Origin of the sequence: Saccharopolyspora sp. NPDC049426 (assembly GCF_040676935.1) — a bacterium.
Lineage (GTDB): Bacteria > Actinomycetota > Actinomycetes > Mycobacteriales > Pseudonocardiaceae > Saccharopolyspora.
This window is the reverse complement of sequence record NZ_JBFAPZ010000007.1, coordinates 283,609-339,065: the sequence shown is the minus strand read 5'-3', so window position 1 is coordinate 339,065 and position 55,457 is coordinate 283,609. Positions and strand designations below refer to the sequence as shown.

57 protein-coding genes, 3 pseudogenes and 2 CRISPR repeat arrays (1 of these 62 running past the window's edge) are annotated in these 55,457 nt (G+C 66.6%); of the genes and pseudogenes, 29 read left to right on the top strand and 31 right to left on the bottom strand.

Going from position 1 to position 55,457, the window contains the following annotated elements; genetic code table 11:
- From cas3 to cas2e, 8 genes are all read left to right on the top strand, one after another.
- Positions 1–1,554, top strand: partial view of a CRISPR-associated helicase Cas3' gene (gene cas3, locus AB0J78_RS18050; RefSeq protein WP_363790292.1) — the 3' portion only. Its footprint begins 1,182 nt before the window's first position; 1,554 of the gene's 2,736 nt are visible here — the last part of the coding sequence; the start codon falls outside the window, past its left edge; it ends in the stop codon at positions 1,552–1,554.
- A 402-nt stretch (positions 1,555–1,956) separates the two neighbouring features.
- Entirely contained in the window at positions 1,957–3,552 is a 1,596-nt protein-coding gene (gene casA / locus AB0J78_RS18045; protein ID WP_363790290.1) for a type I-E CRISPR-associated protein Cse1/CasA, read from the top strand.
- Positions 3,545–4,180 carry a type I-E CRISPR-associated protein Cse2/CasB gene (casB, locus tag AB0J78_RS18040; protein WP_363790288.1) on the top strand — a complete coding sequence of 212 codons (636 nt, stop codon included), beginning with the start codon at positions 3,545–3,547 and terminating at the stop codon, positions 4,178–4,180. Before casA ends, casB begins: the two co-directional genes overlap by 8 nt.
- Positions 4,177–5,343, top strand: a complete 1,167-nt coding sequence (gene cas7e, locus AB0J78_RS18035) for a type I-E CRISPR-associated protein Cas7/Cse4/CasC (protein ID WP_363790286.1) — start codon at positions 4,177–4,179, stop codon at positions 5,341–5,343. Before casB ends, cas7e begins: the two co-directional genes overlap by 4 nt.
- Positions 5,340–6,092 carry a type I-E CRISPR-associated protein Cas5/CasD gene (gene cas5e, locus AB0J78_RS18030; RefSeq protein WP_363790284.1) on the top strand — a complete coding sequence of 251 codons (753 nt, stop codon included), beginning with the start codon at positions 5,340–5,342 and terminating at the stop codon, positions 6,090–6,092. Before cas7e ends, cas5e begins: the two co-directional genes overlap by 4 nt.
- 2 nt (positions 6,093–6,094) lie before the next feature.
- Positions 6,095–6,742 carry a type I-E CRISPR-associated protein Cas6/Cse3/CasE gene (cas6e, locus tag AB0J78_RS18025; protein WP_363790282.1) on the top strand — a complete coding sequence of 216 codons (648 nt, stop codon included), beginning with the start codon at positions 6,095–6,097 and terminating at the stop codon, positions 6,740–6,742.
- A 136-nt stretch (positions 6,743–6,878) separates the two neighbouring features.
- Positions 6,879–7,730, top strand: coding sequence for a type I-E CRISPR-associated endonuclease Cas1e (cas1e, locus tag AB0J78_RS18020; RefSeq protein ID WP_363790279.1), 852 nt, complete (start codon positions 6,879–6,881; stop codon positions 7,728–7,730).
- 4 nt (positions 7,731–7,734) lie between these two features.
- Positions 7,735–8,061 (top strand): type I-E CRISPR-associated endoribonuclease Cas2e, encoded by a 327-nt coding sequence (gene cas2e / locus AB0J78_RS18015; protein ID WP_363790277.1) that lies wholly within the window; start codon positions 7,735–7,737, stop codon positions 8,059–8,061.
- A gap of 18 nt (positions 8,062–8,079) precedes the next feature.
- A CRISPR array of direct repeats spans positions 8,080–8,783; the repeat unit is 29 nt; unit sequence GTGCTCTCCACGCACGTGGAGGTGATCCG.
- 335 nt (positions 8,784–9,118) lie between these two features.
- Here the strand turns inward: cas2e and AB0J78_RS18010 are convergent.
- The 6 genes from AB0J78_RS18010 to AB0J78_RS17985 form a co-directional block, all read right to left on the bottom strand.
- On the bottom strand, positions 9,119–9,514 hold the full coding sequence (locus AB0J78_RS18010; protein ID WP_363790275.1) for a hypothetical protein: 396 nt from the start codon (positions 9,512–9,514) through the stop codon (positions 9,119–9,121).
- Positions 9,499–10,719, bottom strand: coding sequence for a putative T7SS-secreted protein (locus AB0J78_RS18005; protein ID WP_363790273.1), 1,221 nt, complete (start codon positions 10,717–10,719; stop codon positions 9,499–9,501). The genes AB0J78_RS18010 and AB0J78_RS18005 overlap by 16 nt, the downstream gene beginning before the upstream one ends.
- A complete protein-coding gene (locus tag AB0J78_RS18000; protein ID WP_363790271.1) occupies positions 10,719–11,042 on the bottom strand; it encodes a hypothetical protein in 324 nt (107 codons plus the stop codon). Before AB0J78_RS18000 ends, AB0J78_RS18005 begins: the two co-directional genes overlap by 1 nt.
- 156 nt (positions 11,043–11,198) lie before the next feature.
- A CRISPR array of direct repeats spans positions 11,199–11,960; the repeat unit is 29 nt; unit sequence GTGCTCTCCACGCACGTGGAGGTGGTCCG.
- An 18-nt stretch (positions 11,961–11,978) separates the two neighbouring features.
- On the bottom strand, positions 11,979–13,088 hold the full coding sequence (locus tag AB0J78_RS17995) for a tyrosine-type recombinase/integrase (protein WP_363790269.1): 1,110 nt from the start codon (positions 13,086–13,088) through the stop codon (positions 11,979–11,981).
- Positions 13,089–13,221: 133 nt separating this feature from the next.
- Positions 13,222–13,464 carry a helix-turn-helix domain-containing protein gene (locus AB0J78_RS17990; RefSeq protein ID WP_363790267.1) on the bottom strand — a complete coding sequence of 81 codons (243 nt, stop codon included), beginning with the start codon at positions 13,462–13,464 and terminating at the stop codon, positions 13,222–13,224.
- A 34-nt stretch (positions 13,465–13,498) separates the two neighbouring features.
- A complete protein-coding gene (locus tag AB0J78_RS17985; RefSeq protein WP_363790265.1) occupies positions 13,499–14,344 on the bottom strand; it encodes a DNA methyltransferase in 846 nt (281 codons plus the stop codon).
- Positions 14,345–14,514: 170 nt separating this feature from the next.
- Between AB0J78_RS17985 and AB0J78_RS17980 the strand changes: the two genes are divergently transcribed.
- From AB0J78_RS17980 to AB0J78_RS17935, 10 genes are all read left to right on the top strand, one after another.
- Positions 14,515–14,793 carry a hypothetical protein gene (locus AB0J78_RS17980; protein ID WP_363790263.1) on the top strand — a complete coding sequence of 93 codons (279 nt, stop codon included), beginning with the start codon at positions 14,515–14,517 and terminating at the stop codon, positions 14,791–14,793.
- 791 nt (positions 14,794–15,584) lie between these two features.
- On the top strand, positions 15,585–16,424 hold the full coding sequence (locus tag AB0J78_RS17975) for a hypothetical protein (protein ID WP_363790261.1): 840 nt from the start codon (positions 15,585–15,587) through the stop codon (positions 16,422–16,424).
- Complete coding sequence (locus AB0J78_RS17970) at positions 16,415–16,825, top strand: pilin (RefSeq protein WP_363790259.1); 411 nt, start codon at positions 16,415–16,417, stop codon at positions 16,823–16,825. Before AB0J78_RS17975 ends, AB0J78_RS17970 begins: the two co-directional genes overlap by 10 nt.
- Before the next feature lie 4 nt (positions 16,826–16,829).
- Positions 16,830–17,792, top strand: a complete 963-nt coding sequence (locus tag AB0J78_RS17965) for a hypothetical protein (RefSeq protein ID WP_363790257.1) — start codon at positions 16,830–16,832, stop codon at positions 17,790–17,792.
- A gap of 21 nt (positions 17,793–17,813) precedes the next feature.
- The gene (locus AB0J78_RS17960; RefSeq protein ID WP_363790255.1) at positions 17,814–18,935 is read left to right on the top strand and encodes a hypothetical protein; all 1,122 of its coding nucleotides are present in this window, start codon (positions 17,814–17,816) and stop codon (positions 18,933–18,935) included.
- Positions 18,932–19,987: a PrgI family protein gene (locus tag AB0J78_RS17955; protein ID WP_363790253.1), complete on the top strand. Its 1,056-nt coding sequence runs from the start codon at positions 18,932–18,934 to the stop codon at positions 19,985–19,987. Before AB0J78_RS17960 ends, AB0J78_RS17955 begins: the two co-directional genes overlap by 4 nt.
- Positions 19,984–21,756 carry a DUF87 domain-containing protein gene (locus AB0J78_RS17950; RefSeq protein ID WP_363790251.1) on the top strand — a complete coding sequence of 591 codons (1,773 nt, stop codon included), beginning with the start codon at positions 19,984–19,986 and terminating at the stop codon, positions 21,754–21,756. Before AB0J78_RS17955 ends, AB0J78_RS17950 begins: the two co-directional genes overlap by 4 nt.
- 173 nt (positions 21,757–21,929) lie before the next feature.
- Entirely contained in the window at positions 21,930–24,248 is a 2,319-nt protein-coding gene (locus AB0J78_RS17945; protein WP_363790469.1) for a type IV secretion system DNA-binding domain-containing protein, read from the top strand.
- 188 nt (positions 24,249–24,436) lie between these two features.
- The gene (locus tag AB0J78_RS17940; protein WP_363790249.1) at positions 24,437–25,333 is read left to right on the top strand and encodes a replication-relaxation family protein; all 897 of its coding nucleotides are present in this window, start codon (positions 24,437–24,439) and stop codon (positions 25,331–25,333) included.
- Complete coding sequence (locus AB0J78_RS17935; protein ID WP_363790246.1) at positions 25,330–26,301, top strand: M23 family metallopeptidase; 972 nt, start codon at positions 25,330–25,332, stop codon at positions 26,299–26,301. Before AB0J78_RS17940 ends, AB0J78_RS17935 begins: the two co-directional genes overlap by 4 nt.
- A gap of 71 nt (positions 26,302–26,372) precedes the next feature.
- Here AB0J78_RS17935 and AB0J78_RS17930 read toward each other — a convergent pair whose 3' ends face one another.
- The 7 genes from AB0J78_RS17930 to AB0J78_RS17900 form a co-directional block, all read right to left on the bottom strand.
- Positions 26,373–26,666: a hypothetical protein gene (locus AB0J78_RS17930; RefSeq protein WP_363790244.1), complete on the bottom strand. Its 294-nt coding sequence runs from the start codon at positions 26,664–26,666 to the stop codon at positions 26,373–26,375.
- The gene (locus AB0J78_RS17925) at positions 26,663–26,914 is read right to left on the bottom strand and encodes a hypothetical protein (RefSeq protein ID WP_363790242.1); all 252 of its coding nucleotides are present in this window, start codon (positions 26,912–26,914) and stop codon (positions 26,663–26,665) included. The genes AB0J78_RS17930 and AB0J78_RS17925 overlap by 4 nt, the downstream gene beginning before the upstream one ends.
- A complete protein-coding gene (locus AB0J78_RS17920; RefSeq protein ID WP_363790240.1) occupies positions 26,911–27,606 on the bottom strand; it encodes a hypothetical protein in 696 nt (231 codons plus the stop codon). Before AB0J78_RS17920 ends, AB0J78_RS17925 begins: the two co-directional genes overlap by 4 nt.
- A gap of 95 nt (positions 27,607–27,701) precedes the next feature.
- Positions 27,702–28,328: a helix-turn-helix domain-containing protein gene (locus AB0J78_RS17915; RefSeq protein ID WP_363790238.1), complete on the bottom strand. Its 627-nt coding sequence runs from the start codon at positions 28,326–28,328 to the stop codon at positions 27,702–27,704.
- Between the two features lie 118 nt (positions 28,329–28,446).
- Positions 28,447–28,845, bottom strand: a complete 399-nt coding sequence (locus AB0J78_RS17910; RefSeq protein ID WP_363790236.1) for a hypothetical protein — start codon at positions 28,843–28,845, stop codon at positions 28,447–28,449.
- 65 nt (positions 28,846–28,910) lie between these two features.
- Complete coding sequence (locus AB0J78_RS17905) at positions 28,911–30,623, bottom strand: hypothetical protein (RefSeq protein WP_363790234.1); 1,713 nt, start codon at positions 30,621–30,623, stop codon at positions 28,911–28,913.
- 35 nt (positions 30,624–30,658) lie between these two features.
- Positions 30,659–31,804: an AAA family ATPase gene (locus tag AB0J78_RS17900; RefSeq protein ID WP_363790467.1), complete on the bottom strand. Its 1,146-nt coding sequence runs from the start codon at positions 31,802–31,804 to the stop codon at positions 30,659–30,661.
- 231 nt (positions 31,805–32,035) lie between these two features.
- Here AB0J78_RS17900 and AB0J78_RS17895 point away from each other — a divergent pair, with 231 nt between their 5' ends.
- Positions 32,036–32,473, top strand: a complete 438-nt coding sequence (locus AB0J78_RS17895) for a hypothetical protein (protein ID WP_363790232.1) — start codon at positions 32,036–32,038, stop codon at positions 32,471–32,473.
- Between the two features lie 271 nt (positions 32,474–32,744).
- Here AB0J78_RS17895 and AB0J78_RS17890 read toward each other — a convergent pair whose 3' ends face one another.
- From AB0J78_RS17890 to AB0J78_RS17835, 12 genes are all read right to left on the bottom strand, one after another.
- A complete protein-coding gene (locus AB0J78_RS17890) occupies positions 32,745–33,197 on the bottom strand; it encodes a hypothetical protein (RefSeq protein ID WP_363790230.1) in 453 nt (150 codons plus the stop codon).
- Positions 33,198–33,264: 67 nt separating this feature from the next.
- A complete protein-coding gene (locus tag AB0J78_RS17885) occupies positions 33,265–36,000 on the bottom strand; it encodes a LysM peptidoglycan-binding domain-containing protein (protein WP_363790228.1) in 2,736 nt (911 codons plus the stop codon).
- Positions 35,997–36,404: a hypothetical protein gene (locus AB0J78_RS17880; protein ID WP_363790226.1), complete on the bottom strand. Its 408-nt coding sequence runs from the start codon at positions 36,402–36,404 to the stop codon at positions 35,997–35,999. Before AB0J78_RS17880 ends, AB0J78_RS17885 begins: the two co-directional genes overlap by 4 nt.
- Entirely contained in the window at positions 36,401–36,832 is a 432-nt protein-coding gene (locus AB0J78_RS17875; protein ID WP_363790224.1) for a TadE/TadG family type IV pilus assembly protein, read from the bottom strand. Before AB0J78_RS17875 ends, AB0J78_RS17880 begins: the two co-directional genes overlap by 4 nt.
- Complete coding sequence (locus AB0J78_RS17870) at positions 36,829–37,242, bottom strand: TadE/TadG family type IV pilus assembly protein (protein WP_363790222.1); 414 nt, start codon at positions 37,240–37,242, stop codon at positions 36,829–36,831. Before AB0J78_RS17870 ends, AB0J78_RS17875 begins: the two co-directional genes overlap by 4 nt.
- Before the next feature lie 22 nt (positions 37,243–37,264).
- Positions 37,265–37,495 carry a hypothetical protein gene (locus AB0J78_RS17865; RefSeq protein ID WP_363790220.1) on the bottom strand — a complete coding sequence of 77 codons (231 nt, stop codon included), beginning with the start codon at positions 37,493–37,495 and terminating at the stop codon, positions 37,265–37,267.
- 46 nt (positions 37,496–37,541) lie between these two features.
- Positions 37,542–38,411 carry a pilus assembly protein TadB gene (locus AB0J78_RS17860; RefSeq protein WP_363790218.1) on the bottom strand — a complete coding sequence of 290 codons (870 nt, stop codon included), beginning with the start codon at positions 38,409–38,411 and terminating at the stop codon, positions 37,542–37,544.
- Positions 38,408–39,250, bottom strand: coding sequence for a pilus assembly protein TadB (locus AB0J78_RS17855; RefSeq protein ID WP_363790215.1), 843 nt, complete (start codon positions 39,248–39,250; stop codon positions 38,408–38,410). The genes AB0J78_RS17860 and AB0J78_RS17855 overlap by 4 nt, the downstream gene beginning before the upstream one ends.
- Complete coding sequence (locus AB0J78_RS17850) at positions 39,247–40,593, bottom strand: ATPase, T2SS/T4P/T4SS family (protein ID WP_363790213.1); 1,347 nt, start codon at positions 40,591–40,593, stop codon at positions 39,247–39,249. The genes AB0J78_RS17855 and AB0J78_RS17850 overlap by 4 nt, the downstream gene beginning before the upstream one ends.
- Positions 40,590–41,399: a hypothetical protein gene (locus AB0J78_RS17845; protein ID WP_363790211.1), complete on the bottom strand. Its 810-nt coding sequence runs from the start codon at positions 41,397–41,399 to the stop codon at positions 40,590–40,592. Before AB0J78_RS17845 ends, AB0J78_RS17850 begins: the two co-directional genes overlap by 4 nt.
- A 38-nt stretch (positions 41,400–41,437) precedes the next feature.
- Positions 41,438–42,013 carry an SAF domain-containing protein gene (locus AB0J78_RS17840; RefSeq protein ID WP_363790209.1) on the bottom strand — a complete coding sequence of 192 codons (576 nt, stop codon included), beginning with the start codon at positions 42,011–42,013 and terminating at the stop codon, positions 41,438–41,440.
- A gap of 170 nt (positions 42,014–42,183) precedes the next feature.
- Entirely contained in the window at positions 42,184–42,576 is a 393-nt protein-coding gene (locus AB0J78_RS17835; RefSeq protein WP_363790208.1) for a hypothetical protein, read from the bottom strand.
- A 256-nt stretch (positions 42,577–42,832) separates the two neighbouring features.
- Here AB0J78_RS17835 and AB0J78_RS17830 point away from each other — a divergent pair, with 256 nt between their 5' ends.
- Entirely contained in the window at positions 42,833–43,045 is a 213-nt protein-coding gene (locus AB0J78_RS17830; protein ID WP_363790206.1) for a hypothetical protein, read from the top strand.
- A gap of 79 nt (positions 43,046–43,124) precedes the next feature.
- On the opposite strand, the gene AB0J78_RS17825 is transcribed toward AB0J78_RS17830, so the two are convergent.
- Genes AB0J78_RS17825 through AB0J78_RS17815 form a run of 3 tightly spaced genes read right to left on the bottom strand, consistent with a single transcriptional unit; the run spans position 43,125 to position 44,768 of the window.
- Positions 43,125–43,646 carry a hypothetical protein gene (locus AB0J78_RS17825; RefSeq protein WP_363790204.1) on the bottom strand — a complete coding sequence of 174 codons (522 nt, stop codon included), beginning with the start codon at positions 43,644–43,646 and terminating at the stop codon, positions 43,125–43,127.
- 12 nt (positions 43,647–43,658) lie between these two features.
- Positions 43,659–44,336, bottom strand: coding sequence for a hypothetical protein (locus AB0J78_RS17820; protein WP_363790202.1), 678 nt, complete (start codon positions 44,334–44,336; stop codon positions 43,659–43,661).
- 12 nt (positions 44,337–44,348) lie between these two features.
- Positions 44,349–44,768 carry a WhiB family transcriptional regulator gene (locus tag AB0J78_RS17815; protein ID WP_363790200.1) on the bottom strand — a complete coding sequence of 140 codons (420 nt, stop codon included), beginning with the start codon at positions 44,766–44,768 and terminating at the stop codon, positions 44,349–44,351.
- Positions 44,769–45,029: 261 nt separating this feature from the next.
- On the opposite strand from AB0J78_RS17815, the gene AB0J78_RS17810 reads away from it, so the two are divergent.
- The 4 genes from AB0J78_RS17810 to AB0J78_RS17795 are packed head-to-tail and all read left to right on the top strand — an operon-like array spanning position 45,030 to position 48,654.
- A complete protein-coding gene (locus AB0J78_RS17810; protein WP_363790198.1) occupies positions 45,030–45,518 on the top strand; it encodes a hypothetical protein in 489 nt (162 codons plus the stop codon).
- Positions 45,511–46,467, top strand: a complete 957-nt coding sequence (locus AB0J78_RS17805; RefSeq protein WP_363790196.1) for a hypothetical protein — start codon at positions 45,511–45,513, stop codon at positions 46,465–46,467. The genes AB0J78_RS17810 and AB0J78_RS17805 overlap by 8 nt, the downstream gene beginning before the upstream one ends.
- Positions 46,468–46,469: 2 nt before the next feature.
- On the top strand, positions 46,470–47,654 hold the full coding sequence (locus AB0J78_RS17800) for an MAB_1171c family putative transporter (RefSeq protein WP_363790194.1): 1,185 nt from the start codon (positions 46,470–46,472) through the stop codon (positions 47,652–47,654).
- Entirely contained in the window at positions 47,635–48,654 is a 1,020-nt protein-coding gene (locus AB0J78_RS17795) for an LLM class flavin-dependent oxidoreductase (RefSeq protein WP_363790192.1), read from the top strand. The genes AB0J78_RS17800 and AB0J78_RS17795 overlap by 20 nt, the downstream gene beginning before the upstream one ends.
- Before the next feature lie 740 nt (positions 48,655–49,394).
- On the opposite strand, the gene AB0J78_RS17790 is transcribed toward AB0J78_RS17795, so the two are convergent.
- Positions 49,395–49,718: a hypothetical protein gene (locus tag AB0J78_RS17790; protein WP_363790191.1), complete on the bottom strand. Its 324-nt coding sequence runs from the start codon at positions 49,716–49,718 to the stop codon at positions 49,395–49,397.
- An 854-nt stretch (positions 49,719–50,572) separates the two neighbouring features.
- Between AB0J78_RS17790 and AB0J78_RS17785 the strand changes: the two are divergent.
- The 5 genes and pseudogenes from AB0J78_RS17785 to AB0J78_RS17765 form a co-directional block, all read left to right on the top strand.
- Positions 50,573–51,037: pseudogene (locus AB0J78_RS17785) on the top strand (Scr1 family TA system antitoxin-like transcriptional regulator); the annotation flags it as partial.
- A gap of 95 nt (positions 51,038–51,132) precedes the next feature.
- Positions 51,133–51,444, top strand: coding sequence for a Scr1 family TA system antitoxin-like transcriptional regulator (locus tag AB0J78_RS17780; protein ID WP_363790189.1), 312 nt, complete (start codon positions 51,133–51,135; stop codon positions 51,442–51,444).
- Entirely contained in the window at positions 51,441–51,791 is a 351-nt protein-coding gene (locus AB0J78_RS17775) for a DUF397 domain-containing protein (protein ID WP_363790187.1), read from the top strand. The genes AB0J78_RS17780 and AB0J78_RS17775 overlap by 4 nt, the downstream gene beginning before the upstream one ends.
- A gap of 418 nt (positions 51,792–52,209) precedes the next feature.
- A pseudogene (locus AB0J78_RS17770) lies at positions 52,210–53,430 on the top strand (IS256 family transposase).
- 132 nt (positions 53,431–53,562) lie between these two features.
- Positions 53,563–54,755, top strand: a pseudogene (locus AB0J78_RS17765) (IS256 family transposase).
- On the opposite strand, the gene AB0J78_RS17760 reads toward AB0J78_RS17765, so the two are convergent.
- Positions 54,646–55,272, bottom strand: a complete 627-nt coding sequence (locus AB0J78_RS17760) for a TetR family transcriptional regulator (RefSeq protein ID WP_363790185.1) — start codon at positions 55,270–55,272, stop codon at positions 54,646–54,648. The pseudogene AB0J78_RS17765 and the gene AB0J78_RS17760 overlap by 110 nt on opposite strands.
- 10 nt (positions 55,273–55,282) lie before the next feature.
- Complete coding sequence (locus tag AB0J78_RS17755) at positions 55,283–55,441, bottom strand: oxidoreductase C-terminal domain-containing protein (RefSeq protein ID WP_363790183.1); 159 nt, start codon at positions 55,439–55,441, stop codon at positions 55,283–55,285.
- Between the last annotated feature and the right edge of the window lie 16 nt (positions 55,442–55,457).

The window sequence follows — 55,457 nt, the reverse complement described above, 5'->3', positions numbered from 1 at the left end:
CTGGCCGGCGTCGGGGTGGGCACGATCGACCAGTTGCTTCTGTCGGTGCTGCACGTGCGGCACAACAGTCTGCGGATGTTCGCGGTGACCAACAAGGTCGTGGTCATCGACGAGGTGCATGCCTTCGACGCCTACATGCGTGGTCTTCTGTCAACGCTGCTGAAGTGGCTCGGCGAATGCCGTGTTCCGGTCGTGCTGATGTCGGCGACCCTGCCGAGCCATGTTGCGCGGGAGTTGTCCGCGGCCTACCTCGGCACCGATGGCGGTCTTGAGGTTCCGTACCCAGGCTGGGTCTACGCCGAGCGCTCAGGCACGTCGATGGTCTCCGCGGTGACCGTCGAGGCCGAGCAGAAGCGCACTCTCGGGATGGACCTGGTTGAGGTCGGAACCGGAGACGGCGGCGCCGTGAAGCGACTGCCGGTTCTGGAGCGTGAGTTGCGGCCGCTGGCCGAACACGGCGGGTGTGGCCTGGTCATCTGCACCACGGTTCCTGAAGCCCAGCAGACCTACGACGATCTGAAGGAGTGGTCCAAGCAGCATGATGTCGAGCTCAAACTCCTGCACGCCCGCTTCCCGGTCGGTCAGCGCGAAGCGGAAACGCAACGAGTAATCGATATCTTCGGCAAACCCGTCACCGAGGAGGCACGCGCTCGACGTGCGAAGCGGCGCTGCGTGTTGGTCGCGACCAGCATCGTGGAACAGAGCCTCGACATCGACGCTGACCTGGTCATCAGCGATCTCGCGCCGATCGAGCTGCTGCTGCAGCGCGCGGGCCGACTGCAGCGGCACCGGCTCTGCGACGAACTGCGCCCGCTGTGGGCGCTTCCCGGTGAGGACGGTCGCCGGCGCATGGTGGTGCTCAGCGGGCCGGAACAGGACCCGCGTTGGTTGCTGGCGCGGAAGGCCTGGCTCGCGATCTACCCGGCGGCCAACCTCGTTCGTGCTCACCGGCTGCTCGTGGCACGTCAGACCGACGGTGTGCGCATCCCCGACGATGTCCAAAACCTGGTGGATCTCGGTAACCCGGGGGTGTTTCCCGCGCTCGATGACGAGTTGCTGGAGGGTTTCACCGACGAGGAACTCACCCGCGCCGCCGAGGCACTGGTCCAGCGCCAGGGCGCCGAAGTCGCTTCCGTGCCGGACCCGCCCATGCGGGACCTCGTCGAGTTCTCCGAGCACGAAGTCGACGAGACGCAGGCGCGGACGCGGTTCAACGCCGATTCCGAACGGCTACTGCCGCTGTTCGAGCTCCCGGACGGCACCGTTCGGGTGGGATCACCCACCGGCGATCCCCTGCCCGAACTCCGGCAGGGACGCCTCGCCCTCGATGAGGCCAAAGCCGTGATGAGCCACGTCGTCCCCGTCCACGGCTCGCTCGTGCGCGGCCACGGCCCCCAGGACCGCCTACCGGAACCGTGGGCCTCTGCGTGGCCACTCGACGAGCTCATCGCCCTCTGCCATCGCGTCGACGCGCACGGGGTGGTCCACGAGGGGGTGATCGGAGGGCGCTCACTGCTGCTCGACAAGGAGCTCGGCATCGTGGAACGAAGGTGAGCTGCAGTCGCTCGTCGCTGCTGGTCGAGCACCCTGTGTGCCGAACACGAGGGGTGATCGTCAGCGTACAACGGCGATACCCTTAGACTCATCTGCATGGTGATCTCGGATGAGTTAGTTGAACGAGCTGGCCGGGCGTTCGCGTTGGTGGCGATCGGTGTCTTGCTGTGTTGGGTCGTGATGAAGCACCTGGCGATTGGAGTGCAGTAGTTGAAGTGGCTGGCTGGTGGCGTCCAGACGCCACCAGCCTCCTCCACGCAGGTGGAGAACACGTCACCTCAACTGGTGCTACCCCGGCGATACCCGGGCCACCCCCACATCAGTGGGGAACAGGTTCAAGCCTAAACGCGGCGCGTTCACCGGGAGAGAGGGACTGACGGGTGTGTTACGAGGAGCTGATGGATGTCGTCGTTTGATCTCGCGGTGCAGGGCTTTTGCCCTGTTCGCTGGCGGACGGGGCGTGGCCCGTCCGGTGTTGATACTGGGGCGCTGGGATTTCGAGATTTGCTGGTCTCTGCGCACGACATTGCGGATGTGCAGGTGGCAGATCCCTCGGCCTTGGCCGGGCTGCTGCGGGTGCTGTACGTCATGGCTGCGCGGGTCAGTGGCCTAGATCGTGTCCGGCACCCGGATGAGTTCTACGACTACCGCAACGAGCTGCTGGATACCGGCTACTTCGATCCGAAGCGAATCGAGCCCTACTTCACGGCGCATGAGGGTCGGTTCGAGTTGTTCCACACCGCCTCGGAGCGTCCGTTTCTGCAGGATCGGCGGTTGATGGAGCAGTGCCGTAGTTCGAAGGGCGTACCGTCGAGCAGCGGGGTCAACAAGCTCGTGTCGGGGCGTGCGGCGGGGCAGTCGATGGTGTGGCTGAGTCACACCACGGATGCGGACATGCCCGCGGTGACGCCGGAGAACGCGGTGTGGGCGTTGTTGTCGTGGTTGTACTTCGGTGCACCGGGACGGTGCACACCCCGTCAGGTGGGTGAGACCAACGAGGCCAACACCAAGGCCGGGCCCTTGCGGGGCACGGTCTCGTTCCACCCGGTCGGCGAGTCGCTGTTCGAAACCCTGGTCATGGGAATGCCCTTCGGAGGCACCGAGACTGATAAGAGTGTGGCCCCGTGGGAGTCCGATGAGGAGGACGACCCGCTGGGAGTACCGCCAGAACCCAAGGGACTGGCGGGCCTGCTGACGGGCCGTTTCCGGCACGCGGTGCTGCTGCAGCCGTCCGCGGACGGGACCAGCGTGACCGACGCGTGGATCACCTGGTCACGGAGGCAACCCCAAGGAAACGCTCTGGACCCCTTCGTGATTCACCGGGTGAACAAGGACGACGAGCCTTACGCGGCCACTGCTGATGCGAACCGGCAGGCGTGGCGGGATCTGGACGCGCTGATCGGGGCCCGGAACGAACACACGATCCGCCCAGCTGTGTTCACCGGGCTCGAGGACCTCATGGACGAACACCGCCGTCCCGTTCGCGTGAAAGCTCTGGGGTTCGACCAGGACCGCGCCCAGGTCAAGGACCGCCAGCACATCGCCGGCGCCACCCCGGCGCTGCGGGAGCAGTGGAAAGCCAAGCACTCCCAAGCTCCGGAAGCGTGGTATCGGCTGCAGCAGGCAGTTGAGCGAGCGGAGCTCACCGGCAGCAACCTCGAGTCGGCGCTGACGAACGTGTGGCACGCGCTGGCCAAGACCAAACCCAACCACAAGGTCCGTGATCACGGTTCGCGCTTGCGGCATCAGGGCATGACCGCCTACTGGGACACCGCCGAAGCCCAGTTCTGGGACATCGTGCTCGCCGACACACCGCCCACTGATGCCACGGCCAATCGCTTCATCCGCTGTGCGCTGACCGCCTACGACGAGGTGACTGCCCAGTTCACCCGAGTGGGCACAGGAGAAGGAGGAAGTCAGATCAAGATCGTGGAGACGGCCCGTCGGCGCCTGTGGCAGGGGTGGCAGAGCACGAGCGGGGGAGACTCCGATGAGTGAGGCACGAGGCACCGACACTGCCTCGCTGGCGTGGGCATTGGCCCGTCACATCAGCCGGAAGGTGTTGCCTGAAAACGGCCGCCGCGCAGCGGTCGCCGCCGCAGTGCGGCGTGTTCCGGGCGAGCCCCGTACGTTCGGCGCCCTGCGTGAGACGGCGGAGTTCCTGCCGGAACCGCACGACCCGGCCGCCGAGCGTGCGTTCGTCGCGGTCGCTGCGATGATGTGCGACCAGCCCAGGCGCGGCCGTCTGGCCGAGCTGGCCTTCCAGCGCGAGGCCGCCGACGCTGGCGAGTCAGAGCGCAAGCGAGGCTGGACTGCGGTGACGTCCCTCGGGGACAGCTGCGCCAAAGCGGTCAATCTGAAGTTGCAGTCGGCGTCGTCGATGGAGACCCGGCTGCACGCGATCTGCCGTTCCCACGCCGACGGAGCTCACCGGCTCGTCCCGCCTCTGGTCGGTTTCCTGCGCGCTGATGCTGTCGATGTCAACTGGCCGCGTTTGATCGAGGACCTCACCTGGTGGGACCGCAGGCGAGAGACGATCGCAGCCCGCTGGTTGCGGGAGTACTACCGAGGCCTGAACAACAGCGCCGAGCCCTCCATGAACACGAAGAAGAAGGAGCAGCAGTGAGCACCCCGAAATACCTCGACATCCACGCGATCCAGACCCTGCCGTTTTCCAACGTCAATCGCGACGACCTGGGTAGCCCCAAGACGGTGACGTTCGGGGGTGTCGAACGCACGCGCGTTTCGAGCCAGAGCTGGAAACGCCCGATCCGCCTGCACGTCGACAACGCGCTCAACGACAAGATCGTGCGCACCCGCCGCGTGATCGTCGGTGTCGCCGAACGTCTCCAGGCCCAGGGCTGGGATGCCACCGAAGCCGAGTGGGCCGGCATCCAGGTCGCCAAGTCCGCCGGCAAGGAAATCAGCCTCAAGCCCGAGCAGAACGAGAAGGACGAGACCGTCCTGACCACCAACGTGCTGTTGCTGTTGCCCGAAAGCAGCATCGACGACCTCGCGTCCCTGGCCGCCGAGCACCGGGACGCGATCCTGGCCGAAGGCAAGCGCGCCAAGAAGAAGACCGACTTCAAACCGGTGCTGCCGACCGAGACGGTCGGAGAGATCATCAGCCGCCGAAGCGGCACCATCAACCTCTTCGGCCGCATGCTCGCCGAGGTTCCCGGCGCCAACGTCGACGGGGCGGTGCAGATGCTTCACCCGTTCACCACCCACGCCACCACCGTGGAGTACGACTTCTTCACCGCGGTCGACGACATCGAGCAGGACCTCAAGCTGCCCGGCAGCGGCCACCTCAACACCGCCATGTACTCGGCGGGAACCTTCTATCGCTACGCCAGCGTCAACATCTCCGACCTGCTGAACAACCTCGACGGCGACGCCGAACTGGCCACCGCACTCGTCGGTGCGTTCCTGCACGGATTCATCCACACCCTGCCCGGCGGCAAGCAGAACGCCACCGCCCCCATGACCGTCCCGGACATCGTGCACACCGTGGTGCGCGACGACCGGCCGGTCTCACTGGCCAGCGCGTTCGAGTCCCCCATTCGCGGCACCGTCGGATTCAGCACCGAATCCGTGCTGCGCCTCAACCACCACGCCGGGGCCATCAACACCCTGCTCGGCGAGGGACACATCGCCTTCGCCGGTCACGCACCCGGACCCAACGCCGACACCGACACCGACCTGACCGGCCTGGGCACGCGCAGCACCGGCTACGACGAGCTCGTCGGCCAGACGGTGACGGCCGGATACCCGGGAGCCCGACAGTGAGTGGCCTGCTGCTGCGCCTGGCCGGACCACTGCAGAGCTGGGGTGAACGCAGCAAATTCGACCGACGCGACACCGCCGGGTTCCCCACCCGCTCCGGTCTGCTGGGCCTGATCGCCTGCGCACTAGGCTGGGCCCGCGGCCAGTCGCTCGATGACCTCGCAGCCCTGTCGTTCACCATCCGCGTCGACCGGCCCGGCACCCGGATCATCGACTACCACACCGTCGGCGGTGGACTCCGTGACGGCCAGAAGATCCCCACCGCCGACGGCAAAGGACGCCCTGCCGGTAAAGGGACCCTTCAAACGTGGCGGGAATACCTCGCCGACGCCGTCTTCGTCGTCGCCCTCGAAGGCCCCGAACCGCTCCTGGACACCGTCGAAGCCGCGCTGCACAGCCCGCACTGGCAGCCCTATCTCGGCCGCCGGTCCTGCCCACCCGAACAACCCCTCGTCCTCGCCCGCAGCAACGACCCACAAGGAGAGCTGCGCACCGCGATCCCCCTGGCCCGACGCCTCCGAAGCGAGAACAACCACGAGCAACTCGCCGTGGACTTCATCTGCGACTCCGGCCCGGAAGACCAGGTTCGCAGCGAAATCTTCGACGTCCCCGACCGGTTCGACCGCATCGACCGCACCTACCAGCCCCGCCCGGTGTGGATCGAGACCACAACGCTGCCCACCACGCTGGCCGCTGCGAGCACACGGGAACACTTCCAGCAGCTGGCCGACTATGTCCGAGGAGGACGGTGATCATGTCCGCATGGCTGGCTCAGATCGCGGTGTCCCCGCACTGCACCCGAATCTGGTCCCGAGGCCTGCTCGACGCTCAATCCGTGCACCGCGACCTCATGCGACTCGCCGAAGACAACCTCGGCGAACAGCCTCGCAAGACCGCCGGCATGCTCTGGCGCGCCGAAGACAGCCCCCACGGACTCCAGCTCCTGGTGCAGATGAGCACACCCCCGAACTTGGAGCGCCTCCAGCCCGATCTCGCCATCACAGCACGACAGCGCGACCTCACCCCGCTCCTCGACCGGCTCCACACCGGCATGCACGTGCGCTACCGCATCACCGCCAACGCCACCAAACGCCACGGCAACCGTGAACCCGACAAGAAGGGCAAGCTGGCCAACCTCAGAGGAGAAGCAGCCGAGGAATGGTGGTTCCGCCGCGCTGAACAGTCCGGGCTCCGATGCACCACCGTGCACACCACCTCCCTACCCGACGTGTGCGGAACCGCCAACGCGAAACGACGGCACCACGCCGTCCGGCACGCGGTGACCCGCTTCGAGGGAACCGGAATCGTCACCGACCCCGAACTACTGCGAGCAGCAGTTCGCGAGGGGATCGGCCGAGCCCGCACCTACGGCTGCGGCCTGCTGAGCCTCGGACCGATCTGAACGGAAACCGAGTGATGGAAGACAGCCCGCGCCGACGACTCAGCGCCCCCACTGTCGCGATGTTGCCCCGCGTGGCCGACTCGCTCTCGTTCCTCTACCTCGAACACTGCCGAGTCGTGCAGGACGACACCGGCGTGTGCGCCCAGATCGAGCGCACGACGGCACCAGCAGCAGGGTCTATCTGCCCGTCGCGGCGATCAGCACCCTGCTGCTGGGCCCCGGCACCTCAGCCACCCAACCCGCCATCGCCACCTGCGCCCGCCACAACACCACCGTGCTGTGGACCGGATCCGGCGGAGTCCGGCTCTACGCCGGCGCCCACCCACCCGACCTCACCACAGACTGGCTCGAACACCAAGTGCGAGCCTGGGCCGACGACGAACAACGCCTCACCGTGGTCAGCCGCATGTACCAACACCGATTCGGCACCACCGTTCCCCCGGGCCCCAGCCTCCAACACCTCCGTGGCCTCGAAGGCCACCGGATGAAAGTCCTCTACCAAACACTCGCCGACCGCCACCGCCTCCGCGGCTTCCGCCGCAACTACGACCCCACCAACTGGGACCAGCAAAACCCCGTCAACCAAGCACTTTCCGCAGCGAACACAGCCCTCTACGGCACCGTGCACAGCTCCATCCTCGCCCTGGGCTGCTCACCAGCCCTCGGTTTCATCCACAGCGGAAAACAACATTCCTTCGTCTACGACATCGCCGATCTGTACAAGGCCAAACACACCATCCCGCTGGCCTTCTCCCTGCACAAAGAAGTCAACCCCGACCGGGAAGCTCGCCGACGACTCCGCGAGAACTTCCGCCTCTACCGGTTACTCCCGACGATCGTCACCGACATCCAACGCCTCCTCAACCCCGATATCACCTTCCCAGAACCCGGCGACGAACCGGAAGCCAACGAACTCGTGCACCTCTGGGACCCCGACCTCGGACCAGTCGAAGCCGGCATCAACTACGCCGACGAACTCGAGACGTGACCACATGCCCAACCTCGTCGTCATCCACACCACCGCCATCCCCGACTACCTCCGGGGCGCGTTGTCACGATGGCTCACCGAACCAGCACCAGGCCTCTACGTCGGCTCGATCTCTGCCCGCGTCCGAGACCACCTCTGGCAGCACGTCACCAACGCCGTCGGCGACGGCGCGGCAGTCTGTGTCCACCCCGACGACAACGAACAGCGCTACACCGTCAAAACCGCCGGCCAACGACGCCGACACCCCATCGACTTCGACGGACTCCAACTCATCGCCTTCACCAACCCAGAACAGCACCAAGATCACGAAAACGTGCAAGCCCCCTTCTAAAACACCAGGTCACGAAGTGTGCTCTCCACGCACGTGGAGGTGATCCGGTCCGACGAGGCGTGTGTGGCTCTCTCGTTACGTGCTCTCCACGCACGTGGAGGTGATCCGCTCGTCAACAAGCGCCGAGGAGCAGCGAAAACGTGCTCTCCACGCACGTGGAGGTGATCCGCCCAGCAGGAGATCTTCGAGGGAATGGCGATCGTGCTCTCCACGCACGTGGAGGTGATCCGGTCGGGAACATCCCAGACCTGGATCGGCTTCGGTGTTCCCCACGCACGTGGAGGTGATCCGCACCAGCGGCGAGAAGCCGAGCACCGGCACTGGTGCTCTCCACGCATGTGGAGGTGATCCGCGGCCCGACCGTGACGGACGGAGCTGGTCGTTGTGCTCTCCACGCACGTGGAGGTGATCCGTTCAACGCCCGCCGCAAGGACGGCTCGATCACGTGCTCTCCATGCATGTGGAGGTGGTCCGCCGGGGTCGATCGGGTCGAGGAGCGGCGCCGGGTGCTCTCCACGCATGTGGAGGTGATCCAAAGCTGTCTTCTTGCCCGCCCCGGGCGTTCTGGTGCTCTCCACGCACGTGGAGGTGATCCGTAGCCGGTACGGGTGTTGTGGCTGGCCTCGATCGAGGTGATTTCCACGTACGTGGAGGTGGTCCGAACACGATCACTCTGAGGAGCAGCACCGTGCGGTGCTCTTCATGCACGTGGAGGTGGTCCGCTACATCGGTGATTGGATAGCCCGATTGAACGACTGCGCGCTACCCCGGACTGCGTCAGCGGCGCTACACGTTCCTTCAGCACCTCCAGGAGCGAAACTCCCGACGTTCATCTCGCCGACCTGGTGCCGAGTGGGAATGAGGATTGTGTGGCGGTGTTCCAGATCATAGCCTATGGTGACCACGGGTCCGTCGCGGCCAGCAGAACATGTGTCACGGTTTCGGTGACTGTGCCACGAAATCCTGCTTTAGCGCCCGGTGCGCGCAGGAGCGCGCTCTGCAAACCGTGGTTGTCGAATTCCTTTCGACAGTAGGCCAAAAGTGCGAGTGGGGCGTTTCAGGATTTGGCTGCGTCGCTGTGCATGAGCGTTTGGCGAGCGTGTTGGGCTGCTGTGACGATGTTGGTCCACTGTGGGTGGTTGAGGTATTGGGCGTCGGTGGCGTCGCCGAGTTCGTCGATGAGGGGGTCGAGGACGTCGCCGAGGGCCTTCATGGCGTCGACTTCGCCCGGGTGCAGGACGATGCCGACGCGGGTTCGGGGGTCGGGGAGGACGCAGACGTCGTCGAAGAGGATGTTGATGTTGATGGTGAGGTCGTCGTAGAAGCCCGGTTGCGGGTACTCGCGCCGGATCCAGACTTTCTGCTGGTAGTCGGGGTCGGCGAGGGAGGCGACCGCGTCGATGACCTCGGCCCGCATGTCGGGGTAGCGGATCGGGTCTACGGGTGGTTCCACGATTTCCACTGCTTCCATTCGCTGAGCGGGATGTGCGCGTTTTCGGGGTCTTGCTTGACCGACCCGGAGATCGGCTCGCCGTCCCGGCCGATGACTTTGCCTTGGTCGCGGACGATGACGTGGTCGACCTGCTGGGTGGGTTGGGAGTTGTTCGGGTTCCCTTGGTCGATTCTAACGCCGCTACCTGGGTCGTTGGGGTCTTGCCAGCGTTGCCCCACGCCCTTCTTGGTGGCGTTGCCGTCTCCCCATTCTTCGGGAAGTTTCTCCTGCACGGCTGGGTCTTCCCACGGCAGCTCCGGCGCTGGGGCGGGTTCGGCGTCGCTGGCGTCGATGGCCTCGACAGAGTCGTCACCTGCTGCTTCGGCCCCCAGCCCGCCGACCGAAGCGGCGACCATCGCCCCGCCGGCGACCATGCCCGCCCCGGCGACGTAGTTCACCGGCGCACCGACCACCGCTCCCGCACCAGTGGCGTCGAGTACGACACCGCCGGCCATAGCGGCTGAACTGACGGCAGTAAGTGCGACGCCACCGACCGCCCCGACGACGAGTTCGGGATGGTGCAGGGCAGCGTTGCCGAACGAGGCGAGCCCGTTGACCGCGGTCGCCGCGGCATCCCCGATCGCCTCACCGGCCTCGGCGATCCAGCTTCGCTCGGCCGGAGCCGTGTCGCGTGCTCGGCCGACCACGTCGGCCGCCTGGTCACCGGCCGTGGACAGCTGGCTGCGGGCCCGGTCCAGAATCGCTCGGGCGGCTTGGCGTTTGGCCTCGCCCGGATCATGGAAGGCGATCTGCGGTGCCGGTGCGCCCGGCTGGGCGTGCTGCTGGGCCTGTTCGACCCGCTGGGCGTGGTCGGCTTGTGCCTGCTCGGTTGCGGCTTCGCCTTCGTTCCAGAGCCGGATCGCCTCGGCAGCCTGGCTTTGAGCCCAGGTCAGGGTCTGGCTGTAGTTCTCCAGGGCCCCGGCGGCGTGGTGAAAGCTGTCACCGGCGGTGATCCACTTGGTGGGCTCGCCATCGAAGGCCGCCCGGAATTGCTCGGCTGCCTCGCCTTGCCAGCCTTCGCTGCTGTCGATGCGCTTGAGCCCGTCACCAGCCTCAGCAAGGGAATCGCCGTAGCGCCGCATCGCCTCCGAGGTCGCGCGCACGGCGGCGGTGTCACCGGGGATGAGGGCCTTGGGGTCATCGGTGGAGCCGAGTTCCGCCGCCATCACTCGGCCGCCGGGTCCTCGCCGGACGCACGGGCGATGACGCCGGCGAGGTGTGCTCGCGCGGCCTCATCGGTGCGACGGTAGTCCTGCACGCACTGATCGAGGCGCCCAGAAACCTCCTCAGCATCCTCGGCGAGGTTGCTGACTCCGACATCCCACCGATCGCAGAACTCACTCACCGTGGTGGCAAGGCGCTGATGACCGAACGCCTCAGCCGGGCAATCAAGATCCGCTACGGGCTTGCGGTTCATCGCCTCGATCGTTTCGCGCACGCCCTGCGCGGCGTGTCCCAACGCGGTCAGGTCGACCCGAAAGCCGTCCACCACACAAACTCCGTCCCCAGCTACCTGGCATCCAGACCACACGGTAGAAAACCAGGGAAGCCATCGGGCAGGAAGTACGGATCTTCCCTCGAATGGAGCAGACCTATCATGACGGAAAACGCGCGCCACCACTCCCAAAACTGCAGGTCATGAAGTGTGCTCTCCACGCACGTGGAGGTGGTCCGGTCGAGAAAGGCCCCACTGCGGCGAAACCGGTGTGCTCTCCACGCACGTGGAGGTGGTCCGATCACGGCCTCCTCGCCCCGGCCAGCATCGAGGTGCTCTCCACGCACGTGGAGGTGGTCCGGCGGAAAACCGACTTCCAGTGCCACCAGCGAAGTGCTCTCCACGCACGTGGAGGTGGTCCGGCGGAAAACCGACTTCCAGTGCCACCAGCGAAGTGCTCTCCACGCACGTGGAGGTGGTCCGGACGAAGCGGCCCGACTGGGGACTTCGCTGAAGTGCTCTCCACGCACGTGGAGGTGGTCCGCGCACCAGCGCGCAGCTGGACCTGCTAGAGGAGTGCTCTCCACGCAGGTGGAGGTGGTCCGGCGTGACCGGGCGGCCGAGGCGATCCCGCTACGTGCTCTCCACGCACGTGGAGGTGATCCGTAGTCCTTTCCGAACCAGGGGGCGATGTTTCGGTGCTCCCCACGCACGTGGAGGTGGTCCGAAGGTCCCGCCGCAGGCGATCGACGGCGGGCGTTTGCTCTCCACACACGTGGAGGTGGTCCGCACGCCCTCGGCGTGGTCGGCCGCAAACTCGCGTGCTCTCCACGCACGTGGAGGTGGTCCGCTCGGGAGGTTCCACGGGCGCGCGTCGTCGCAGTGCTCTCCACGCACGTGGAGGTGGTCCGCTAGACCGACCCTGTATCCAGGTAGCGAGGGAGTGCTCTCCACGCACGTGGAGGTGGTGCCACTCGGTGCTGGTCGTGGCTAGAGTGCAGGCTCTCTCTTGATGCTGGATTGTGCCTGCTTCCAGCGGTCTTCGAGTTTGGTCAGCATGTGGTCGATCATGGGCTGGCTGCAGTGCGAGTAGATTCCTTCGACTCCGGGCAGGTGATGGCCGAGTCGTTGGAACTGTAGGGCTTTGTCGACGTGGTCCTCGTTGAGCCACGTTTTGTGGGTGTGGCGGAGACCGTGGAAGGTCAGGTTGGGCTGCAGTGCGGCCCAACCGCGTTGCTTGTGCCCGGCCACTGCTGGACGCCAAAAGCGGCTGCGGAAGTTCGCGCGGCGCAGTAGCCCGCCTCGGACACCGGTGAACACGTGATCGCTCGGCTGTTGGGAACGGTGTTCGCGCAGCATCTCTACGAGGAACGGTGGAAGATGGATTACCCGTGCACTGCATGGTGTCTTAGGCGGTCCGAGCTCGAGTTTTCCGCCATTTTCATGAAGAGCACCGACTTTGTGATCGATAGTAATCGTGCTTTCATCGAGATTGACGTTCCGCCATGTTAGGCCGACGATCTCGCCCCAGCGCATGCCGGTAAACGCCGCTGTGAGCACAAGCGTCCGATGCTCGGGTATACGCTCGACAATTCGCAGGAGTGAGCGAGCTGTGACCGTCTCCTTCGGAGGTGACGACTCGAGTGTCAACTTGAGCCGTCGGCATGGGTTTTTGGTGATCAGGTCTTCCTCGACGGCATCACCAAGGATCATCGAGAGAAGTGTGATGATGTCGCGCACCGTAGCATCGGCGAGGCTTCGGCGTAGGTTCTTCGCCCAACCTTTGACTTTGATGTGACTGATTTCGTCCAGGGGTGTATCGCCGAACTTCGCGATCAGATGGTTGTTCAGGTGAGAGCGGTACTTCAGCCAAGTTCCCTTGCTGACATCGTGCGCCTCTTCCCAGGTCTGCGCCCATGTTTCAAACGTGACGGACTCTTTGCTGCGGGCGACGAAAGTCTTGTTCCGCATCTCGTACTCAACGTCGCTGGCGCGCTTCTGGGCTTCGGTTTTCGATGTGAACCCAGTCTCTGTCTGCAGTTCCCCATTGTGGTAGTAACGTACGCGCCAGCCGCTTCCGTGTACCTCATGCCATGCCATAAAAGTGACTCCACCTACGTAAAGTGTTCGCTAATTGCGGGGTGTGAACATTCACGCTCCACTTCGTGGGAATGTCAAGCGGTATGTGTTCGCCGCGCTTTGGCGGTACCTGCAAGATGAATGAATGGCTCAATCAGCGGCGGTGGGCGCTCCGAGAGCCTTCGTGAACGATGGTTTCGAGGTCCCTATTACTGAAACGAAGATGCTTTCCCAAGAAGGTGCAAGGGATGCTCCTCGAGCTGGCCTTTCGCCGCAACCATGATTCAGGAACACGCAGAATCTGTGCGACTTCCGAAGGTGTATAGAGTCGGGACGACTCGTTCTCCCCTCCGCTATTTCCTACGGCGGGTTCGCACTCGTCTGGTTGCCTCGACATGATTACTGCGCCTCCTGTAAACCCGCTCTGTCGCTCAGCGCTTGCGAAAGACGAGGACGTCTTCGTGAGTGATGAGATGGAGGGGGAGTCCGGCCTTGCGTTGTTTGCGCACGAAGTCGCGTTGAAAGAAGCTGCCGCGGGCCACGAGCTTGTCGTCGGCGACGCGTCCCAGGAGCGCGACGCAGCGTTCGGTGAGGTTCAGTCCGGCGCGGAGTCCACATTCGTGGATTTGGGATGGAAGGTCGATGAGTTCGGCGTTTTCGCGCCAGGGGCGGAGGGTGATGACGACGTGGCCGCCGGGGCGAAGGTAGGGGGCGGTGGCGGTGAGGATGCGGGTGAAGCCGGTGAGGAGTCTGTGGTGGCCGATGTTGGCGAGGTTGCCTCGGTCGAGGGTGTTGCCGTAGCGGTGGAGCCGCTTGTGCACGCCGGCGTCGCCGGTGGTGACTCGGCCGTGGGTGGAGGGGCCGTAGGGCGGTGAGGTGACCACGAGTGCGACCGTGCCGCGAAGCTCGGAAGGCAGAACCGAGTCGAGTTGGCGGGCGTCGCCACGGAGGACGCGCCCGGGTGTGTCGGTGCCGGTGCGGTGGGCGCGGTCAAGGTTGTGCTGGGCGATCTGAGCCCACTGGTGTTCGTATTCGACACCAATGCCGCGTCGCTGCTGGTGCAGTGCTTCGACCAGGGTAGTGCCGATGCCGCACATGGGGTCGAGCACGGTGTCGCCGGGCTGGGTGTAGTGGGCGATGGCGTGCGCGGCGATGGCGGGCAGCATTTTGGCCGGGTGTGCGGTGGACTCCCGGAGATAGCGGCCCTTGCGTTGGGTGACCGGGGCGGCCTGAGCGGTGGCCCACACCGACAGCGGGGGCAGGTGGGTGTCGGTCATCGCTGGGCTCCTTCGGTCCGTGCGGCCGGGTGCGTGTTGGGCTCGGGTTGGCGGGGCTGGGCGAAGACCAGCAGGTCCAGGTGGACACGGCTGTGCACCGAAGGGGCGCCGTCGGGTGCTGGTCGTGTGGATCGTGTGAGCTCCTTCAACGGCGCGAGCAGTGCCACGACGTGCTGGAGATAGAGCAGATCCTCATCCTGCGCGGTCGTGACCACCGCGCCCGTGGGATCCACCAGCCGCCCGTCATGGAGCTGGTGGTGCGTGAGAACCACGAGCACCCCACCCGCGCGGAGCGCAGCTGCGGCCTGCTGAGCCAGGTGCTTGCTCTGCTCGGCGTGGCCGGGTTCGGGCGGTACAACGGCGAGCGCCAGATCGACCGTTCCCTGGGCAACCGGTTCGTCCACGGGTCGCCGCTGGTGTGCGCGGAGCACGCCGTGCAGCGCCGGTAGTTCCGCAGGGGTCGCGTTGAGGAACGCGACTCTCTCGCCCGCGCTGCAGAAGGCCCGCATGATCTCGTCGAGTACTGATCGAGGCCACCGCTGCGGGCCGTGTGCCTCAGTCGCTGTGGGGCAGGGCCACACGGTGGTCGGGGTGGTGTCGCCCGTCTTCGTTGTCGGTTCGCCGGCTGGGCGCGTGGGTGCTGTCTGCGTGCTCGACTTTGTCGGGTCGGTATCAATTTGGCTCGATGGTGATCGAGATTCCGAGGCGCTCATTGCGTTCCTCCGCAAGCCCCTGAACGGTGCGGTCCGTTCGCGGTTGTGACACCTCTGAACTCCGAGTCCGGGCACGTTCGGGGACAGGCGCGAAATGAAATTCTGAGGACGTGGGCGGCGCCTGTGATCTCGGGGAAATTTTAGGATTGATCGCCGTGGGTAAATTAGTTCGATCTTGACGGCGGGCTCGTAGTAGTGCGCGTGTGGTGGGTCTGCGTCGACTTCAGTCCGCTAACGTCGCAGCTCATCGGTCTGCGGAGTGTCTAGGTGGCTCGCTTGTTTGCGCGTGGGTTCGATCTTGCCGACTCGGGTTCTTCTCGTTCGTAGTTTTTGCGTAGTCGTGCGGAATGAATTTCGTGAGAGGCAAGTAGCAGGTGTGCAGTGGTGCGCATGGCGTGATGCAGAGGTCGTTGATTCGGCGTTTGCAGAGAGGTCACGTCATGCGATCCAACTCGAACTCGAAGAATGAATCCGGCGGGCGGGAATTGTCGCCGCTCGCGGCCGCCCGTCAATCCTTTTCGTGGCTGGTGACCAGGCCCGAGCCGATCACGGTCAACGGGTGTGACTTCCCAGATCTGCCCGCTCGGATGCTGCGGCTCGATGAGCTGAGGGACTGCCTGCTGCGCAGGGCCTGCTCGCAGGACACCCGCGATGCGGTGTGGGCGCACCTGGTGTCGGCCTCCCGTGCCGAGGGAGCTGTGTGGACCCTGGGGTGCGTCGGCGTGGCGCTGCCGGCGCTGATCCGGACCAGTGCCGCACTGACCTCGCGGTTCGTGGGCGACACCGCGGATATCGAAGCAGCGGTGCTCGCAGGTTTTATCGCCGAGCTCGCGCAGATCGACTGCTCCCGGAAGCAGATCATGGTGCGCCTGCGGTGGGCCGCCTACCGCGCCGGGCACACCGCGGTCCGCGAAGCCCTGGACACGCCACTGCCAGCGGGCACCACGCCGTCTTCCTCGCCCCCGCCCCGGCCGTGGGGACACCCCGACATCGTCCTGGCCCGCGCGGTCGCCGACGAGGTCATCACCCCCGACGAAGCCCACCTGATCGGCGCCACCCGCCTGGAACGGATCCCGCTGACCGAGGTCGCCGAGCGCTCCGGCGCGAGCTACGAAGCGATCAAGAAGAAGCGGCAGCGCGCCGAACGCAAGCTCGTCGACTACCTCCGCGACGACAGCGACTCCGGCCACGACGACGAGACCACTGCCCAGACGGCGAGCCCTGCCCGGAGCACGTCCGCCGGTCGGCGGCGGTGCGCTGACGGGTTGTCCCGAACTTGCGGCGAATCCGGAGTTCAGAAGTGCGGGGATCGCCCCGCTCTGCCGTCGCCGGCGCCCGAGCGCAAGGAGGACACCCCATGCGACTGAACACCGCCACACCCCACCCCGAACACCGCGCCGACCACGTGCGACCACGCTGCCCACGGCGAGTCGCACGGCGCCCACGGTTCGTTCTCGCGGCGGGGATCGCCCTGGCCGGCATGCTGCTTGGCGCTGCGACCGGTCACTCGGCTCCCGTGATGGTTCTCGCCGAGGCGGCCAACCTCGAAACGGTCATGAACAACGCCCGCAACTGGATCATGGGCATTCTCGCGGTGGTCGCCACGTTGTTCCTCACCATCGGCGGGCTGCGCTATCTACTCGCGGGCGGGGACCCGAGCGAAGTCGAAAAAGCCAAGCAAGCGGTCAAGCACGCCGCCTACGGGTTCGCTGTCTGCGCTCTCGCGCCGATTCTGGTCGGCATCCTCAAGGGAATTCTTGAGGTGTAAACCCATGTCCCATCAGGCCGCGCGACGCGGCACCACCCTCGCGGTGGCCGGAACGGTGCTGTGGTTGCTCTGCGGAGTGATGGCCGTAGCCCACGCTCAGGACATTCCACTGCCATTTCCGGATCCCACCGCACCGCCCTCCTCGGTGCCGGTCGACGCCCCGCCATTGCCGTTGCCCAGCACGGCCCCACCGGCCCCACCCGCTGCTCCTGCGCCGCCACCGGATGGGAATGAAGCGCAGGAGCACGGGTGGATTCAAGAATTCCTCACCGGATGGTTCTGGGGATTCTTCGAAAACATCGCCACCTCGGGACTCAACGCAGTGTTGGACTGGCTGGCGCACTCATTGCTTGCGACTCCTGCACTGCATGAGTTGCCGGTCGTCGGCCAAATCTGGGGCGGCTCACAACGCATCATGCTCGCCTGCTCCGGCCTGCTGATCACCCTGGCTGGATTGAGCGCGATGACCTACCAGACTCTGCACACACGAGCCTCGGTCAAAGAATTCCTGCCCCGCATCGCCGTGGCGTTCACCGCCGCCAACATGTCCCTGTTCTTCGGAGGGAAAGCCATTGAATTCGCCAACGCGCTCTCGGTCGCCGTTCTGGTGGGAGACCCGGGCAAAGCTGCGGAAACGGCCGCAGAATTCACGAACACTCTTCGCGGCCGCCTCCCCCAGGGAGAAGGCCAACTCAGCGAACTGTATGTGATCTTCACCGTTCTCGTTCTCGTCGTCATGATCATCGCGGTGCTGCTCACCTATGTCGTCCGAGTCGCACTCACCGTCCTGTTGCTGATCGCGGCGCCCTTGATGCTGATGTGTCACGCCCTGCCCCATACCGAAGCGGTCGCCTACTGGTGGTGGCGCTGTTTCGGCGGAGTGCTGGCCGTGCAAGTCGCTCAATCACTGGCCTTTGTCGCGACCATCCGACTCTTCTTCCTGCCCGGCGGGGTCACGCTCTTCTAGACCTCGATTGTGAGGTGTGTGATGGCGCAGCTTCTGATCGCGATCGCGATGTGCTACATCCTCATCAAAATCCCATTCTGGATCCTCGGGTCACTGCACAACGGCCACCGTTCGTTTCTCGGATCCATGGTCCGAGGTTTGATCGCCTACAAGACCTTCGGCCTCATTCGCGGCGCCTCAGCCGCCATCGGCCGGCCCGCCGGTGCGGGCGAGAACAAGCCCTCCACCCACAGCGAAACCGCACCCGATCCGTATTCGAACGTGCACACGGCGGCCGGTGGGCAAATGCTTCTCCCACTCGGACGCCTGGCACGAACCCGTCGACCCACGCGCCGCACCACCCACACCCACACACCGCCCACTCGCACCTCGGCGGCACGCGGGCGACAGGCCGCGCTGTGGACCCGCGACGGCAAACCCAGCCGCAACGCCCTGCCGCCACCACTTGGCCCCGGTGCGGTGCCGACCAGCACCGAAGTCGGGCAACAACACATGCTGCCCATCCACACCCGCCACCACCCCGACGCGACCGGCCGCCACACCCTGCACGACAACCCCACTCCGGCCACCACCGATGCGACGCCGGGACCGGGCCAGGGCACCTTGTTCACCCGCACCGGCCGCCCCCACCCGACCGCCCGACCCCAGGCACCCGGGCAACCCGGCATGCGCCCCTCCACGGTCCCACCCGGCGGCCAACACCACCTGCCCCTCATCGGAGGCACACCCGTACCCAGCACGCCACCACCGGCCCCAGCACCACCATCGGCGGCGGTCCGAACCACGCGGGGCAGCGGGCAGCGGCCGTTGTTCACCAACTCCGGCGAGGTCGCCGCGCACGCTCGCCCGCCGCGCCCACGCCGCCGGAAACCACCGGACCTTCCCGCCTACAAGGGCATTCGCCCGGACAAGCACGGCCAATACGCCCTGCCGCTCGACCTGCCCACGACAGCCAGGAAACCCCGTCCCCAGTCCCGTACCCAGTCGGCCTCGACACCGCCGCACACCACAGCCGCCACACCGCCGGAGTCTCCGTCGAAGCCGGCCTCCGCAGCGCCGCCTGGCCGCGCGTCCGAGCCCGTTGAGCCCGAACTGCCGCTGACCTGGCCCGAAGGCGATCGTCCACCGAGGAGTACCCGATGAATGGACCGGCACGCATCCCCGCCGATGTGGACCGCGAAGACCGCCTGTTGGCCGGACTTACTGCCCGCCAACTCACGCTGCTGGCCGCGACCGGCGCCCTGCTCTACGGAGCCTGGGCCGCCACCCGCAGCATCCTGGCGTTGCCGGTCTTCGCGGTCCTGGCAACTCCGATCGCCGCAGCCGCACTCGTGCTCGCCCTGGGCCAGCGGGATGGCATCGCCCTCTACCGGCTGGTCGGCGCGGCCGTGCGGCACCGCTTGTCCCCGCGCCACCGGGTCGCCGATCCCACTCCGGCCGAGCCTGTCCCGGAGTGGCTCGTGCCGGCTGCCACGACCACGAAGGCTCCCCGGCTGGGGGCCGTGGCGGCCCCGGCCAGCGGCGTGGAACCGGCCAGCACCGGTGAGGCTGGAGTCGTCGACCTCGCCGGCGAGGGCATCGCCCTGGTCGCCGCGGCCAGCACCGTCAACTTCGCGTTGCGCACCCAGACCGAGCACGAAGCCCTCGTCGGTGCCTTCGCCCGCTACCTGCACTCCCTGACCGCACCCGTGCAAATCCTCATCCGTGCACAGCGCTGCGACCTCACCGACAAGATCACCGCTCTGCGCGAGCAGGCCCCGAGCCTGCCGCATCCGGCTCTGGAAACCGCGGCCGAAGAACACGCCGAGTTCCTCACCCACCTGGCCGGCCACACCGACCTGCTCCGCCGCCAGGTCCTGCTCGTCTTCCGCGAAGCACCCACACCCGGCAGCACCGACACCGGTCCACGGCGTCCACGACAGCCACGGCGGGGGATGGATGCGGGCGCACGACACGCCGCCGAAGCCCGGCTGCTCCGGCGCGTTAACGAGGCGATCGACCTTCTCGCCCCCGCGAGCATCCGGCTCACCGTGCTCGACACCGCCCAGGCCACTCACGTCTTGGCCGGTGCCTGCAACCCCGACCACACCGGGACCGCCGAGGCGGCTCTGGCCGGCCCGTCCGAGGTCATCACCACCCACCACGCCACACCCGACGAACTCGTCGACCCGCACGGATGGGAGGCCACCCCATGACCCCGCAGCACAGCGTGTTCACGCCCGACTCGATGACCATCGGCGCCCGGCACCTCACCGTCGCCGGCGAGTGGGTCGCCTCCTTCGCCATCGCAGGCTATCCGCGCGAGGTCAACGCGGGATGGCTGCAACCCCTGCTGAACTATCCCGGCCGCCTCGACGTCTCCCTGCACATCGACCCCGTCGACCCCGCCCACGCCGCGAAACACCTGAAACAGCAACTGGCGAAACTGGAATCCGGACGCCGTCACACCGCCGAGCACGGCCGTCTCGCCGACCCCCACGTCGAGGCCGCGACCGAGGACGCCTACGAACTGTCGACTCGCATCGCCCGCGGTGAATCGAAAATGTTCCGTCTCGGCTTGTATCTGACCGTGCACGCCCACAGCGAGCAACATCTTGCCGACGAGGTCACCGCCGTGCGCGCGCTGGCGTCCTCGATGTTGCTGGATGCCAAACCCACCACCTACCGCAGCGTGCAGGGCTGGGTGGCGACCCTGCCGGTCGGGCTCGATCCGCTCGGGATGCGGCGCACCTTCGACACCCACGCCCTGGCCACGGCGTTCCCGTTCACCTCCCCGGATCTTCCTGCCGCCGACCCCGCCGATCTGGAGTCCACCACCGACGGTGTGCTGTATGGCTACAACGCCCAGTCCTCGGGCCTGGTGCACTGGGACCGGTTCGCCGCCGACAACCACAACGCCGTGGTCCTCGGACGATCCGGCGCGGGCAAGTCCTATCTGGTCAAACTCGAACTCCTGCGCCACCTCTACCAGGGCGTGCAGGCCAGCATCATCGACCCCGAAGACGAATACACCCGGCTCGCCGAAGCCGTCGGCGGCACCATCCTGCGCCTGGGCGCACCCGGCGTGACGCTCAACCCCTTCGACCTCCCGGTCACCGTCGGCCCGGATGGGCGCCGTAGCGCCCCCAGCGACGCGCTGGCCCGTCGCAGCCTGTTCCTGCACACCGTCCTGGCCTTGCTGCTGGGCAGCTCCCTCTCGAGTGCCGAACGCGGCACCCTGGACGAGGCCATCGCCGCCACCTACCGCCACGCGGGCATCACCACCGACCCCCGCACTTGGTCACGCCCCGCACCCCTGCTCGCCGACCTCCGGGACACACTGCACGCCACCGGCGACCGAGAGCTGGCCGAGCGCCTTCGGCCCTTCGTCGACGGCGCGTTCAACACCCTGTTCAACGGGCCGACCACGACCCGCCCCGACGGGCACCTGGTCGTGTTCTCCCTCAAAGACCTGCCACCGGAACTGCAGGCGATCGGAACCGCACTCACCCTCGACGCGATCTGGCGCGAGGTCTCCCACCCTGTCGTGCGCCGCCGACGCTTGGTCGTGGTCGATGAGGCGTGGCTGCTGATGAGCCACACAGCAGGAGCGGAGTTCTTGTTCCGGATGGCCAAAGCTGCACGCAAGCACTGGTGCGGCCTGACCGTGGCCACCCAAGACGTCGGCGATCTGCTGGGCAGCGACCTCGGCAAGGCGATCGTGGGCAACGCGACCACTCAGATCCTGCTGCGCCAGTCACCTCAAGCCATCGACGAGGTCGCCACGCACTTCGGGCTCGCCGCGGGGGCACGGCAGTACCTGCTCACCGCCGACCAGGGCCAAGCCCTGCTGTCCACCGGAACCCAATGGGTCGCCCTGCACACCGTGGCCTCACCCGTCGAACACGACCTCGTCACCACCGACCCGGAATTCCTCCAGTCCGCCACCACCCACGCGGACACCGACGACTGGATCGACCTCTAAACCCCACGTCCACAGCCCACTTTCTCGACAAGAGCGGGGGATCGATGTTTCTGCGCGTCTTTCCGAACCTGTGGAACCCGGTCGAACTCCTCGGGGACAGCATCGCCAACTACCTCCAGGACCCCGAGACCGCGATCCACTCCCTCCTGCACCGCCCACTACTGCTCGCTTTGATGCTGGCTGGCCTCGGAACGGTCACTCTGTTGCGTTTCGCACTGCGCGCATATCGGCGAAACAGGCTGATCCACAACGCCAAAGTCGTGACCATCCAGTCGCCGCCCACAGTGGATGCCGCCGGTGGGGCCGCGTTGTGGTCACATCTGGTGGGGCTGCTCCGGCCGGCGTGGAAACGCGCGTTGCTCGGACAGCCCCATCTGGCGTGCGAGTACGTCATCACCCGCGATGGCATCACCATCCAGATCTGGGTGCCCGGCACGATCCCGCCCGGCCTCATCGAGCGCGCCGTCGAAGCCGCCTGGCCCGGCGCCCGCACCCACACCCAGCCGGCCACCTCACCCATCCCCCAGCCCGACGAGGAGCACACCCTGGTTGTCGGCGGAGAACTCCGCCTGGCCCGACCCGAGACGCTGCCGATTAAGACCGACTTCGACACCGACCCGCTGCGCGCGGTCCTGGCCGCACCCAGCGGCCTCGGCCCGGGGGAGTACGTCTGCGTGCAAGTACTCGCCCGCCCCGCCGCCGGACGCCGACTCACCGGCGCTGCGCACCTGCGCGGATTCCTCTTCGACCTTCTCACTCCCGCAACGGCGCGCTCGCCACAGACGAAGTCCACGCGAGGGCAGGAAGATGCGCACACGCGGTTGGAGCGCTCCGCGCAGGACAGGGTCCGTGTCACCAAACAACGCGGCAGCCAGTACGAGACCCGCCTGCGCTACGCCGCCAGCACCACGCTTGCCCGTCCGATCGATCCCGAACAGCGACGCCGAGCCCGCCGAGTGCTGCGCGGCCGGGCCCACACGGTGGCCACCTGTTTCGCGGCCTACACCGACCACAACCGCTACCGGCGCCACCGACTGCACCGCCCCGCCACAGCACTGCGCCACCGTGGCTTCGGTCGGGGAGACCTGCTCTCGGTCCCCGAGATCGCCGCGCTGGCGCACCTGCCCACCGATGAGGCCATTCCCGGCCTGCACCGCGCGGGTGCCCGCGCCCTGACCCCACCACCCGAGGTCGCCGCACCGGGGCCGGAGGTCAAGCCGCTGGGCTCCACCGACACCGGGCAGACCCGCCGCGTGGGCCTGCGCGCCGCTGATGCCCGCCAACACCTGCACCTCATGGGTGCGACCGGCTCCGGAAAATCCACCCTGCTCGCCCAGATGATCCTCGCCGATGCCGAGGCCGAACGCGGCTGCCTTGTCATCGACCCGAAAGGCGACCTCGTCACCGACGTCCTCTCGCGCCTGCCCAAGACGGCCGCGGACCGGCTGGTCCTCTTCGACGCCGACGCCCGCAGCCGCCCACCCTGCCTCAACCCCCTCGACGGCGAGGCCGTGGACGTCACCGTCGACAATCTCGTCTCGGTCTTCCGCCGCGTCTACTCCGCGTTCTGGGGACCACGCACCGACGACGTCTTCCGCGCCGCATGCCTGACCCTGCGCACCCAAGGCGGGATCGCCACGCTCGCCGATGTCCCCCGCCTGCTCGTCGAACCTGCCTTCCGGGACCGCGTCACCGCCGGTGTCACCGACCCCGTCCTGCGCGGATTCTGGGACTGGTACGCCGAGCTGACCGAGGCCTCCCGCGCCCAAGTCATCGCCCCGTTGATGAACAAACTCCGCAGCTTCCTGCTCCGCCCGTTCGTGCGCGACGCCCTGACCGCCGGTGCCTCCACAGCGGACATGAACGCGGTGCTCGACGGCGGAATCTGCCTCGTGCGCATCCCCAAGGGCTCGCTCGGCGACGAGACCAGCCGACTCTTCGGCTCCCTCGCAGTGGCCCGTGCCTGGCAGGCCACCACCGCCCGCGCCGCGACCCCGCAGCGCGAGCGCCGCGACGCGGCGATGTACATCGACGAATGCCACAACTTCCTCAACCTGCCCTACCCACTGGAGGACATGCTCGCCGAAGCCCGAGGCTTCCGAGTCTCCATGACCCTGGCACACCAGCACCTCGGCCAGCTCCCACGCGATCTCCGCGAAGGCATCTCCACCAACGCCCGCAACAAGGTCCTCTTCGCCGCCAGCCCCGAGGACGCCCGCGCCCTCGCACAGCACACCCACCCGCACCTCACCGACCACGACCTCGCCCACCTCGACGCCTACCACGCCGCCGCCCGCCTCGTCGTTCACGGCCAGCAATCACGCCCCTTCACGCTGGTCACCGACCCCCTCCCGGCCGCGATCCCCGGACGCTCCCGCACGCTGCGCCGCCAGGCCGCCACCCGCACACGCCCCAGCGCCCAACCACCGGCCGCCTCCACCGGGACCAGCCAGCCGCCACGGCCGAGCACCGACCCACGCCTACACGAGTGACATCCCGCCCGCATTCCTCGAAAAGCCGTGCCCGACGCACGGAGGTGCTCATGCTCAACAAACCCATCCGGCAGAAGTCACTGCACGGAATACGACCCACACGACGACAGACCCGAGCCGCCAACTCCGTGGAACACCAGGCACGTTTGGCCAAACGCCTGACCAGCCGAGACAAGTGGATCATCCGCATGGTCCACGAACACCGCGTACTCACCGCACCCCAGATCACCACCTGCGCCTTCCCATCGCCGCGCTCCGGAAGACAGCGGCTGCGGGAGCTCTACCAGTGGTCGGTACTCGACCGCTTCCAGCCAACCGTGGATGCCGGAAGCGCACCCCAGCACTACGTCCTCGGGCCCGCCGGAGCCAGCGTGCTCGCCGCCGACGCCGGCATCGACCCCAAGGCCCTCGGCTACCGGCGCGACCGCACCACCAGCATCGCCTACAGCCAACGCCTCGCCCACGCCGTGGGAGTCGGCGAGTTCTTCACCGCCCTCATCGCCCGCGCCCACACCCACGAGCTGGAGCAGGTCTCGGCATGGTGGTCGGAGGTCCGCTGCGCACGGCATTTCGGGGACCTCGTCCGGCCCGATGCCTACGGCCGCTGGCGCCACGACGGTCGCGAGTTCGAGTTCTTCCTGGAATACGACCTCGGCACCGAAACCACCGGGCGCGTAGCAGCCAAACTCCCCGGCTACGCCCGGCTGGCCGCCAGCACCGGCATCGTCACCCCGCTGCTGCTCTGGGCCCCCACCGCCCGCCGCGAAGCCAGCCTCCGCACCCAGCTCGCCAACGCCTGGCGTGGACTCGACCACCCCGAGCACGTGCCCATCGTCACCGCCGCTGCCGACCTTCTCGATCCCGATCCCTCGGGACATCCCAACCCGGCGGAGGCGATCTGGGCACCTCTGGCGCCACGTGACGACCAGCGCCGAGCGCTGCACGACCTCGCCGCGGCATGGCCGCAACGACCACGCACCCGGCCAAGCCCGCAGCCAGAGCACCGCTCCAGCACAGAGATCGTGGCGCCGAACCCGATGCCGCCCACACCCACCACGCCCCGACAGGCCGGTGAACCGCGATGAGCAAGGCCCTCCTGCTCCTCGCGGCTGTGGTCATCGGGTTTCCGCTGATGGTGATCGCGGTGGCGGGCGCGGCGATCACCAGCATCTTCGCCGCGCGCCAGACAAGCTCGTCCACCTGCCTCGTCGCAGGAACCGACGGGATGACTCTGGTCGGCTACGGGTCAGAGGAGACACGCAACGCCGCCACCATCGTCGCCGTCGGCAAGCAACTCCACGTCCCCGAACAAGGCCAGGTCGTGGCCATCGCGACCGCGCTGCGCGAGTCCTGGCTGCGAAACCTCACCTGGGGCGACCGCGACAGCCTCGGGTTGTTCCAGCAACGCCCCTCCATGGGCTGGGGCTCTTCTGAGGAGATCCTGAACCCGGTCTACAGCTCCACCCAGTTCTACACACACCTGCTCGCCGTCCCCGAATGGGAGAACCTGCGCGTGACGGAGGCAGCCGACGCCGTCCAGAAGTCGGCCTTCCCCGAGGCCTACGCCGAACACGAGCCAGCCGCGCGCGCCATTGTCGCCGCTCTGCACGGCGCGCACTGCCAGCCCGCCCCTGCATCAGGCGGCGGCTGGGTCGTGCCCACCACTGGCACATGCACGTCCGGCTACGGGCCACGTAACGGCGAGATGCACAAGGGCCAGGACATCGCCGCACCCATTGGCACACCCATCCTTGCTGCCCATACCGGCACCGTGATCGACTCCGGTCCCGCTAGCGGCTACGGCCTCTGGGTCCGCATCGAGCACCCCGGCGGCATCACCACGGTCTACGGCCACAACAACCTCAACCACGTACGCGTCGGTGACCGGGTTCAAGCAGGCCAGGTCATCGCTGAGGTCGGCAATCGCGGCGAATCCACGGGAGCACACTTGCACTTCCAGATCGAGAACAACGGCCAGTCCGTCGACCCCGTCGCCTTCTACCGTGGCCGAGGCCACCCGTCACTGTGCGACGTGGCAGAGAAGCACAACTGATTTCCGAGGGCACGCGTCGGCCCCGTCACCCGAGTTGTACTCGGGTGACGGGCCCGACGGGCATCTTGGTGCTAGGTGAGCCGGTGCGCGGGCGGGGTGGTCATGTTGGTGAGCGTGTACACCGCCAACGGTTCTGTGAGAGGGCGTTTGGGGTCGGTGCTTTCGTGCTGCTGCCCGTCGGCGGTGACGATGCGGCAGTCATCGCGGACGTGGTCGAGGCAGTAGTAGCTGCCCACCAGCCGCCCGCGACGGGCCACGACGCCGTAGATGATCACTTGCTCGTCACCGGGGTCACGCACAATTGCGGTGATCAGGCATTCGTTCTCGCGGAACTGGCGCACAACGTATTCGGGTCGAGTAGTCATGTTGAACTCCCTGAATGTGACAGGTCAGGCTCTCCCGGTGGAGGCGGGGTGAGTTGCTGCGGCGGTCTGCCGCCCAGATCAAGCCAGTCGAGAAGTTGCGCTGCGTGGGCGGCCAATTCGTTGGCGTACTCGTTGACTTGGTCCCAGTGCGAGGGATCCACCATGTCGGCGTAGTCGATCGCTGCGCGCCACTGATTCACGGCCTCGCGCATGCTCTGCCAAGTGGCATCCGGGTCGTTGAGTGTCATGAGCGCTCCCGCAGGTAGCGCTTGAGCCAGCTGTGAACGTGCGGTGGCTGTTCCGAGGTGATCTGCCGTCGCAGCGCAGTCAGTCCCTCCTCGGCGTGGAAGCATCCATGACGATCGGCGAGCTGCGCGAACACGGTGAACCAGAGCGCGTCGGTGTCGCGGTCGATTTGCCCGATCGCCTCTTCCAGCTCACGGGGTTCCGGGAGCGTGCGGGCGGGGTGCTGGGGGAGCGGAACCGGTGATGCTGCGGCCGGGTCATGGGGCGTCCCACTCGCACCCTCGTCGGGTGCTGCGAGGTTCCTGCGGCACTCCTGGTCCGGGAGTGTTGGCTCCTCGGGATCGACGCGGTACCAGCCCACTCCTCCGCCGACCGTGACGAACACGGCACCGATGCCGGGGTCGAAGGTGATGATCCAGTCGCTGTGATGACTGCTCGGGTACGGCCACGGCCAGCCCACTTGGTTCGGATAGGTGGCGCTCCACTGGTCATGCTCGGACCACTTGTTGAACAGGACATTGACGCGGCGCCGGTAGGCGCGCTCATACACCGATCGCAACAGCGCTCGGCCGGATGGAGTGCGCAGCATCTCTTCCGGCTCGCGCGCCGCGCGTACCGAACCGATCCACTCGGCTTGCACGCCCCGTCCTACGTAGAAATCGACCACTACGTAGCGATCGAAGAAGGTCCCCATAGCTCGGTTCCTTTTCATCTCACGTCGTCGTTGATCTCGTGCCGACCTCGCGCCCAGGCCCGCTCGGTGGCGGGCGGGCCTGGGCAGTCACCGGCCTAGGGCTCCTCGCTGCTAGCGGTGAAGCGCTTGGGGGAGGTCTGGGTTTGGCGGGCGTAGCCCTCGTCGGCGAGCTTGTGCAACGCGTTGTTGACCGCACCGGCCGACCGTTCGAGGGCCTTGGCGATCTGGCCCGGGCTGAACTCCGCGCCGGGCTGGGCGGCCAGGTAGTCCTCAACCATCCCACGCAGTTCGCCCTTGGCTAGGCGCTTGTCAGACGCGACCGGCGTTTCGCTGCCTTCGCCGTCGCCGGTGGGGGCGGTTGCGTGCGCACATGACGAAGCTGTGGCGTCGGTCCGATTCGTCTCGGGCTCTTCCGGAGCGCTGGCCGCGTCGGCTTCTGCGGGTGTGGTGGCCGGCGTGGGGGTGTCCGGTTCGGGCGCGGTGGCCGGGGCGAAGCGGTCGGGGAGCCGCCGAGAGCCGTCCTTGCTACCGGGGATGCGGGTGATGTCACCGGATTTCGACCACGCGGCGAGGATCTTTCCTGCGGTGGACCGGCCGATTTCGGCGTGCTGAGCGATTTCGGTGGTCGTGGATTCGGGGTGGGCGTGTAGTGCGGCCCATACCTTGGCTTCGGTGTCGGTGCGAACGCGGGCGGGTGCACTGTCTTGGGTGGTGCTGGGCATGACGGCCTCCCTGTGTGAAGTGGGGTGGTGGGTCATGCCCTCCGGAGGGCGATGTAGCCCCGGCGCGCGCTGCCGGTTCGCGGCTACATGGATATGGACGCTCTCCTCTCGTGAGGAGTCAAGCGTTTTCAGTTGTCTCGACCGTCCCGTGTTGCGGCGGGGCCGCTCGTGGACGCGTGGTCGGTGTGCTGCGCGGGATGGGTTCCAGGTCGAGGATGTTGATGGCCCGGTTGATCAGGTTGATGACGATGGGGCGCAGTTCGCGGGACGGGTTGAGTCCGGGCCGGTCGGGCGGTGACGTCTTGGAGAACCAGCTACCGGGGTTCTGCGCGGTTACCTGGGACCAGGTTCGCGGCCTGGTCAGGACTTCGACGGTGGCCCGGCTCCGGCCCACGTCGGGGCCACGAACTACCTTGGCGCGGAAGATGTTCCCGTTCGCTTCGACGGTGGCCTCGTAGCTGTAGCGGTCGGGATCCTGCCCGATGGTCTCGTCAATGGTCGTGACGTTGTGGTGCATAGCGATTTCCTTGTTTGGTCTCTTTGGTGGCCCGCTGCGGTCTGTTTGCGATGCAGCGGTGGTCTCTAGCGGGTGGAGCGCAATGCCTGGGTGGCGCTACGGCCGATGGCCTGCGCGGTCGCTGCTGGGTCGCTGAGTTCGATGACGGTCGCCCCATCGAGCGGGGTGCTGGTTTCCCGGTTCGGTACCAGCCACAACACGCCGCACCCCTGGGCACGCAACCGGTCGTGGAGGCGCTGGCCCTGCTCACGCGGCTTGTCGCAAAAGATGCCGTCGGAGACGATCACGAGGAGTCGCGCGGCGCCGGGGGTAGCGAGCCCGAGTGCGCCGTCCAGGGCAGCCAGGGCGCCGGGGATGTCCTCCCAGCCGCCGCCACAGTCGAATTCGGACACGTTCGCCGGGGCGACGCCCGGGTAGGTGATGGGGTGGACGTGACGGCCGAAGATCACGGTGGCGGTGCGGGCATCGACCTGGGCGTGACGTGCGGCGTGGGCGAGGATCCACGCGGCGCTCGCGACCGGCTTGGCGAAGCGGCGCATCGAGCCGGACACGTCGCAGGCGATTCCGAGCCGCAACGGTGGCGCCGGTGTCATCTGGCGGCTGATCCGCGTGAAGGGCTCGGCGGTGGGCATGGCCCCCGCCGCGCGTTGCGCGTCGGCAGCCAGCGCACCGCGCATCCGCAACCGGCCGGGTGGGGTGGCTGAGGTGGTCTTGACGGTCGCGCGGTCGCGGATTCCGGCGGTAGTCAGCGACCGGGCCAGCTTCCGTGCTGCCTGACGCTCCCCGTTAGTCGGCGTCCGTGTTTTGGACACCGAGGGCCCGGAACCACTTGGTGTCTGGGCGGAAAAGACCTGTGCGGCGGTGCGCAAGGCCGTGTGCCGTTCCTTCTCCTCGTTCCGTTTCGCTTGCGCCTTCTCAGTGGCGGGATCACCGGGCAGTGTGGCGGTGGTGTTCTTGTCGACTTCCGCGATCGCTGCGGTGACGGCCTTCGCTAGTGGGGTAGGAGTGCCATCGGATCGCGTGGTGCCCGGTTTCGGCGGTGTGGCGTCGGGATCGGTTCCCAGCGCGGCGCACCACCGGCGGCCGAGGTCGATCATCGCGTCGGTGTCGTCGTCGGCGGTGCGGTGTGCTTCCTGCCAGATCTCGCGCAGCTGCCGCAACGTGTCGGTACCGAGAAGTTCGCGGACTTTGTTGGTGAGGGAGGCGAGTTCCTCCCAGTCGAGAATCCCGGCATCCGCGCGGGCCAGGAGCAAGGCGGCGGTGTGCGCCGCGCTGGCGCGGTCCTCGCTCGTGGCACGGACTTCATCGAGGATGAGTTTCGTGGACGACGCGCGCAGCCACGTCCGATCATCCGGGCGGCGGCGCACGTGGACGGCCTCGATTCGGGATTCTTCCAGGTTCATCGCGGCGTCGATGACGCTCGGCGGTGTGCCTTCGTGTGGTTCCCATCTGCTGTGTGCCGCGTGCGCGCATTCATGCGCGAACACACCCCAGGCCACCGGGTACCGAACGCGGTCGGCGGCAATGGCGGGTGCGACGGTCGCGGGGTCGACCTTGCCCAGGTGCGTACCGTCGAGTTCGATGGTGGCCTGGTGCGGCAGGAACCGGCCGGGCGCGCCGCCCCCTGCTCCGGGGGCGATCGTGACCACCAGGTCGTCACGCCCGGCAATGTCGGGAGCTTCGTCCGTGAGCGCGGATGAGAGCTCCTGCCACGCCGTATCCGCCTTGTCGATTGGAGTTGGGGTAGCGGCGTCGTCATGGGTTACGTGTGCCGTCATGATGATTGTCCCTTCTGGACTCAGCTGGGCGGTGGTCAGATCCGGCTGCCGAGCGAGAGCGGTTCGGCGCTGACCTTGAACAGGTCACGGACGAGTTTTGTCACGGCCTCGCGATCGTCCTCCGGTGCGATGCCGATCAGGTTCCGCGCGGCGGCATCGGTACCGAGTGCTTCGGCGATCTTTTGAAACGCGATCAGTTCGCGCAGTTGTGGGGCCCACGTGACGTCCCCGGTGCGCTGCCGTGTCGCGAGATTGCGTGCCACCCTGACAGCGCGGGAATCGATCTTGAGTTGCGTGGCGAGGTCGAAATCAGTTGATACCTGGATCTGCGCGGAAAACCGTGAGGCGAGCGCATCGGTCAGCACAGCCCCGTGAACGCCAGGGTTGTGACCGGCCACGGTGTAGAAACCTGCTGCGGCGGTGACGGTTTCACCGCCATTGGCCTTGACGGTGATCTCCCGCCGCCCGTCCATGGCGGGATAGACCACAGCGAGCACCGTGGGCGGGATCAACGTCGCGTCATCGATGAACAGGCACCGGCCCTCACGCATCGCGGTCACGAGCGGCCCATGCACGAAAACGTAACGACCCTCGGGCGTTTGGGTGTACTCACCAACGAAATCGGCAACCGTGGTGTCCCCGTCGCCGGGAACGGTGATCAAGTCCGGAAACGCCGCTTCGATCACCGAGGTTTTCCCGGTGCCGGGTGGTCCGTACATCAACGCGGGAATCCCCGCGTCGCGCAGCTTGCGCAACGCGGTCACGTCCGGCAGCCCGGCCAATTTCCGGGGGTGATAGGTCTGCCCATTCGGGCGCGTGACCGGACCGACCACCGGCGTTTCCTTTTTCGGCGGGGTTTTCGCCTTTGCTGGTTTGGCTGGTGCGGATTTCTTGGGGGTGGTCGCCGGGTCCGGGCGCGCCGTGGGTGCGGCGGCTGATCGGGTGGCGTCATTGGCCCGGAAACGCAGCGGGGCGGTACCGGCTTGTTTGGCCGTGCCCTGATCGACCAGTGTCCGCAAGGCGTTTCCCACGGCGCCCGATGACCGGCCCAAATCCGCCGCGATTTCGCGCGCGGTCACGTCGCGACCGGGGCGATCGACAAGCCAGCCCGCGACCATTCGCCGCAATTCGCCGCTGGCCAGGCGCCCACCGGTGGGAGTGGTCATCGTCCGTGTTTCCATGTCGGTGGTCGGGTTCGGGGTGATGTCCACGGCAGCGGGCACGGCAGGCTCCTAAAAATGAACATGGCTCACGCCGCGAAAAAATGGATGAAATGGTCCACGTGTGGGCGGGACGTGATTCCGAAAATGCCGGGTCCTGTCAGGGCATGCCGCGAAGTTCAGCGGAATTCGGCGACATGACCCCGGCGGGTCAGGAAATCGCGCGCGATAATGCGGCGGGGTGCAAAAAGCGTGGCTGGCTGGTGGTTAGTCCTGGCGGTTCTGGTGCTGTTCGGCGGCCTGTTCGGCGATTTCCAGCGTGTCACAGTTTTCCGACCAGCCGCAGTAGCAGTACGCGATGGCGGTGCCGTCATCGTTCACGGTGGTGTCGGCGTAGCACATGGTTTGCCCAATCAGTCAGATTTTGACATGGCTCGCGCCAGGGGTGGAATTCGGTGGTGGTGTTCCGTTCCTGGCGACACATATAAATTAACTCGATCCCACGCCGCGCGCAACACTAAAACCCGGATTTCCCAGGGAAATTCCGGGAATTTGCTGGCGACTGATTCAGCGTATTTGAATGCGCTTTGGAAAACCGTGCAATTGGTGACCAGCTCGGCGAATAGAGAAATGCCAGTGAATCAAATGAGAAAGGGGAATGGCAAATTAAATAGAGAAATTGGTTGGTGATGTGAGGCGGTGCGAGGTCGCGGGGCCTGACCTGGTGCCTGGTCGTTGTCGTTGTGCCCGTGGCTGTGGCTGGCCGGCCGATGTGGTTTCCGGCTTGCGGGGCAAGCCAGTTGGGGAGAGCAGCGGATCCCCCTGTGCGGGTGCTGACCTGCGTTGGGGGTGGCGCTCCCTGGTGGGGTTCTGGGCGCCACCCCCAACGGATCCACGAGTGGATCCCCCATCGGCACCTCCAATGCCGCTGTAATCCGTGCTCAGCGCGCTACGGGCGTGGTCAGGCGATGCGCCGCATGGTGCCGCTGCTGGAGTGGTGGGCGGCGTGAATGAGCGGTGCGGCCAGCTGCGGCCATCCGGGTCCGGAGTTCTTCCAGTGTCCGAGGAGAAGGAAGCGCCGGTTCCGGGCTATCCACAGCCACACATCGACGTGGTCGTCATCGTCGGTGGCGGGGCAGCGCAATTGGAGTACGAGCGTTGATTCCCGGACCGTACTGGCTTGCAGCTGTCGTTTCCAGACTCCGTTGAAACTGGCGAGGCCCCCATCGGGGCGTGACTCGACCTGGGTGATGACGATTCCGCCTTCTTCGGCGGGCATCCTCATCGGCGGCTGCGGCCCGAGCGTGTAGGCCACGCGGTGCTGGGCGAATGAGGCGACCTCGGCGACTGCGGGCGACAGCGGCATTCTCGCGGCGGTGTGGGCGTCTCGATTCTTCGGATCTGGTGTCGACATGGTGTGTCTCCTTCGAAATGGGCGAACGTGTGGTGCGTATTTATGGACGCTCGCGGGTGTGGAGGTGTCAATGGCTCTTCGGGGCGGAAGGGTGAAGACCGCCCGATCGCGCGGGTTCTCCTTTCGTCGCGGGGGGTTCGGAGTCGGGGTGCTGCAGCGCGGTGGCGAGTGCGAGGGTTTCGGGGGCGGGTTCGGTGTCGATATCGCGGAGCCGCTGGGTCAGTAGGTCGAGGGTGGCTGGGATCGCGCTGGTGTCACCGAGTCGGGCGTGCAGGCGCATGATGTCGCGGTAGAGGTGTTCGTTGGCCGGATCGAATCCTGTCGCTGTTTCCAGCAGGCGCAGGGTGCGTTCCGGGTTGGTGGGGGCGTGGTGACGGGCCAGGGCGCTGACGGCGTTGATGGCGGTGCGCAGCGCGGCGAAGCGGGGCGCCTGGATCCATTCGCTGTCGATGCCGGCGGCGAGCTCGCCCTGATACAGCTCCACCACGGTGTGGTGCGCGTGAAGTCGGCGCGGCTCAGCGGTGGTGTCGTGGCTTGTGCGGTCGGCTTCGGTGAAGGCGGCGTAGTCGGTGTTGATCTGGGTGCTGTCCAGGTTCAGGCGCCGTTGGCGGGCGTCGTCGAGGATGTCGGTGACGGTTCCGTGGGTGGCGGACTCCAGCGCGGTACGCAGCCGGGAGAGCGTGGTGTTGAGCGCGTTGGTGGGCCGATTTGAGGGTGCGTGCTGCCACAGGTCGGCGATCGCGGTATCCCGCGTGACGCCAGGATTAACCGCGAGGTAGGCCAGAAGCTCCAGCAACCTCGGTGTGAAGTGCTCGGTGATGTCTTCTCGTTCACCCTCCGGTGGGGTCCACAGCAGGCGAACCGGGCCGAAAACGCGCAGAGACAACGGCACACGGTCCTCGGGCGCCTCGGCATGCTCGGGTGGTGCCGGAAAGGGAGAAAGAGGTGGTTCGCGGTCTTGCAGGACGGGGTGCACGGGCGGGCCGGCGTCGTGCTGTGGGGCGCGGCCGAGAGTGAGGAGATCACGCGCTGTGACCTCGTCCGCGGTGAACAGGCGGGCCCCGAACAGCGAAGACACCTCGTGGCTCGCGCCGCTGACGACTCCGCCGTCCTCCACTGCTAGCTGGGCGCCGGCCGGTGATGGTCCCAAGGCGAGGACGGAGGCGCCCGCGGTCGGTGGCAGTGCGTCGTCGTCGAGGACGGCGGTGTAGGCGACGAGCACGTCGCCGAGCTGTCCCGGTGGTGTGGCGTGCAGGTCGGTGATCTGATGCCAGTGGCCCAGTTCTGGAGGCGGTCCGCCGGGGAACAGTGCGGCGACGGCGGCCGTGTGGATGCTGAGCCGGGGACGTTCCGGATGAAGTGCCAGGTTGACGAGGATGGCCCGAACAACATCGTGGGCGCCTGGCCCGGTGACACCGACCCGGCGGGCGTCGGAGAAGTTGAGGTGTCGGGTCTCGCCGTCGGCGACGCCGATCTCCAACCACAGCTCACCCGCGTCGGCGTCTTGATTTCGTTCGGGAGGTTGCTCGAGTCGAGGCGCTCCTGGTTCGTCATCGGGCGCGTGCGTGGTGCTGGTGGGGTGGGCGCGGTGGAGCGCATAGACCGCAGGAGCGATGGGGTAGTCGGCCGTGGTGCGGGTGCCGGGACGGTGGTGTCGGCGATGCCGGCGGCGGGCGAGTACGAGCGCGGCGCTGACCGCGGCTGCCGTGGCGGCGCCGAGAAAGGTTCTCGCGCCGAGCTGAATCTCCCCGGTATCGGTGATCACCGGTTGCGGTGCCGGTGAGACCTGGGCCGGTGTTACCGCCGGTCCAGGAGAGACCGCTTGGGGCATCGGATCGGGGAGAGGCGGGGCTGGTAGTGCGAGGCGCCATCCGGGGAAGAGATGGTGGGGGTCGCGCAGCACGCGGCCATCGGGCTGTGGTCGTTCGGCGTTGATGGCGAACAACACCGGCCACTGGTCGGGCGAGCCGAGTTCCCGCGCGGCGAGCGTGGCGAGGGTGTCACCGGGTTCGGTGGTGATCCACCGTGCGGTCGCAGCAATCCCGGCTGGAGTTGGCAGGGCCGCATCGGTGGGCATACGCAGCACGCACCCGGTTTCCAGCCGGTCTGTGCCCTGGAGCAGGTCGTGGTTGAGGTCGCGCAGCTGAGTCCAGCGGTGCGGGTTGCCGAGGTAGCGCTCGGCGAGGTCCCACAGTGTGTCGCCGCGGACCACGGTGTAGCGCGGGTGACCGGGGTCGGTCGTGGTGGGGCCGGGCGGCGGGTCGGGGTACCCGCCCGGCCCCACCGGGGCGTCGCCGTAGACAGGGGTGGCGGCGACACCCTCTGGGAGAGGCATCAGGGCTGTCACACTCGGTGGCGTGGCGACAGGGGCCGCCGTCATCGTCCCCGGGAACAGGGACAGCACAGCCCAGGTGATCAGGGCGGTCAGCCAGGCTCGGGGCGTGCCGCGCCGCACCGGACGCGAACGCCCGGGGACCAGGAGGCGGGCGACGTCGGCCACGGTCCACACCAGCAGAAGTGCCCAACTCGCCCACCCCGTGAGCAGGACGCCGAGCAGCGCACACCGGGAGGGGCTCAGTTCGAACCGCAGTGTCTCCGCGAGGCGTTCGGCCCAGTCACCGAGCTGGACCGGCAGCGGCGCTGCCCACGGGGAGAAGTCCGGGACCGGCCATCGCACGGTGGGAAAGGGGGCGATCTCGGCCAGCGCCCACAACACGACCGGCAGCCCGGTCAACAGCGCCACGAGCCCGGTGATCGCGGCACAGGCCAGCAGCCGCGTGCGCACCTCGGCCGCCGGGGTCATGGCCGGGCACCTCCGTCAGTCTGAAGAGTGGCGGTTGCGTGGCCGGTGACTGTGTGGAGGTCCCACAGCAGCCCGATTGCAGCAGGTTCGGTGTAGGTCACCGTGACCGCCACACTCGACGGGCCCTGCAGCGAGACGGTCCCGGTGTGGCCGGTGGACGCGAGGTAACGCCGTGCCGCTGCGTTCGCCTCCGATGGTTCGAGGGTGATGGTGGTGTGGCGGGTGTCGAGCGCGGTGAGTGCGCTGCGCGCGGTCTCGGCGGCGACCGCGTCGGCCCGGGCGCGCACCCGAAGCCGGTCGGCACCGTCGACGAGCAACGCGCACAGCAGCAACAGACAGGGCACCAGGACGGCGACCAGCACACTGACCGACCCGTCGTCACGCCCACGCATTGTGAAGGTCATGTTCGCCCCCGAAACGGGTCGATCGGGCTGGAAAACTCAGCACGCAGCGGAACCGCGCCGGGGAGTCCGGGCAGGCCGGTCAAGTCCGCCAGCGAGACGCTGCAGTGCAGCCCGACCGTGACCACGCCGGTCGTGCCCGCGCGGGTGGCCAGGCCACTGGTGTCGAGGTCCTGGGCGAGGTCGGTGCACGCCAGGTGCTGCTCGCCCAGGACCTGCAGGCCGGTCGAGGTGGCTGCGCTGTGGGCGCCACTGGGTGTGCGGGCCAGCGACGCGGCGCGCGCGGCCGTGGTGGCGGCGTGCTCCAGGGCGTGGTGGGCGGTGACGACGCGGCCGGCGGCGATGACCACGACGAGCACCGCCAACAGCAACGGGGTCAGCACAGCGACTTCCACACTCGCCGAACCTTCCTCGCGCGGGTGGGTGTTCATGGTGTGTCTCCCGGGGTGGTGAAGCGTTCCTTGCTGGCTTCGGCGACTTGCGTGACGGTCCCCAGCCCGGGAATTGGGAGAAGGCGGGGCGGGTCACCGGTCACGCGCACGGTGACCCGCGTCCCGGTGACCTGGGCGCTCACCTGGGGTTGGGTCACGAGTCCGGAGCTCTCGGCCAGGAACGACTCCGCGGTGGACTGGGCGTTGGCGGTGGTGCCGTGCAGCGTGCGCGCCACCTGGACGCCTTGCTGCGCGGCAGCCGAGCAGATCGTGCGCGTATGCCACCACAACCCGGCCTGCACGACCGTGAGCAGGACGATCAGCACCAGGGGTGCCAGCACCGCCAACTCCACGGCAGCCGACCCCGTCTCGAACCGGGCCGCCCGTTTACCTCGGGTGCGAGTCAACATCAGCGATCACCTCGCTCCGGGGTCAGTGGATTTGGGCTTGGTACTTCTGGACCACTGCGGTGATCGCGGCCCCGAGCCCGAGTGCCGCGGCCAACGCGATCGCCGTCAACACGGCCTTTTCGGTGCTCTCCGAACCGCGATCATCGAAACGAACTCTCTCGACAAAACGGGTGAGCGCGGTGGTGCTGGTGGCGAGCCAGGCCGCGACGAGCACCACTGTGACGGTCACCTGCGTACGAATCATGGGGATCATGACAACCTCTCAGCGATGGGAATCGGCATTGTCGTGTGGTGTGCTGCTATCCGATGAGCAGCCGCGCGACGGTGGGGTAGAGGGCCAGCAGAAGGAACCCGGCCATCAGGGCGGTGACTGGTAGCGTGAGGCGCTCGGTGCGCGCGTTGGCCTCGGCCTTGTCCTCGGTGGTGGTCGTGGCGCGCAGACTCGCGGCCTGCGCGGTGAGACTGGCGTAGATCGCGGCGCCATCCGCAGCGGTCGCGGCCAGATCGGCGACCGTCACGAGCTCGTCCAGCCGGACCTGTTCCCCGAGGCCGCGCAGTGCGTCCCAGGGCGAGTACCCGTGGTTCTCGGCCCTGACCAGAGTGCGGTGCAGCCGCTGCAGGAGCGGGTGGTCTGCGAGCGCGGCGGCCTCGTGCAGGGCCGGTCCCGGCGCTTGGCCGGCGGCGCGCTCTTGGGCCACCAGGTCCAGATAGACCGCCAGCACTCGGCGCGCATCGCTGCGCGCGTGGCGCGCGGCATCGCGCGTGCGCCACACCGGCACCCAAGCCCCTGCTACCGCACAAACCAGAACCAGCACCGGCGCGACGAGGAGCGAAACAGTCCCGGCAGCCACGAATCCCGTTGCGAGAACCAGTCCGACGAGCCCGGAGGCCAGACCCCACGTGATCCGACTGGACACATAGGACCGTGGTGTTCTCTCTAGCAGATCGAGGTCGGCTTCGGGGATCGCCAGCCACGGGTGACCGGCCTGCTGTGTCCACTGGATGAGCCGGTCCAGGCGCCGGTGCTGTGCGGTGGTGGGGTGGGTCAGGTGGTGCAGTGCTGCCTGCAGCCCCATCGGAGCCGGGCCGACCACTCCACGAACTCCGGCGGCGAGTCCGATCCCGAGCAGGGCTCCGGCGAGGGTGGCCAGGCCGAGGGTGGGAGTCATGACGTGCCTCCCCGTAGGAAGCGAGCCGCAGCACGGGGTGTGGACAGGCGGTGCATCTGCCAGAGTGCGCCGGCGAAGATCGCCACGACCACCGCGAGGACACCTTGGCCCAGCGCCGTACTGATCGGGGCGAGGTACTCCCGGGCGAAGATCACCAGCCCGAGGAGCATGACCGTGGTGATGCCGATCAAGGTGCGCACTGTGGTCCGGGGCTTGGCGCGGTCGGCTTCCACCTCGCGGGCACTGGCGGCCCGTGCGGTCAGACTCATCGCCTGGCCTTGCAAGATCTCGACCACGCCGCGTCCACCCGCGCGCACGCGCAGCAGCAGCGCGAGCACGACCTCATCGGCGGCGGGATGGGACAACTCCGCGGCGAAGGCGCGCAGCGCTGGTTCCGTGCCCTCGAGGCGCATCGCCTCGGCCAGCCGGGCAACAGCGGGAGCCAACAGCGCCGGTGCGGTGTCGGCCGAGCGCGCCACGGCCTGGTGCAGGCCACCCGCCCCGGAGGCCAGCAGATCACCCAAACGTCGCGTCCACGTCGCCATCGCCTCGTGCAACGCGATGTCGTCGTGCACCTGCCGGGGCGCCAGCAACACCGGCACCGCCAGAACTGCGAGAGCGGTGGCGGCCGTGGCCACGGGCCAGCCCGTGGCCCACCACGTCACACCAGCGGCCAACGACGCGATCAATCCGCGCCGTCGCCACTGCTCCATCCACGCCAACATCGAGCTCACTCGCGAGGGCATCGTGGGGGGACGCGGAGGCCGGAAGAACAGAACGCTGAAAAGCAGGCCAAGGCCCAGGAAGAGCCCGAACACAGCTGCCAATGCGATGATCATGATGCAACTCCTTCGTCGCGTTGCGACTCCTGTGCGTCAAGCCCGTGCTGACGGAGCCGGGCGCGCAGCGGCTCGCTGGGCGGGTACACCGGTGCGATGCACCCGCTGCTGGGGTGCGGGCCGAACAGCGGGATCAGATCGGGTGTCCCGGCGTCCCCGACCGGCCCGACTTCGCAAATCTCGGTGACGACCCGCTCGCGTCGGCCCTCGCTGTCGCGACGGGTCACGTGCACGATCAGATCCAGCGCAGAGGCCGTCCAGCGATGAGCCGCAGCGACACTCAGCGGCGGGTGCGCGAGTTGGCTGAGCGCGGCGATGCGGTCGGGCACCGCCCTGGCCGAGGTGGCGTGCAACGTGCCCATTCCCCCGGCGGCCCCGTTGCCCAACGCGCGCAGCAGCGAGGTGATCTCGCCACCCCGAACCTCCCCGACGATCACCCGCGAAGGGGAATGCCGCAGAGTCTGCTTCAGCAGGTCATCGAGGGTGATCTCCCCGGCGCCCTCGGCATTGGGCGCACGCGCTTCCAGCGCTGTCACCAGCGGATGCGCGACCGGGTTCAGGTGCAGTCCGAGCTCGTAGTCGTCTTCGACGGTCACCACGTGCTCGTGGTCGGTAATGGCATGGCACAGCGAACGCAGCAGCGTCGTCTTGCCGGCCGCAGGTCCACCGGTGACCAGCAGGTTCAGCCCGGCCCGGACAGCGGACTGCAAGAAATCATGGACGCGGTCGTTGACGGTGCCACGTTGGTGCAGATCATCCAGCGTGGCGTGGGCGAGCCGGTGGCGCCGGATCGCGATCCGCGGCCGGTCGGCGACCTCGCGCACCGCAGCCAACCGAGCCCCCAACGGGCCCCCGGCCGGCAGGCGGAGATTGCCCATCGGGTGGGCCGGGGAGAACTCCCGGCTGGTTTGTCCCAGCCGCGCGAACATCGACTCCAACTGAGCCAACAAGTCCGCGTCCGACCGGCCGACCGGATGCGGCCACGCCTGCACGCTTCCATCCGAGCGTTCGAGCCACACGCGGTCGTAGCCGTGGATGTGGATGTTCTCGACGTCCTCGCGCTCCAGCAGTGGTTGCAGATCCCCCAACCCGGACAGCGCCGCCAGGACGGCATCGGTGAGCCGCTTCTCGGCGAGCTCCGACAACGGCTGATCACCCTGGGCGGCGCGGTGCAGAGTCCACGCGGTGATCTCAGCGGCGACCAACGACCGGTGCCGGGCAGGATCGTCTCCGGGCGCAAGCCGTTCGGCCACGCGCGCCCGCAGCTGCGCCACCGTGTCCGCGTCCGGGACGGCGCCGGGCTCGTCTGCGGGATTCATCGGCGAGCTGATCTGGGAGGTCATGCCACCTGCTCCTGTCCTTCGTCGCTGGCAGGAGCGGAGGAGACCTGCCCGGGGCCGGCGAGTTGGGTGTGCAGGCGGCGTGCTGCTTTACGGCTGGTGCGCAGCAGCGCTGAACGGCGCGGTTGCAGGCAGGGCGTTCCGCCATCGCAGAGCGCCCCTGCAGCGGTGGGATCATCGGGGAGTTCCATCCCGACCGGGATTGCCAAGGCGCGGGCGGCATCGTCGGCTTGGCGGCTGGTAGCCACCGACACCGCCGCGCCCAACCGCTGGGAAGGCACCAGGTCACGCAAGACCCTGACCAGCCGGTCGGCGGCGACGATGTGCCGCAGAGTCGGACGAACCCCGACCAGGACGAGATCGGACTCGGCCACCAGCGGCCACGGCGTGGCAGGACTCCACCGACCCGCGTCCACCAGCACATCCGGGCCACTCCCGCTGAGGTCCCGCAGTGCGCTGGCCAGCCGCTTCCACCCATCGGAGCCGATCGCGCCAGCCTGGACCGGATCATTGACCCCGGCCAGCAATCGCAGGCCTGTGCTATCGGGGACCTCTTGTGCGTGACCGGCCAATCCTTCGGCCGGCACCGATTCGAGGTGCCGAGTCGAGGAGGCGAAACTCAGCACGCTGCGGTCGGAGGTGAGCCGCCCATCGACCCACCACTGCCCAGCCCACCCAGGCAGCAGATCGCCTCCCGCCGGATCGGCATCGACCACAAGCAGCCGATCGGGCCACACTGTGGCCAGTGCCGCGATCCCCGTGGTCACGCCCGGCGAACCCTTCGCCGACAGAACTGTCACCAAAGCCATTGCACTCACGCACCTTTCAAAGAGATGAGGATGGTTCGCTAGTGATCTGGTCCGAGAACCGTCACGACCGCGCCCGTCGCGGCGGCCGAGGTGGCTTGATGAGCCGCGTAATCGGGAAGGAGCAGGTCCACCACGACCGCCCCTTCGGCATCCGGCGGCGCCATCCGAACCACGCGGGCACGAAAGCCCGATCCCGTGGGACTCGCCTCGGTAGTGGGACTCGACGAGGCCGACAGCGCAGTGACTTCCACCGGTGTGTTGGGGTCAAGCCCAGCTGAGGGGAACCGGCCGGGTTCCAGCCGAAGGCCGACGACGACTTGCCGGGGCCCCGGAACCGCCTGGGTCGTGAGGTCGCGTGGGGCGAGCAGCTCGCCGGCACGCAGATTCGTTGCCGCGACCTTGCCTGTGACCTCGCCCAGGCGTGCTTGGGACACGGTGAACCGCACTGCCTCAGGCGGAAGATCCACAGTGGCCAGATCCGCCTGCGAGATGGGCTCGGCCCAGGCGATGTCTCTGGTGAGCACCAGCACGGGCTCGCGGTCGTGCGCTCCGGCCACGAGCGCGACGACGCCGGCTACGGACCCTGCGATCAACCCGGCCGACAGGCCCAACATCCACCAGCGCCTGCGCCGGGGAACCCGCGGACCACGGGAACGGTGACCGTTGCCCCGCTCATCCGACGAGGCCGTCAGCTCAGAAAGACCCGGATTAGACATAGACGTCTCCCCACAACGGAATAGAAAACGAGATCAAAGAAAGAAAGTGAAATGAATCAGGAACGCTGCTATTGAGTGCGCAAGGCTTGCGCTTCGGCGATCACGAGCTCGGTTTGGGCACGGGAAGTCATCGGAGGCAGAACACCACCGGCCGGGGAGGTTCCGGTCCAGCCGTGCCAGGTCACCTCCCAGGTAATGGACCACTGCGCCGCCACCGGCCCAGCAGAAGGGCGCTCGTACACGACATCGCAGTCAGGCGAAGCGGAATGCAACCCATAGGAACGGTCGTAGGGGGTTCCGGGACCCGCGCAGTAAATGGGGGCGGCGCCATCACCCGGCTCCATCGCCAACTGGACAGGTGTAGCGGTGACCTCGGCCCACACCGGTCCTGCCTCAACGCGCTGGCGTTGCGTGCGCCAGGCGCTGGGATCGGTCCAGAACCAGGTGAACTCGCCGACCACGGTCGCCGCCTGACCGTCCCGCAGGCGCAGGTCTGGCGAATGCTGCGGTACCGGTAGCGGGAGACGAAGCTGCTGGAGTGCTTGCTGCGCGAGTACCGCGGGATCCGGTGGCCCGGCTGCGGCACCCGGAGGCGCTGGGCCAGGGCGGGTTTCACCCGGCGGGCACCGCCCTTCGTCTAACGGGCCGAAGCACCACGACGACAGCGGGCCAGTACTCAGCATCAACGCCGGGTCGTCCGAGGCGGCGGAGTCGCACATGATCGTCGGGCACAACGGAACGACCGCCGGACCGGACGGACGATGTGATCCGCCCGAGGACCCACCCGAGGCTGAACCGGACGAGGAGCCTCCTGGTGAACCGCCCGAGCTGCTGCCGGAACTGCCCGGGCTGGTGGCGCCCATCTCGATCGAGGGAGAGGAGTACAAGCCGCCGAAATCGCCAGGAGTGACCTCGGTCCCGCCCTCCTGAGCAGAGCCCAGCGGACTGAACCCCACGCACAGCAGTACGGCACCGCCGACGGCGACCAACGGGACGCGGCGCGCAGCCATCAGCACTCACCGCCCGGATATTCGATCTTCGCCACCCGCCAGCCACCCGACTCCCGGGAAAGGGTCGCCGAGACGGCGTTACGCGACGGGCCGACGTTGCGAGGCTGTCCCGTGGCGGCATCAGCCAATCCGGCCTGGCTACCGTCCTGGCAATCGGTGACCACCGCGCGATCTCCCTCGATGCGTGTACCGGTGATCCGCGGGGTGACGCTGCCGTAGAGCCGAACCCCCTGGGTCCGCTGCTGCCGGGCACGAGTGGCCACCTGCTCGGACAGCTCGGCGGTCGCCACCGCCCGCAGTCGCTGCTCCCATCCCTGATCTGTCTCCGCACTCGACACCCACGACACCGACCAGAACTCGCGGTACACCCCTTCGATCGCAGCATTCTCCGACGGCTGAGCCGGGGGCGCCGCGATCTCGCTGACCGGGGGTGCGGAGGGCGGCGTTGACGAGCACGCACCCGTCACCGCACCGGCAACGCAAGCGGCGATCATCAGGGCCTGTGAACTCATTCGGGACATCAGGGTTTCTCCTCATGAATAGCTGACGATGGCGATCCAGCCACCGAGAACAATGCTGGGACCAGCGGCGATACGACTTTCCTCGCCACGCCGGCCCAGCAGCCACGCAACAGCGGCCACAACCCCCAGCACGACCAGCGATAGGAACAGGCCCCAGAGCACGGTGCGCCACCCCAGCCAGCCCCAAAATGCGGCCAACGCACTCAGCAAAGTCACGTCACCGAAACCGAGCCAACCGGGCGCCGCCGCGTAGATCCCAGCTCCCACCGCCAGGACAAGCAGCGCCGCGCCGAAACTTCGCAGCAACGGTGTGAGACCGCCGGATCCGGTCACCGTGAGACACGCGAAGACCACGACACCGCCCGCCACCAGGGCAAGCACCCACGTCCGAGGCAAGCGATGACAGTGCAGATCGATCGCACCGAGGCTGACGCCGATTACTCCCAACCACCACCACGCTGGCAAAGCCGGGTCATAGCCGAAGAGGACACGGACACCAATCGAGACGAGGGCGCAGGTGACGACGAGCCCAGCGAGTGGGAAAGGACTGAGCGCCGTCGGGATCCAGCGGCGCATCCCCCATGCCGAGCAGGCAGCGGCTCCAGCCCCCAGTGATGCCCAGAAGCCGACCATCATGAAGATGCCAGGGTGGGTGGACATCGATTCGACGTTGCTGCGGAGCGTTTCCATGTATTTCCCCGGTTAGGCGGTCCGGCGAACGAGCCGCATGGGCTCCTGTTGCTTCGTCCGGGGAAGTGGAATCACTTGGGCTTGCCCCGGCTCGTTGGCTTCCACGACGGTCTCGGCGAGCCGATCGAAGTCGATGGCGGCTCGTGGGATGCCGGACGCGGCAAGTGCCTGCAGTACCTCCCGCCGGTCGCGTGCACTTACTCCACCCCAGACGCCCCATGAATGACCGTCCTCGGACTCGAATTCCAGTGCCATCGCCAGGCATTGCGGCCGCAGCGGGCATCCCGAGCACGCTTGCTGGGCACGCGACCGTTGCCGCTCCACAGCGCGCCCGCCGCGAGCGTCCTCGTGAAACCAGTCGGCCGAGAAAGGGTCCCGTGCGCACTTGCCCTCGGCGAACACTTCCGGATAGCGGTTGATCGGGTTTTTCATGACAGCGCCCCTTAGCTGAAAATGATGTTGAATGAGGAGTATTGATCTCCAACTGGAGGTGTCGAACGATTCGAGCGAATTTTGATCTTTTCCTGCTCGATGCGAATTACGCTACTCCGAAATGGGCTGCCGTCAATCGATACCCATGTATCGCTAGCGAGGATCGCTCGGCGGTGTCATGCTGGCCTAGCAACGCTGACCTGGGGAGCTGTGATGCCGAAAGAGTCAGGGCGAACGCCATCAACAACGCCGCCTAAAACTGTGGGCGAGCGGCTCAACCGCTTGTTCGATGTTCAACGCCCTCAAGGCTCACCCGATCGAGTGTTCACGAATCGCGAGGTCGTGAATGCGTGCAAGGAAGCCGGGCGTGACTTGTCCGAATCGCACCTATCGGAGCTGCGTCGTGGCGTGAAAACCAACCCAACGCTTCGAACACTTGAAGCCATTGCATGGTTCTTTGACGTCCGAACCGGCTACTTCACCGACCCCGCGGTGGCGGCCGAGGTCGAAGCTGAGCTCGCCGACCGCGAGCAGGAGCTGCACGCCAAACTGGATGCTGAGAGAACAGCGCAACAGGAACTCCGAACCGCCTCCGAGGAACTCCAGCGCGCGATGCGTAAGTCCGGAGTCACCAAGGTCGGCCACCGCGGCGCCACCAACGTCACCGCCGCACGCGAACGGGCAAGGATGATGCGAGCCCTCGCCGAGGCGCTGCGGTCGGATGACGAGTCGGAGGAAGTCGATGACTAGCGCCGAGAGCATCGGCTCAGTCACCGACCGCCTGAACTGGCTATTCGACGTCGTGACGGTCCTCGACCCAGAGACCGGACGGCGGCCATACACCGATGCTGAGGTAGGAGAGAGCGTCGGGGCCAGCCAAATCAAGATCGCCTTGCACCGGCACGGCGAGCCCGCGACACCGGATCTGCTCAGCGCCATAGCGAGATTCTTCGGGACCGACCCGGCGTTCTTCGGCTCCGACCCGGCAGCTGTGGCGCGTGCCTACGAACAGGTCGTCCAGCGCGCCTTGCACGACTGCGGCCTCGACGAACACCGCCTGTGCCGAGTGTTCAACCCATTGCCGGAACCGCGGTGGGATCAACTTCGCCGAGTCCTTGTTGGACTCCGTGCGCCGTCACCAGGGGGTGAGGAGACCCCGCAGGCCGCTCCGGAGGCCAGGACTCGGCTCCGAATCTGGAGTTCAACGCTCACTGGCCCGATGAGCGCGGCTCAACTCGAAGACCTCTGCAGGGACGTGCTTGTCGCGTTGGACGTCCGCCCGCCCTGGGACCCGGCCGACTTGTGTCAGCGCCTGGGCGCGTACCGAGGACGACGCATCAAGGTGAAGGGAGTCGATCTCGGCGCAACTACGTCGATTGGCCACGTGGTGCAGCAAAGCCGGGTCGATTCGATCTTTTACGAACAGACAGCACCTGCACCACAGCGCGACCTCGTGATCTCGCACGAGCTCGTTCACCTGGTGCGCCGGCACTTGGACTTCGGCGAAGCGCTGACTTGCGGCGCCGACCTCGGCACGGATAGTGCTTACTCGGACTGGCGCGAGTGGGAAGCCGAGGTCGGCGCACGAATCTTGGCCGGTCTGGCCAGGGAACGCCCCAAGCCCAATGGGCTGCGACGAGGAGTTTCACCGGAAGAGCGCGGTATCGCAGGCGCGTTCGGATTCGTCGATCAGGAGTGAGCATGGACTTCGAGATGGCGCTGCGCCTATTCAAAGCAGTCGTGATCTTGGCGGTCACGATCTGGGAGACAGTGCAGCTCACACGTCGACGACAGGACTTCGCCCTCCGCATCCTGGTCGTGGGCTTGTGGGCGCTCTCGTTCGCGGCCGTCTTCGGCATCCAGACGCCCATCCTCGAACCCATCGAGGACTTCTTCGGTCCGGCATGGGGTGTCATCATCAATGGCTGCTGGATGGTGATGGCCTACTCCTGGGCAGCGTTCTTCGCTCTCGCCGACCCGCGCAAGCCCGTGGCGGCACGGGTACGAACAGCACGAGTCGAATTTGGTGTACTCGTGGTTGCCCTGGCCGTCATGGCCCTCGTCTTGATGGTCTGGCCAGAAGCGCAGGGCCGTGGACAACAGACCTGGCAGCGCACAGTGTTCTACCTGTCCATGGACGGTTATTCCCTCAGCGTTTGGGTCCTAGGCATTTGCCGCGCCGGGGGCTACCTCTCCCGCCTGCAGCACCCACTCGCGCGGGCTGCGTTTGGTCTTGTCATCCTGGGCAGTGCCGGAATGACCCTCGGGGTCAACGCGATCTCGCTCGTCCGGTATGGAATCCGACTCTTCACCCGTGACCTCGATCTGGGGTTCATGAGCACGCTGTACTCGATCGGACAGCTCGGCGGACAGCTTCTCCTCGCGCTGGGCTTGGCCTTCGCGCCTCTGGCTGGCGCGGTGGTCGCGACCAGGGAGCGCTACGAAAGGGCGCTGCGCGCCCGCTACACACAGCAGCTCACCCCGCTTTGGCGCACGCTCACGACCGAGTTTCCGCACATCGCGCTCGATCACCAAAGCAACGACAGTGGCCGCCCGCGTCCCGATGATGACTTCGAGCAAACGACAGCCGAGATCACGGACGGCCTGGCTGAGTTGGCACGTGACTGCCCACCGCCCGGGGACGACGTAAGGAACCCACGACACGCGGCCGACGCCGTCGAGGCGGGGTTGCAAAGGCGCATCGCCGTTCGCGACGCACGCTGGGGCCACGAGGCGCCCGCTCCGACCGAGCCGCCCTACCCGGTTATTGAGCCCGATTTCGGTGGAAGCTGGCGCCGACGGGCCCGCTGGATGATCGGGCTCAGCAACGAACTCTCTTCGCGCGGGGCGATCAGGAAGGACCTTCATGACGCAGTCAGAGATTGAAGGGGGAGTCCGCCTCTCAGTCCTCGATACCGCACCGATCGTCGAGGGTTCCAGTGCCCGCCAGGCTCTTCACAACACGGTCGATCTGGCGCGTCTCGCCGACACGCTCGGGTACCACCGGTACTGGGTACCTGAACACCACAGCATGCGTGGTGTGGCCAGCGCGGCGCCCGCCGTTCTGGTCGGACGCCTCGCTGAGGCCACGCGCAGCATCCGTGTCGGAAGCGGCGGTGTCCTCCTCCCCAACCACTCACCTCTGATCGTCGCCGAGCAGTTCGGCACGCTCGAAGCGCTCTACCCGGGACGAATCGACCTCGGCCTCGGCCGTGCGCTGGGAGGGCCGCCTCGCGTGGCTTCAGTAATGGGGAGAACCGGGCAGGGGCACCGGGACTTCGCTGAGCAACTTCGTGAGCTCCTCGCCTACTTCGATGAGCCGGAGCCAGAGCCAGGAACGGTAACGGCAGTACCTGCTGTTGGAAACAGGCCCCAGCCCTGGATCCTGGGCACTGGCACTGCCAGCGCTGAGCTAGCTGGGGCCTTCGGCTTCCCGTATGCCGCCGCGCACCACCTCAACGCCGACTGCATCGAGGTGCTCAAGCGTTACCGTGAGACGTTCCAGCCGTCCGCGAGTACGCCGACGCCTCGCGCGATCGTCAGCGTCTCCGTCATCGTGGCTGACTCTGATTCTCGCGCGGAATGGTTGGCCGGATCCACACGACTCAAGATCCTCAGCCGTCTGAAGGGCTCCCGCATCAGACTTCCTTCGCCGGAACACGCTGCCCAGGTGCACTACACGGCTGAGGAACGCGCGACCATAGACCTCCACACTAGGGGACTGATTGCTGGTGGCCCTCAAGCGGTTTGCCAGATGCTCGATGTACTGATCAAGCAGTTCAGTCCTGACGAGATCCTGGTGACGACGCCGGTGTTCGACCCCGTCGACCGTTGTCGTTCCTACGAGCTACTTGCTGAGAGCCTGCCGTTGCTGGGAACTGTGTAGCAGTCGGGGGAGTGCTGCGGTGCGAGGTTCTGGGCATAACTCGCGTCCGTAGTAGCAACTACTCCGGAACGAAGCTTGGTGGAAGCGTCCAGACTTGTGGGGAACGAGGAATTTCGCTCGGTAGTTCGACGAGTTCGGCGCAGCGAGCGCATGGTGGTGCGGGGCAGTGGGGCATGACGAACGCTGTCGGCAGAATTTCGCCGCACATCGGGACGCGGAACTCAACCGCGCCCAGCTCCGCAACGTAGAGGTTCACTGGAGGGACGAATCCACCGTCAGAGCGGAAGGCGTGGCTCCTAGCGTCGAGGCCGGACATTCTCCAGAGGTAGATCACGTTGTTCTCCGTGTGGCTGCATGTTGACAGGTCGGGCAAGGTTCGTAGCTGGTGGGCGGCGTGCCCTTGGCGAGGAAGCCAATGGCGCCGCAGGCAGTGAGCACGGCGTCTCTGCCTTCGAATCGGGTCTGAACTGGGGTTGTGGCGATTGCGTGCCAGATGAGTTCGCCGCGGAGGCCGATCGCGTACGGCTCGCCCCTTGAGTCGGGCGCGGGGGCTGGCGGTAGGGGCACGGTGGTGTCTCCTCCGGTGTGACCGTTGGCCGCGACCGTGACCATGCACCATTCGCATCCCATGCCGACGATTCCGTCAACGAGTTCGAGCAGGGTGCTGTGTACTGCGAATCCGCATATGGCCGTTCGCTGCCCGCTTGTGTCGTGTTGGTCTGTTGGGAATGCGTGCACAGTCAGTTGGGAGTGGCCGACAAGCCCTGGTCGAAGGCGAGCGAGGATGACTGGTGGCATGGGTTCCCCTGGGCGTTTGTGAGAGTGTTCCTGCTCGGTGGGGCGATGGCCTGCCCGCCCCGGTCGAGGGGGTTTCGGGGCGGGGCGGGCAGGTGCTCGTTCGTTTTGGGTGGTCGCGCTTCGGGGTGTCGCTCCCAGATCTGGCGTGTGGTGCGCCGCGCCCGGCGCGAGAGCCACCAGGTGCGAACGAGCGGAAGATCGGCGATAACGGCGGCCCAGGGCATCACGACCACGGCGCCGAACATGATGTAGAAGGCGAGCGTCATGTTCTTCTCCGGAGACGGCGGAGGGCTGCAGATGCCTCGTGCACGCGATCGCGAAACGAAGCGGTGTCGTCGATGCCCAGCGCGGTCTGCGGGCTGGTCGGGTGCCAGTGATCAGATCTGATCATCTCTGCTCGCGATCTGTGTTCGTCGGTTGCGGTGGGCGTTGGAACGCGCTGATTTCGGTTAGTGATCGCTGCCATCGGTGGAAAGAGCGACTTCGGTGCTGGCGTCGGTGGTCGCAAAGGACCAGGGCGGTGCCGCCTAACAGCACTGCAAGGGCGATTCCGGTGGTCATCGCAGGTCCTCATCATTCGGGGATGGGTACCGGTGGGCGGGCGGAGGTCGGGGTCAGCGCCCGCCCACCGGCGCTTGATGCCATAGCGGCCCTGACCGCGTTGGGGGCCTGGCGGAGCCGCCTGGTGAGTCCTGACCGATTCGTTCGGCGAAAGCCCGTGAGCGGAGTCGGATCGGGCACTGCCCGCCACCGGCCCTGCACTTCGGGCGCGACTGATCGCGAGGTCAAGCAGGCAATGTCTTGTCGGTCGGCCTAGAACCCTGATGCCGACCCGTACTAGCTGCCACCGTTCGCGTCCTCGGCGAGGCAGTACTGGTTCCGCAAACGGCCGTGCCATCGCGGAGACCAGCAGGAACGCATTTCGGAACACTGGATCCTCCTCGATTACATCGGTCGACGATCGGTTCATACTCAGATAATGTAGGCGTTGATACTGATAATTATCAACGTAGTTAGATAGTTCTCATGACGGTATGGTCCGATCGTGTGTACTTCCACATGGCAGGCTGTGATACTGAGATCAGGGCAGCGTGGATTAGGGCAGGTGGGAGTGCTACGGATGGGAAGCGCGCCGGTATCGAGCACGGTGCAAGCACTCGAACTGGGGTTGCGGCTCCGCGAGCGCCGCGAGCAGCTGGGGTTGACGCTGACGGCGGTCGGTAAGGAGACAGGCATAGGCGGCACCAACCTCTCGTCGATCGAGATCGCCAAGCGGAGGCTGACGGCTGCCAAGCTGGAGGAGCTGGCCAAGGTCTACGAGCTGTCGGATGATCAGCTGGAAGAACTTGAGGTCCTGCGTGGTCAGGCAGGGCGGCGTGAGTGGTGGGACGACTACGCCCGGCTGTACTCCGAGGAGTTTCTGCGGTTCATCGGCTTGGAAGCCGGCGCAACGACCGTGCGCGAGTACACAGCCGAAACCATCCCGGGATTGCTGCAGACCGCCGACTATGCAAGGGCGATGATCCGAGGTGGCTCGCCCTACATCAAGCCCGTCGACGTGGGGCCGAGGGTCGAGTCACGGCTCGCGCGGCAGTCGCGGCTCGAAGAAGCGGACTCGGTCGACCTCACAGTGGTCATAGGGCAACCGCGCTTTGTCAGGAAGTCGGCAGCCGGGAGATCATGGCCCATCAGCTTACCCGCCTGGCAAAGCTCAGCGAGGAGCGCCGCGAGAACATCAAGATCCACGTCATGCCTTACAGCGCCGGAGCGCACCCCGTCATTGGTGGTGGACTCAAGATCCTTTCGTTCGGTTCGCGGCTGTTGCCCGACATGGTCTGGCAGGAAGCCGTGACCACAGGCTCCTTGATCGACAAGCCTCATGTGGTCAGAGAACTCAGCGCGAGCCTCGATGAGGCGGTGGATCGTGCGCTGGACCTCGACGATTCGCTTGAGATCATTCATGAGGTCCGCAAGGAGATGGAGAAGCAATGAAGGCCGACGTCTGGTTCAAGAGCACTTTCAGCAACCCCGCGCAGGACTGTGTTGAGGTGAAAGCCCACCGCGGCTTAGTCCACGTCCGCGACACCAAGGACCAAGGTTCCGGACCGGTCATCACAGTTGAAGCGAAGCACTGGCCGGGCTTCATCGCCGAGGTCCTCGGCCACGCGGAGAGCGCCAGCAACGGAGTCGCACGAATCGAATCGGCCGACGACGGCGGTGTTCGCCTGCACGCCCCCGGAGTCACGCTGTCCTACACCCGCTCGGAATGGGACGCCTTCATCGCCGGCGCAGCGGACGGCCAGTTCGACCTCGCAGACTCACAGGCGTCGGCTGCTTGATTCGCGCGGAGATGAGGCATCGGTGCACGCAATTGACAAGGACGCAAGCCAACGGCACCGAGGACCCGCTCGTCTCTAGTTCTCCAGAGTCGTGACAAGATCGTGAAAATGTGCAGGCCGCCTTCTAAAACCCCAGGTTAGGAAGTGTGCTCTCCACGTACGTGGACGTCGTCCGGTAGACGCCTGCCCCGACGACGAAGTTGGCACGTTCTCTTCACGCATGTGGAGGTGCTCTGGTCTCATCGACTGGCATTTGCCAGCGCGGCGCGTGTACTCGGGAGTGTCCTGATCTTTGTGTGTGGGGCGGTGATCCGACAGGCTGGAAGCGTCCGCTTTCGGCTGGAAGGGGATCATCGTGACCGACGGCGACACGACAGCATCGCAGGATGACGACGAGGACCGGCCCGGTTCGGGTGGGTTGGATGTGCAGCTGGCCAGGGAATTGATCGAGCGGGCCCAAGCTGAGGGGGTGTCCCTGGTGGGTCCGGACGGGCTGCTGGCCGGGGTCACCCGGACGGTGTTGCAGACCGCGCTGGAAGCTGAGATGAGCGAACACCTCGGCTATGACAAGGGCGATCCTGCCGGCCGCGGAGCTGGTAATCACCGTAATGGCAGCTCGGCGAAAACGGTGCATACCGAGGTGGGGCCGGTGCCGATCGAGGTCCCGCGAGATCGGCGGGGTGAGTTCGAGCCGCAGATCGTGCCCAAGCACGCTCGCCGCATCGCCGGTTTCGACGAGGCTGTGATCTCGTTGTATGCCAAGGGCTTGACCACCGGTGAGATCCAGGCGCACTTGGCTGAGATCTATCAGACCGAGGTGTCCAAGGATCTGATCAGCCGAATCACCGACCAGGTCGTCGACGAACTCAAAATCTGGCAAAACAGACCGCTGGATCGCGTGTACCCGGTCATGCTCATCGACGCGATCCACGTGAAGATCCGGGAAGGCCAGGTCACCAACCGGCCGATCTACGTCGTGGTCGGCATCAACTGCCAAGGCGAACGCGACGTGCTCGGACTCTGGGTGGGCACGGGTGGTGAAGGAGCCAATTAGTGGATGAGCGTGCTCACCGAACTGAAAAACCGTGGTGTCGCCGATGTGCTCATCGCCTGCTGCGACGGACTCAAGGGACTTCCCGAGGCGATCAACGAGGTCTGGCCATTGGCCACGGTGCAGGAATGCGTGGTGCACCTGGTCCGCGCCAGCCTGCGTTATGCCGCCCGAGGCCACTGGGGTGCGATCACGAAAGCACTGCGCACGGTCTACACCGCCCCGACCGTCGAGGCCGCCCAGGCCCGGTTCGACGAGTTCGAGCAGACCTGGGGCGCGAAATACCCGGCGATCATCCGGTTGTGGCGCGCCTCGTGGGAGCAATTCACCCCGTTTTTGGCGTTCCCTCCGGACATCCGCAAGATCATCTACACCACGAATGCCGTGGAGAGTCTCAACGCCCGGTTCCGTCAGGCCACCCGCCAGCGCGGGCATTTCCCGTCCGAGCAAGCCGCGCTCAAGGTGCTCTACCTGGTCATTCGCACCCCGCAGCGCAACCGCAGTAACGTCACCGGGCGAACGCACGGCTGGAAACAGGCCCTGAACACCCTCGTGATGTTCTACGGCGACCGGATCAGCCTCAACTAGAAACCGACCACCGCCTCACCCACGAAAAATCAGACAGACCCCAGGGGGGACTGTCCGGGATCTTGTGGGCGGGGTGGTGATCCGGCGGGCCGGGGCGCGGCCAATCAGCGGAATGGCCGTTCGTAGAAGACGGTGCATACCGATGTTGGTTCGGTGCGAATCGATTTTCCACGAGACCGCAACGGGTCCTTCGATCCGCAGATCGTACCGAAACACGCCCACCGCATCGAAAGATTCGACGAATCAGTCATCTCGCTGTACGCGAAGGGATTGACTACCGGGGAGATTCAGAAACACCTCTCCGAGATCTACGGCGTCGACGTGTCCAGAGAGTTGATCTCGAAGATCACCGACAAAATCGTGGCGGAAACGAATGAGTGGCAAGTCCGCCCGCTGGGCCGAATATATCCGGTCGTGCTGATCGATGCAATTTTTGTGAAGATCCGGGACGGCCAGGTCGCCAACCGGCCGATCTACGTGGCAGTGGGCGTGACCTGGCCGGGCAACGAGAGGTGCTGGGCCTGTGGGCCGGTACCGGCAGTGAGGGCGCCAAGCACTGGGCCGGGGTGCTTACCGAGCTGCGCAACCGTGGCCTTGAGGACGTGATGATCGTCTGTTGCGACGGCCTGAAAGGGCTACCCGAGGCGATCAACGCCACCTGGTCGCTGGCCGGTATCCAACATTGTGTGGTGCGTTTGATCCGGGGCAGCCTGAAGTACTCCTCCAGGAAATACTGGAGCCAGATCACCACCGAACTCAAAACCATCTACACCGCGCCCACGGTCGAGGCAGCCCAAGCCGCGTTCGACGAATTCGCCACAACCTGGGAAGACCGCTATCCAGCGATGGTCGCGACCTGGCGCACCAGCTGGGAACAATTCACCCCTTTCCTCAAATTCCCGGCCCTGATCCGGAAACTCGTCTACACCACAAACGCCATCGAGTCCCTGAATTCCCGATTCCGGCACGCCGCCCGCAGGCGCGGGCGCTTTCCCAACGAACAAGCCGCACTCAAAGTGGTCTACCTCGTCATCAGAAATCCCATCAAAACCGCCCCAACATCACTGGCAAAATCGCCGGATGGAAGGATATACTCAACACGCTCGCCATGTTCTACGGCGACCGAATCACCGAAAACTAAACGGAACGGTCACCGCCCTACCCCCAAAAAATCGGGCACTCTCGGCCTGCGCGTGTTCTTCGGCCGGTTCACCGTCAGCCATAGCGCAGGGGTTTGCGGGCCCGGGAGGGTTGGCCGAGCACGTGGGAGACCATCCAGGCGAGGCCGTCGGCGGTGTGGGCCGGGGGCCGTGCGGGTTGCATGACGTGGCTGAGGACTGTGCGGACGATCACGTCGATCACCACGCTGGCCTGCTCGTCTGTGAGGTCCGGTTGGTAGGCCGTCACACGCTGTTCGAGCAGCGCTGTGGTCCGGGTGATCAGGGTGCCTGCCTGGGTGGTCAGCAGCGGGAGCAGCTCGGTGTCGGCACCGTGGGTGGCGGAGGCGATCGCGCGGAGCAGGAGGTTGCCAGCCGCGAGTTGAAGCACGTCGCGCACTGCGTCGTAAATCGCTTCGACTAGGTCACTGGGGTGGCGATCGAAGGCGTCCCGGACAACGGCAAGGAACTGGTCGAGGTGGTGGGTGACCATGGCGTCGGCTAGCTCGGCCTTGGACCCGATCTCGTTGTAGACGGTCTGACGGCTGACGCCGACGTGTTCGGCCAGACGCGCCATGGTCACCGACGACCAACCGCCGCGCGCCGTCATCTCGATCGCCGCAGCGATGATCGGCTGGCGGTACTGGCCGCCGACTGTCGGTGCGAAGGAGAGGGTTTCGTCCATGGCCGCCATGCTATGCGGCTGTGGTAGCGATGGCCGACGATCCCGTCACCGCGCAGGTACAGCGCGGTGAACCAGCCTCAGTCGGCACGGCGATTAGCGCCTCTTCGGAGCGTAGGGTGCCGACGGACTGGATGCGGTGGCCGTACCGGTCGGACCAGAAGTACGGCACCGGCGTATTTGGGCGC

Coding starts and splice junctions, on each gene's coding strand:
- casA (WP_363790290.1), top strand. CDS start 1,957: ATGTCGTCGTTTGATCTCGCGGTGCAGGGCTTTTGCCCTGTTCGCTGG.
- casB (WP_363790288.1), top strand. CDS start 3,545: ATGAGTGAGGCACGAGGCACCGACACTGCCTCGCTGGCGTGGGCATTG.
- cas6e (WP_363790282.1), top strand. CDS start 6,095: ATGTCCGCATGGCTGGCTCAGATCGCGGTGTCCCCGCACTGCACCCGA.
- cas2e (WP_363790277.1), top strand. CDS start 7,735: ATGCCCAACCTCGTCGTCATCCACACCACCGCCATCCCCGACTACCTC.
- AB0J78_RS18005 (WP_363790273.1), bottom strand. CDS start 10,719: ATGGCGGCGGAACTCGGCTCCACCGATGACCCCAAGGCCCTCATCCCC.
- AB0J78_RS17995 (WP_363790269.1), bottom strand. CDS start 13,088: ATGGCATGGCATGAGGTACACGGAAGCGGCTGGCGCGTACGTTACTAC.
- AB0J78_RS17990 (WP_363790267.1), bottom strand. CDS start 13,464: ATGTCGAGGCAACCAGACGAGTGCGAACCCGCCGTAGGAAATAGCGGA.
- AB0J78_RS17985 (WP_363790265.1), bottom strand. CDS start 14,344: ATGACCGACACCCACCTGCCCCCGCTGTCGGTGTGGGCCACCGCTCAG.
- AB0J78_RS17970 (WP_363790259.1), top strand. CDS start 16,415: ATGCGACTGAACACCGCCACACCCCACCCCGAACACCGCGCCGACCAC.
- AB0J78_RS17965 (WP_363790257.1), top strand. CDS start 16,830: ATGTCCCATCAGGCCGCGCGACGCGGCACCACCCTCGCGGTGGCCGGA.
- AB0J78_RS17960 (WP_363790255.1), top strand. CDS start 17,814: ATGGCGCAGCTTCTGATCGCGATCGCGATGTGCTACATCCTCATCAAA.
- AB0J78_RS17955 (WP_363790253.1), top strand. CDS start 18,932: ATGAATGGACCGGCACGCATCCCCGCCGATGTGGACCGCGAAGACCGC.
- AB0J78_RS17950 (WP_363790251.1), top strand. CDS start 19,984: ATGACCCCGCAGCACAGCGTGTTCACGCCCGACTCGATGACCATCGGC.
- AB0J78_RS17945 (WP_363790469.1), top strand. CDS start 21,930: ATGCTGGCTGGCCTCGGAACGGTCACTCTGTTGCGTTTCGCACTGCGC.
- AB0J78_RS17940 (WP_363790249.1), top strand. CDS start 24,437: ATGGTCCACGAACACCGCGTACTCACCGCACCCCAGATCACCACCTGC.
- AB0J78_RS17935 (WP_363790246.1), top strand. CDS start 25,330: ATGAGCAAGGCCCTCCTGCTCCTCGCGGCTGTGGTCATCGGGTTTCCG.
- AB0J78_RS17930 (WP_363790244.1), bottom strand. CDS start 26,666: ATGACTACTCGACCCGAATACGTTGTGCGCCAGTTCCGCGAGAACGAA.
- AB0J78_RS17925 (WP_363790242.1), bottom strand. CDS start 26,914: ATGACACTCAACGACCCGGATGCCACTTGGCAGAGCATGCGCGAGGCC.
- AB0J78_RS17920 (WP_363790240.1), bottom strand. CDS start 27,606: ATGGGGACCTTCTTCGATCGCTACGTAGTGGTCGATTTCTACGTAGGA.
- AB0J78_RS17915 (WP_363790238.1), bottom strand. CDS start 28,328: ATGCCCAGCACCACCCAAGACAGTGCACCCGCCCGCGTTCGCACCGAC.
- AB0J78_RS17910 (WP_363790236.1), bottom strand. CDS start 28,845: ATGCACCACAACGTCACGACCATTGACGAGACCATCGGGCAGGATCCC.
- AB0J78_RS17905 (WP_363790234.1), bottom strand. CDS start 30,623: ATGACGGCACACGTAACCCATGACGACGCCGCTACCCCAACTCCAATC.
- AB0J78_RS17900 (WP_363790467.1), bottom strand. CDS start 31,804: ATGGAAACACGGACGATGACCACTCCCACCGGTGGGCGCCTGGCCAGC.
- AB0J78_RS17890 (WP_363790230.1), bottom strand. CDS start 33,197: ATGTCGACACCAGATCCGAAGAATCGAGACGCCCACACCGCCGCGAGA.
- AB0J78_RS17885 (WP_363790228.1), bottom strand. CDS start 36,000: ATGACCCCGGCGGCCGAGGTGCGCACGCGGCTGCTGGCCTGTGCCGCG.
- AB0J78_RS17880 (WP_363790226.1), bottom strand. CDS start 36,404: ATGACCTTCACAATGCGTGGGCGTGACGACGGGTCGGTCAGTGTGCTG.
- AB0J78_RS17875 (WP_363790224.1), bottom strand. CDS start 36,832: ATGAACACCCACCCGCGCGAGGAAGGTTCGGCGAGTGTGGAAGTCGCT.
- AB0J78_RS17870 (WP_363790222.1), bottom strand. CDS start 37,242: ATGTTGACTCGCACCCGAGGTAAACGGGCGGCCCGGTTCGAGACGGGG.
- AB0J78_RS17865 (WP_363790220.1), bottom strand. CDS start 37,495: ATGATCCCCATGATTCGTACGCAGGTGACCGTCACAGTGGTGCTCGTC.
- AB0J78_RS17860 (WP_363790218.1), bottom strand. CDS start 38,411: ATGACTCCCACCCTCGGCCTGGCCACCCTCGCCGGAGCCCTGCTCGGG.
- AB0J78_RS17855 (WP_363790215.1), bottom strand. CDS start 39,250: ATGATCATCGCATTGGCAGCTGTGTTCGGGCTCTTCCTGGGCCTTGGC.
- AB0J78_RS17850 (WP_363790213.1), bottom strand. CDS start 40,593: ATGACCTCCCAGATCAGCTCGCCGATGAATCCCGCAGACGAGCCCGGC.
- AB0J78_RS17845 (WP_363790211.1), bottom strand. CDS start 41,399: ATGGCTTTGGTGACAGTTCTGTCGGCGAAGGGTTCGCCGGGCGTGACC.
- AB0J78_RS17840 (WP_363790209.1), bottom strand. CDS start 42,013: ATGTTGGGCCTGTCGGCCGGGTTGATCGCAGGGTCCGTAGCCGGCGTC.
- AB0J78_RS17830 (WP_363790206.1), top strand. CDS start 42,833: ATGATCGTCGGGCACAACGGAACGACCGCCGGACCGGACGGACGATGT.
- AB0J78_RS17825 (WP_363790204.1), bottom strand. CDS start 43,646: ATGTCCCGAATGAGTTCACAGGCCCTGATGATCGCCGCTTGCGTTGCC.
- AB0J78_RS17820 (WP_363790202.1), bottom strand. CDS start 44,336: ATGGAAACGCTCCGCAGCAACGTCGAATCGATGTCCACCCACCCTGGC.
- AB0J78_RS17815 (WP_363790200.1), bottom strand. CDS start 44,768: ATGAAAAACCCGATCAACCGCTATCCGGAAGTGTTCGCCGAGGGCAAG.
- AB0J78_RS17805 (WP_363790196.1), top strand. CDS start 45,511: ATGACTAGCGCCGAGAGCATCGGCTCAGTCACCGACCGCCTGAACTGG.
- AB0J78_RS17800 (WP_363790194.1), top strand. CDS start 46,470: ATGGACTTCGAGATGGCGCTGCGCCTATTCAAAGCAGTCGTGATCTTG.
- AB0J78_RS17795 (WP_363790192.1), top strand. CDS start 47,635: ATGACGCAGTCAGAGATTGAAGGGGGAGTCCGCCTCTCAGTCCTCGAT.
- AB0J78_RS17790 (WP_363790191.1), bottom strand. CDS start 49,718: ATGACGCTCGCCTTCTACATCATGTTCGGCGCCGTGGTCGTGATGCCC.
- AB0J78_RS17780 (WP_363790189.1), top strand. CDS start 51,133: ATGGCCCATCAGCTTACCCGCCTGGCAAAGCTCAGCGAGGAGCGCCGC.
- AB0J78_RS17775 (WP_363790187.1), top strand. CDS start 51,441: ATGAAGGCCGACGTCTGGTTCAAGAGCACTTTCAGCAACCCCGCGCAG.
- AB0J78_RS17760 (WP_363790185.1), bottom strand. CDS start 55,272: ATGGACGAAACCCTCTCCTTCGCACCGACAGTCGGCGGCCAGTACCGC.